Origin of the sequence: [Limnothrix rosea] IAM M-220 (genome assembly GCF_001904615.1) — a bacterium.
Taxonomy (GTDB): domain Bacteria; phylum Cyanobacteriota; class Cyanobacteriia; order Cyanobacteriales; family MRBY01; genus MRBY01.
The window spans coordinates 1-55,125 of the sequence record NZ_MRBY01000025.1; the positions used below are offsets into that span (position 1 = coordinate 1).

Here is a 55,125-nt window from a genome sequence, read left to right on the forward strand (position 1 = left end):
TTGGCTTAAGAATTAATCTCCTTGCGGGAATTATCAACTACGGACTTTCCTTGCTTTCTTGATTCATGCAAGAGGTCTAATCTGTGTTTTTCCATGCTTCTCAATTTGAAAAGATAGCGATTAGAGAGAGAGAAGCTCAGGCACAATGGGATAATAATTGCCGTGCGTTTCCGAGTGGCTAATGAAATCCCGTTCTTTTTTCGTTTATCTTGGCCTACTGGCCGTGTTGTTACTGTCCATTGGGACAGCTAGCTGGTATGACATTTTGTCCCAGAGTCCTTTGCCCTGGCTAAAAGGTGGTGTCGCGACGAATCCCGCTGCGGCTTTATTTGTGCCCCGCCAAGCGCCATTGATGTTGTCGATGGTGGTAAATCCTGAAAAATTAGCCGCCTTAGGTTTAGTGCAGACTCCCTACGGTAAACGTCGCGAAACATTGCAAGAACTTCAACAGGCAAAAACGAGCCTGATGAGTGCCACAGGACTGGACTACACAAAACAAATTGAGCCGTGGCTAGGTAATGAAATTAGTTTTGCAGTAACAACGCTCGATGTGGATCGCAACCTTGAAAATGGTGTGACACCGGGGTATCTGTTGGTGGTTGAAGCGCGGGACAAAGAACTGGCCAAAGAATTTCTCCAGCTTGCCTATACTGAACAGGCTTTAGCGCCGGACTCTGGCTTACGTTATGAAACTTACAAGGGTGTAAATCTTGTTATTCCGGATGCAAAGACAAAGCAATTTGCCAGCGCCATTGTTGGGAATTATGTCTTGTTTGCCAGTGAAGGAAAAGTACTCCGTAGTGCGATTAATACGGTGCAAGTGCCTGATCTAAATCTCAGTCATGATCCGCAATATCTTGCAGCCCTCGAAACTATCGACCGTGATCATATTGGTATTGCTGTGGCAAATTTACCAGCCCTCAGTGCTTGGATTGCCAATGATATTAACCCTGAGGAACCAACTTTAAAACAGCGCTTAGCGGTCACTCTAAGTTTGCAAAATCAGGGATTAATTGCGGAGACTGCTCTCATTGGTGACACTGAGCCGGCGCTAAATCGCCCTATCCTAACGGAACCTGTGGAGGCTTTAACTTATGTTCCACCCCAAGCGCTACTTGCCGTCGCCGGGCGTGATCTAAAGCAGTTGTGGACGGATGCAACGACGGGACTAAATCCCCGTAGTCCGCTCTCCCAAATTTTGCAGCAGTCTGTTGTGGCTATCCAAGAGCCTCTAGGGATTGATTTGCCGGCAGATATTTTTGATTGGATTTCTAGTGATTATGCGTTGGCGATCGTTCCCAACTTGGATCGGAAAAATAGTGTGGATTGGCTGTTTGTGGCGGAGCGGGAACCTGAGGTGAATATTGACCCGATTATTGAACATTTTGATGAGCTTGCCCAAGAGAAGGGTTTAAGTGTCGGTAGATTACCGTTAGGCGATCGCCAAGTAACGGCATGGACAGCCATTGATACATCGAACCAAGATGATGACCTAGTCCAGCTCAATGCCCAGGTGCAAGGGGCCCATCTCAGCGTTGAAAATTACGAACTGTTTGCGAGCTCCGTTAAAGCCCTAAGCCGCGCTGTTAATGCGAATAAAAAGCAATCTTTATTAGATAACAAAAACTTTAAAGTGAGTCTACAGCAGCTCCCCAGCGAAAATGGGGGTTATCTTTATGCTGACTGGCGACAGGGCGCTCAACTCTTTAAAACCCAAGTGCCTATCTTGCGCGTTGTTGATTATGTCGCGAAGCCTTTCTTTAACCATCTAAATTCTTTGAGTCTCACCAGCTCTGGCAATACGGAGGATATTCGTCGTTCAACTTTATTCTTTACTTTATCTTCAGATCGTTTAGAAAATTGAGACTGGGAGCAGCTTTTGGAAAAATCACCCTAAGATGAAAATACGGAATCAAATTTAGGTCTGATGAAGTCTACATTAGATAATCTATATTGTTCTGAAACCATCTCGTGCCATCAAAGATCTCCATGACGCTGCCCATTGGACAGACCCTAAACGGACGCTACCGTATTACCCAAGAACTCGCCCGAGGCGGTTTTGGGGCAACTTTCCTCGCGGAAGATTTGTATTTGCCTGAACATCCCCATTGTGTGGTGAAGCAGCTGAAGCCCCAAGTCGATGATCCACAGTCGTTGAAGACTGCGAGGCGCTTGTTTGAGACGGAAGCGCAAATTTTGCATGAGCTGGGAAAGCATGAGCAAATTCCCCAGTTGTTTGCTTATTTTGAGGAGTCGCAGGAGTTTTATCTTGTTCAGGATTATATTGAGGGTCAAAGTTTACGGGATGAAATCCGCCAGCAGGGAAAGCTTTCTCAGGGGCAGGTGATTGCGATTCTTCGGGAAATCCTAGAGCTTTTGGTTTTTGTCCATGGTAATCAGGTGATTCACCGTGATTTAAATCCGAGTAATCTGATTCGTCGCACTGGCGATCGCCGCCTATGTTTGATTGATTTCGGGGCGGTAAAGAGGGTCACAACGCAGTTTCAACAGGCCACGGGTCGCGCGACGGTGGCGATCGGTACACAGGGTTATATTCCCAGCGAACAAGCCCAAGGTCGGCCACAATTTGGTAGTGATATCTATGCGGCAGGCATGATTGCCATTGAAGCCCTCACGGGTCAATTTCCCCATACCCTTGGCACGGATCCCCGCACTGCGGAACTGATTTGGCGAGATTTAGTTGATATTGATAAGTCTTTTGCTGATGTGATCGACAAGATGGTACGCCACGATTTCCGGGAGCGTTATTTTTCGGCGGAAGCTGTCCTTGCTGCCCTTGATGGGATGACAGCGCCTCAAACGTCTAATACGGTTGTTCTTGGTAAAGCTGCACCGCTAACCGAAGAGGTTAGTACAGAAGCTATCGCGACTTCTTCGTTTTACACACAGGTTCCCCAATCTTCAGATCTAACCTTTGGCCTCAATCCGAAGGATCGTGGTGCCATAGCTGTGGTTATTGGTTTAGGTGTCGCTGCTGTTGTTGGTGTGGGGGTTAGTTTAAATCTCGGTTGGCAGTGGTGGTCTGGCCGTCAGGCAACCCTAGAGCAATTTGAACAGGGTCAACTGTACCAGGAGCTAGGGGAGCCGGAAAATGCCCTTACTAGCTATCAGGATGTACTGGATCAAAATGCCCAGCACCGGGGGGCACTCTTGGGTAAGGCTCAAATTTTGCAACAATTGCAGCGGTACGATGAAGCTCTTGCTACTTATGATCAGCTTCTACAGGTGGATCCGAATGCTTGGGAAGCTTGGTGGGGGCGGGGCAAAATCTTGAGCGATCGCCAACAATATGATCAAGCGATCGCCTCCCTCAACAAAGCAATTCAAATTAATAGTAATAGCCTCGAAATTTGGCAAGCTAAAGCTCAAATTCATCTGGCACAGGATGATCAAACTAATGCCCTTAGCAGCTTAGAAATTATCCTTAAACTCGATAGCCGCCAAGCTTGGGCTTGGTATGAAAAGGGCTGGATTCACCACAAGCGTGAGGAATATAACGAGGCGATCGCCGCCTATGATCGTGCCCTGCGGATCAATAATGCCGACCCAAATATTTGGTATCAGAAGGGTAATAGCTACTTCAAGCTCGCAAATTATCAAGAATCAAAAAATGCCTATGCCCGTGTCGTACGGCTCAAGCCAGACCATGCCCCCGCCTGGTATAGTCTCGGCATTTCCCACGAAAATCTCAAACAATATCGCGATGCCCAAGATGCCTTTGCGAAAGTTATTGAGCTAGAGCCGAGTAATGATCGAGCTTGGTATCACCTCGCTTGGAATGCCCAGAGAGCTGATGATAAATCCACGGCGATCGCCGCCTACCGTCGGACTGTCGAGCTCAAGGGTAACGACCACACAAGCTGGCTAAATCTGGCTAATTTACTCTACGAATCAAAAGATTATCCCCAAGCAATCTCAGCCTATGACCGCGCCCTTGGCCTCAAACCCCAAGATGGTGACAGTTGGGAGCTCAAGGGTAATGCCCATCTCACCCTCGATCAATATGCCGAGGCGATCGCCGCCTACGATCAAGCCCTCCAATACAAACCCGAAGACGAAAATATCCGAGCAAATCGCGAACAGGCTCAAAAAGAGCTAGATCGACGTAATATTCGAGAAAAGATTCAAGAAGAAGTTCAGGAAGGACTAGAAGAAACAGTAGAAGATATCGAAGCGGGATTGGGTCGTCTTTTTCCTTGGTTGTAGTCGTTGGGGTTGACTGGCGATCGCCGCTTTAGTGATCAAGTTCAGCCAGCTCTAACCAACGCTCCGTTTTCGTTTCAATTTCCTGATTGAGTTGGGTCAAAGCGTCAGAGAGACTTTGTAGTTTTTCATAGTCGCCATCTGCCTGCTGACAAAGTTGCGCTTCGAGGGCGGCTTTTTTCTTTTCTAGCTCAGGAATAACCCTCATTTCGAGGCGCTCTAATTCTTTGCGTTGGTAGTTAGACAAGCGATTTGGGACAGATTTGGGCTTTTGGTAGGTTTTTGCTTTGGTTTTCGTGGGCGCTTTAGTCGGTGTTGCCTTTACTTGGGCAGCTTCTTGCTCCGCTTTTTTTGCCTCTTCTATTTTTTTATAGTCAAGGTAAACCGAGTAGTTGCCGGGATACTGGCGTAATGTACCCTGCCCTTCCAACGAAAAAATTGTATGTACAGTGCGGTCAAGGAAATAACGGTCGTGGGCAACAATGACAACGCAACCATTAAAATCCTCTAGATAGTCTTCGAGAATGGATAGGGTCTGGACATCAAGATCATTGGTCGGCTCGTCAAGGATCAAGAGGTTTGGCGCGGCCATGAGGATTTTGAGTAAAAATAAGCGGCGTTTTTCACCACCAGAAAGTTTGTGGATCGGGGCATATTGTTGATCGGGGGGAAAGAGAAATCGCTCTAACATTTGTGATGCTGAAATTTGTGTGCCATCGGCTGTTTCAACGTAGGTCGCCACGTCTTTGATGTATTCGATGACCCGTTGTTGCTGCGTTTTTTCGTCGAGGTCATCGGAATGTTGGTCAAAATAGCCAATATGAATCGTGCTCCCAATATCGACTGTGCCGGAGTCGGGCTCGATGCGTTGGGTAATGAGATTTAGAAATGTAGATTTGCCTGCGCCATTGCCGCCAATGATACCGATACGATCGCCGGGATTAAACTCGTAGGTAAAGTTTTTAATAATTAGGCGATCGCCGTAGGATTTAGCAAGATTTTCCACTTCGATCACCTTTTTGCCGATGCGTCTGCCGGGTGTATCGATTTCAACCTTACCTTGCGCCTCTTTAAAAACCTTGTCTTTCATGTCATGGATGCGGTCAATGCGGGCTTTTTGTTTTGTGGCTCTCGCTTGGGGGCCCCGCTTTAACCATTCCAACTCCCGTCGCAATACCCCTTTATGTTTTTGTTGGCTACTGATGGCTGCTTCTTCGGCGAGGGCTTTTTTTTCTAAATAATAGGAATAGTTGCCGGAGTAGGCATAGAGGTCACCGCGGTCAATTTCGAGGATACGATTGGTGACTTGATCGAGAAAATAACGGTCGTGGGTAATCAGTAATATTGCCCCGGAATAGTTATTGAGATAGCTCTGCAACCATTCCACAGAGTCGGCATCAAGGTGGTTTGTCGGCTCATCCATCAGCAGCAAATCGGGTTCTGACAAAAGCGCTGCCGCTAGGGCAATGCGTTTACGATAGCCACCGGAAAGACTCCCGACCTTCACTTCCAAATCGGTAATGCCGAGTTTACTTAAAATAATTTTGGCATTGGTCTCCATTTCCCACGCATTGAGCGCGTCCATTTTGGCGGTAATTTCCGATAGCTTGCCCATCAGGCTATTTAGCTCATCCCCCTCGGCGATCGCCATCCGATGGGAGAGGTCTTCATAATCCCGTACCCATTTCATTTGCTCACTACAATCAGCAAAAACTTGGTCGAGTACCGTATTCTCTGGGTCAATCTCAGGTTGCTGAGGGAGATAAACGATCCTTGCACCAGACCGTACCAACCGTTTGCCACTATCAATCGGTTCGATGCCAGCGATCATTTTGAGTAATGTCGATTTGCCGCCACCATTCACGCCAATTAACCCGACCTTTTCAGTGTCATCAACACTAAAGTTCCCCTCTCGCAGGATCTCTTTAATCCCAAAATCTTTTGAGACGGATTGTAGGGTGATGATACTCATGGGTTTGCCGGAAAATTTGACTTCCAATACCTTAACCGAATTAGCTCCTGTGAGAATAAGGAGAGGCGATCGCCCCCGAACTCAGAGAAAATTAAAGACTAGACAAAGATCGCCTCAAATTGCTTTCATACAAGAATTTATGCGATATGATGCCGCTAGACTTAGTAATATATCTCACGCCTCTTGGTGACCTTCGAACAAATGACTCAGAAATACAGCATTATCGGTGCCGCTTGTACAACATTGTTGGTTACCGCAATGCCAGCCTTAGCCCAGACTTCTGATACACCGGAAGTTATGGAAGATACCATGATGATGGAAGACGCTGAGGCGATGGAAGATTTCGAACCCCTTGATAAAGATGTCTCCACTGAAGCTGCGGATCTCAAGATTCGACCTAGGTTTGCCGTTAAACGAACAACCGATGTTAATGGCGCTGAAGGCCTAAACTACGTCGGTGGTTTTCTACCTGTTTTTCAACAAGGCGGGTTTGATAATTTCAAAATATTTTTCTTCGACGGCGGTGTTTCTGTCGATGACGATGGTGAATTTGGCGGTAATCTCCTCTTTGGTTATCGCTCACTAAGCGAAGCAAATCGTATTTTCGGCAGTTATCTCGGTCTCGATGTCCGTGGCACAGAAGAAGAAAATAGCTTTAGTCAATTTACCTTTGGCGCAGAGTCCCTCGGCGAAACCTTTGATGCCCGCGCCAATGTCTTTCTATCCCTCAGCGATCGTGAAGCAATTACACCGGAGACTGCCAACAATTTCAGATTCACTGGCAATAGGCTGCTTTTCGACACGAGCCAAAGATTTCAAGCTGCGGCATCAGGTCTCGACTTTGAAGTTGGCTCCAAACTAACGGACTGGCGACGGGGTGACTTGAGAGCCTATGCAGGTCTTTACTATTACGACATCGATGGTGGCGAAGATTCCATTGGCTGGCGTACCCGTTTAGTGGCTCGTCCCATTCCCTCGGTTAATGTGGGTCTGACGCTACAGGACGATGATATTTTGGCACACAGCTAAGCTTCTCTGTTGGGGCATTATTCCCCAGATCAAGCTCTTCTAGCGCACTTGCTTCTTCAGCGTACGAAGAAGGTTACAACCCGATAATTGACCGCCTGTCGGGTAGATTCGTGAAAAATTCTACAGTCATCGTCGATAATTACACAGACCAAACTGGCGATGGAGTCATCGCAACGAACCCTGAAACTGGCAATGACTGGTTCTTTTCTTTTGCAGATCTGAGCGGGAACAGTAATGGTACTTTTGAATCGCCTTTCCCCACATTCCAGCAGGCACTTGATGAGGCTGGCAGCTTTCCGAATGATGGTATTGCCTATGTTCTAAACGGTGGTACTTTTGATGCCGCCGGTGGTTTGACGATTCCGGAGGGTGTGATTTTTATGTCCGACGGTGTGGCGCAAGTCTTACCAGTTGGCAATCTACCCGCAGCGAGTGGAACCAATGTCATTCTCCCGGACTCTGGCACAGGCAATCTACCAACTATCGAAAATTCTGAACTGATAGTCTTTAACCCTGATACGACAATTGATGGTTTTGACCTTAACGGTGGACTATTTATTGAGGATGTTGGTGGCAATATCACTATTGCAGACAATATTGTTGACGATACTGTTGTTATCAATCTCCATAACCTTGACGATGGAGAAACAATAACCATTATTGACAACACCATAGAGTCAGATGAAGACGGCATTTATATTCATGTCTATAATGCTTCTGTTGAAGAGGTCATCATTAGTGGCAATGAAATTGAGTCTGGAGATGACGGTATTGAAGTTGAGGTTAATGCTTTTTCCTCTACTGGTGACATCTTGATCAGCGGTAATACTATTGATGCAAATTATGATGGTATTAATCTAACTGTAGATTATGTGTCTAGTACTGGCGATATTACTATAAGCGACAATAGTATTACCTCTGATTATTTTGGCCTTAATGCAGCAGTTCTTCGCGGTAGTGCTAGTGGAGATATCAGCATCAGCGGTAATACTATTGATGCAAATTATGATGGTGTAAACCTGAGGATTGCTAGGGAATCTGACAGCGGCAATCTCACTATAAGCGACAATAGTATTACCTCTGATTATTCTGGCATTAACCTGAGGATTGCCAATGAATCTGACAGCGGTGATATTACTGTAATTAGTAATACTATCGACGCAGATGATTCTGGCATTAACCTGAGGATTGCTAATGAATCTGACAGCGAAAATCTCACTATAAGCGGTAATACTATTACTTCTGATTCCTCTGGCATTAATGCAGTAGTCTTCCGCGGTAGTGCTAGTGGAGATATCAGCATCAGCGGTAATACTATTGATGCAAATTACGATGGTGTAAACCTGAGGATTGCTAGGGAATCTGACAGCGGCAATCTCACTATAAGCGACAATAGTATTACCTCTGATTATTCTGGCATTAACCTGAGGATTGCCAATGAATCTGACAGCGGTGATATTACTGTAATTAGTAATACTATCGACGCAGATAATTCTGGCATTAACCTGAGGATTGCTAATGAATCTGACAGCGAAAATCTCACTATAAGCGGTAATACTATTACTTCTGATTCCTCTGGCATTAACCTGAGGATTGCTAATGAATCTGACAGCGAAAATCTCACCATAAGCGGTAATACTATTACTTCTGATTCCTCTGGCATTAATGCAGTAGTCTTCCGCGGTAGTGCTAGTGGAGATATCAGCATCAGCGGTAATACTATTGATGCAAATTACGATGGTGTAAACCTGAGGATTGCTAGTGAATCTGACAGCGGCAATCTCACTATAAGCGACAATAGTATTACCTCTGATCATTTTGGCATTAACCTGAGGATTGTTAATGAATCTGACAGCGAAAATCTCACCATAAGCGGTAATACTATTACTTCTGATTCCTCTGGCATTTATACGGCAGTTCGTGGCGGTAGTGCTAGTGGAGATATCAGCATCAGCGACAACACCGTCACTGATGCCGACGAAAAAGGTATCGATGTAAACATCTTTGTGGGTGGTGAAGCGACTGGGGTAGTGAGCATTATTGGCAATGAAGTCAATTCAGACGAAACTGGAATTGAACTCTATAACGATGGTGGATATGGGGTCTGTGCAGTTATTTCTGGTAACACGGTTACGGATCCAAGTGGAGGGGACTTCCAATATCTTTTGGATGGCAGCGATAACATCTATCTAGATGGTGCATTACCAACTGGGAATGTTTCAATTGGTGGCAATGTTACGGCGAATACGGCTTGTGCTCCGTCATAAAGTTTGAAATTATAGCGGCGAAAATACTCTCATAGAATATTAAAAAGATGGATGGTTAAACTCGTTTTCTCCATTCATTTTTTTATACTTAACTTAAATGAGTCGAACACTGCTCAAATAATATGAAAATTAAGAGTTCTGGTTCTTTTCTTGAAATTTTACAGAAAACCAATATGTCTTTGCTTGTGTCTACTTATCAGGCTGGGAAATTGATGTTTTTTCGCAACCAAGGAAATACGCTGAACAGTCACTTCCGAACATTTCGTAAAGCAATGGGGGTCGCTGCCAATAAAACCAGACTCGCGGTTGGCACGTTGAATCACATTAAAGAGTTTTATAATATGCCGGCGATCGCCCCGAAATTAGAGGGGGGCAAACATGATGCCTGTTATCTACTCCGAAATACCCACGTGACAGGAAATATTGATATCCATGAAATGGACTGGGCGGGCGATGAACTGTGGTTTGTGAATACTAAGTTTTCTTGTTTATGTACTTTAGATGATGAACATAGTTTTGTGCCCCGCTGGCGACCGCATTTTATTACGGGCTACGCACCAGAAGATCGTTGTCATTTAAATGGGTTGGCGATCGTGGATGATAAACCCAAATATGTCACTTCATTGGGCGTGGGTGATACTCTCCAAGCATGGCGGGAAAATAAACGCGATGGCGGTGTGATTATGGATGTGGAAAATAATGAATTTGTCATTCGAGGGTTAAGTATGCCCCATTCTCCCCGTTGGTATCGTGGGAAATTGTGGGTTTTAGAATCAGGCAGAGGGAGTCTTGCAACGGTGGATCTCGATACTGGCAAACTGGAAACCGTAGCTCAAGTGCCGGGCTTTACGAGGGGGATTGATTTCTATCGAAATTTAGCTTTTATTGGCCTTTCAAAACTGCGGTGTAAAAGTGAATCTGACCGTGCAATTTTTAGTGATATTCCCCTTACAGATGAATTTGACGAGCGGACTTGTGGTGTGTGGGTGGTTGATATTGAACGCGGTGAAACGGTCGCTAATGTAATCTTTGAAGATCTTATTGAAGAGATTTTTGCGGTTAAAGTTCTAGCGGGAGCAAAATATCCTGAAATTGTTGATATTATCGAACCACAACTATCATCCCACCTTGGCACATCGTTTGCTTTAGAGGACAATGCGCTTGCACAGGTGCCCACTACAATTAAACTTTAAAATTTATGGTCATCAAGAATTAATTAAAGCTGATTTATTTCAGGTGTGAATTTATGAAATTAAAGTCTGAGTTTTATAAGCTACCTCTACATTTTGATGTGGAAAAACTTCAAGCAGAAGTTGCTCAATTTACGGAAAATGATTGGCAGCCCCACCCACAAAATTTTGCCGGAAATTCAGCTTTACTTTTGGTGGCAGTCGATGGCGACCCCACGAATGATGCCCTCAAAGGGGTAATGGAACCAACACCCCATCTAAAAAAATGTCCCTATTTACAGCAGGTATTAGCGAGTTTTCAAACGGTGATTGGTCGTACTCGTTTAATGCGTTTGGATTCGTCAGCTCAGGTCTCTGCTCACACTGATGCTCACTATTATTGGCAACAAAGGGTTCGTGTTCATGTCCCTATTCAAACTTACCCTGAAGTTGAGTTTATTTGTGGCGATCGCCGGGTAAATATGGCAGCGGGAGAAACTTGGATTTTTGATACGTCGAAAATGCATAATGTTATTAATCCGACTCCAAATACCAGAATACATTTAGTTTCAGATACTGTCGGCACAGCAGACTTTTGGAATTTAGTTGAAAAGGCTAAAAATACCGAAGAATTAGAGGAGAATAAAGAAACTTTTCAAGGGGATTTTATTGGTTTTAATCCTGCTCAAAAATCTAATTTAATTACAGAAAATGTTAATGCACCGATTGTCATGTCTCCGTGGGAGCAGAAGCATCTTGTTAATTTATTTTGGGAAAGCTTTTGGGAAATGGATAATTCTGATTTGGCAGATGTAGATCATCTAGAAAAGACGATTAATAATTTCCAAAATGAATGGATGGGTCTATGGTCTCAATATGGTACGAGCAAGGTCGGTATTTCTGCTTATCAAGCAGCCTTAAATAAGCTCGAACATCAACTAAAACAATTTAAAGGCAGCAACCTAAAACTCCACAATGGTATTGGTATTCTTTCGACCCTAAAGCAGCTGTTAATATTGCCTGCGCTGAACTTTGATATTGCCACCCAGACTTTAGATGCTATCGAGCAAACGTCCCAAGCGAAAAGTGTATTTACCTTCGCACAATCCCTTGATGCACTCACTCAAGAAACCCAGTCTATTGCAGGGGGCGATCGCCATTTTGATCGACCAATTTTTATTATTGCAGCCCCTAGATCTGGTAGTACATTTCTCTTTGAAACCCTAAGGCGATCGCCTTCTTTACTGACTATTGGCGATGAAAGCCATGGTGTTTTTGAGTCGATTCCAGACCTAAAGCCCGCTAATCGTAACTATGCCTCCAATGAACTGACTGAAGCTGATGTCACGCCAGAAATTGCAGCACAAATTAAACAAAACTTTTTAGAGAAATTAGAAGATTTTCGTGGTGAAAAACTGAAGACACCACCAAGCCGCTTCCGATTCCTAGAAAAAACCCCAAAAAACGCGTTGCGAATTCCTTTTTTACAGGCAATTTTTCCTGATGCACGCTTTATTTATCTCTACCGCGAACCAAAAAATAATATCAGCAGCATCATTGAAGCTTGGAAGTCTGGACGCTTTGTAACCTATCGAGATTTGCCCGGTTGGACAGGAAAGCCTTGGTCTTTACTTCTCATTCCAAAATGGCAGCGGCTCAAGAAAAAATCTGTACCTAAAATCGCGACAACTCAGTGGGAAACAACCCACAATATTATTCTCAAAGACTTAAAAAATATTCCCAAGAATCGGCTATGTGGAGTCAATTATGATGACTTAGTTCAAAATCCTCAGCGAGAGATTCAACGGTTATGTGACTTTGCAGAAATTGACTGGGAAGTTGATCTTAATCAAGAACAATTGCCCCTTTCAAAATTTACAGTTACTCCCCCCGACCCAAATAAATGGAAAAAGAATGCTGCGGCTCTAAGGACTTTCTTGCCGAAAGTTCAACCGACTGCAAATAAAGTTTCCCAGTTTATTAAGTCCATTTCAGAGGTTAGTTCCAAAAGTACGGCGATCGCCTCCAACATTGCCACTCCAGCAGAGAAGATGACCTCTCCTAAAACAGAAAATTCGGCAGTACCGGAAGAGAAAACCCATGAACCGCCTGCCGTTGTTAGCTGTTCTGACTCGAGTATTTTTGCTGAGTTGTTACGTCAATTGAACTGTTCGGTGGTGATTACAGCCCCTTCAGATGATCAGATCATTAGCCTTTGTAGCGTCGATGGACATCTGCATAGTCATAGCCGAAATTTTGCGAAACCCGGAGCTTTTTGGGCTGATCGTGCCCGACTTGATTTGGTGACACAATATCAGCTGAGTCATTTTCGGAATATGGCAGCTGTGGCGAAAAAGCTGGAACCCCAAGGAACCTATGATGCTTGCTATCTACACCGTAAAGGTCATGTTATTGGAGAACTTTTTGTCGAGGATTTAGGCTACGCTCAGGGTCAAGTGTGGGGCGTGAGTAGTCGTTTTTCTTGTTTATTTACCATTGATGCGCCCTATAGTTTTGTACCGCGCTGGAAACCGGCTTTTCTTAAAACCTTAGCTCCCAATGATGCTTGTCATCTAAACGGTCTGGCGATCGCCGATGATGTGCCAAAATATGTAACGGCTTTAAGCGCAACTTCCACACCCCAAGGCTGGCGACAAACTGCCCTTGATCAAGGTGTATTAATCGATGTGGACAGTAACGAAATTATCGCTGGTAATTTGAAATCGCCCACTGCACCGCGCTGGTACCAAGACAAATTGTGGCTACTAGAATCCACAACCGGCCACTTTTCCGTCGTCGATCTAAACTCTGGGAACTTAGAACAAATTACGCAAATTCCCGGCTTTTCGAGAAGTCTGACATTTATGGGTGACTATGCTTTTATTGCAGTCGATAACTTACCGACAGAATTTGAAGGTCAAGCCGGTGTTTGGGTGGTTGATTTAAAGGCTGGCAGCATTGCAGCCCATTCTATATTTCAAGATATTGAGCGTTGCCATGGCATACAGGTTTTGCCAAAGACCATGCGCCCCGATATTACAAACTTTGAGGAGGTTTTGATTGGGTCTTCCTATGCCCTATCTCAAGCTGCGTTAAAGGAAGTTGCCATGGCTAAGTAACGTCAGTTATGAATAAGAATGTAGCCAAAATTCTCTAGAGAAAAGGAGACACGGAGAGGGAGAGACACGGAGAAGCAGCGAAAATTTGCATTTTTTGAAAGCTAGGATTGTTTGCATAGAAATATCTCCCGATCTCTCGCTCTCCCATTCACCGCGTCGTACTTTCGAGCATGATTAAGCAAAACTCACGTTAAATACTGTTTTTATAAATGCTGCACCATGTCTGGGAGCGGAGGATAAATGGGGCTTGTGTCGGTACATCTTCTACGAGATTACTGGGAATCTGGATGCTAAATTTTCCTCGAACTGTCTCAAATTTCATGGTCGTCTACTGCCACCGCGCTTTACAGTAGTTGGCAATTTCTGTCGGGTCGGTGAGTTTGCTGGTTTGGCGACCGCTACGAATAAAAAAGGTGTTGGTCTTCTGGTTTTTGGCTTGGTCTAGATAATTAAAGGTGACTTGATGAGATGAGGGTTTGACTTTAATGCAACAGATGGTTTTGCCTTGAATTGTGTGGAAGCTGAGGTCGATAAATGGGGAAATATCTTTACCGAGTTCGGAAAATATTAGGCTGTTTTCTAGGTACAAGCCGTAGGCATCCTGTTTGTTGTCTTTTTGTTTGATGCTTTTGTCTTGGTAGTCGTAGTCTTCTAAGCCCAAGATATTGCCGTCGTCTTCTACGCCGATGAGTAATGTGCCGCCGTCGTAGGAATTTAAGAATCCGGCTACTGCTTTGAGAATGTCGTGGCAGCGGAATTTTTTGCAGCTAAAGTCCTCGGTCTTCATGTCGTAGAAAGCGGTGGACTTAAATTCGAGGGTTTTGTTTTCGCCAGACATGATCAGGGCAACGATTTCGGGGTCATCGGCGAGATCTTGGAAGGCTTTGAGGGCGGCTTGTTTCGTTTCTTCGGCAACGATGGGAAAGGTGCTGAGGATATGGGTGAATTCTTTCTCGGTGAGGCCATAGAGGTGGGCAATGATGCCATCAAGTTCGGCGCGGAGTTTGCCTCGTTCTGCTTCGTCGGTTACGCCATAACGAGATGTGTTTAGATCCCCGACTTCTTCGAGAAGTCGGGGATCTGGGGTCAAACCAACTTCGGCGGCAAGGTCATCAAATTCTGGGGTCGTGCAAATTAGCTTGGCGGCTCTCTCTACTATCTCATCAAACCATTGATCCCCTTTTTGTAAGCGGGGAATAGTTAAACCATACATAAAATGCATATCACAATGGTTTGTCACCCTTTGCCGAATTTGATAATCAACAATCAAGGAATTTAAAAAGGAAGTTATACAAAGAGAGATGCGATAATCCATTCTCTTTTTCGCAGGTTGTGCTGTATCTCCACAAAAAGTTTTTTCAGGCAAAATACAAGCAATTAGAGTTCTTTCGTTTGTTCCAGAAGAAATTCTACGATGTACTAATCGATAATTTTGATAGTCTAAAGTTTGACCGCTATCAGTTCCTTTCTTTCCAATAATCGCTTGACGACCCTCTTTTTCATCTACCCAATAACGTGGCTCTGCAAATTGATGGGTAAATTGATGAATCATCTTGCCTTCATAGAGCGGTAAACATCCGGCGGCTGGCTCAGTTTTAAATAAATAGCTATGATTTGTCATGTCAAACTCACGGTTAAGCTTTAAATTCCATTTCCCTTCAATCTGTTCACCAAGCAACGGAAAATGCGTCATTTTCTCGGCAATGGAAATATCGATCGGTTGCTTAAACTCCATCACAGAAAGAGAATCCGGCGATAGCTTCCGCACTAAATCAGTAGAGATTTTCAAATGTAAATCATCATCCTTAAGAAAATGATTTAACTCCTCTTTTCTAACTGCTTCCCTTGGATTAATACGAAAAACAGCATTGAAGTCTTTTGTCTTCTTACCTTTTTCAAAACTTAGTAAAGCAAATTTGAAAGCATGGTGAACACCTTCAAAAATAAATTTTTCGTTGGAAAGTCCATAGAGGTTGTCAATGTCAGACTGAGAAAATAACATTTCTCTCAACTGTTTACTTCCTAAATCTGTATAAATCCCTGAAGGAATAATAATGCCGCAATAACCTTTGCCTTGTAGCAATTGAAAACATCTTTCTAAAAATAACTTGTATAGATTGATGTCAGTTCCTTGTTTGCGACCATTTACCCGTGAAATTTGATTTGGATAATCTTCAGAAGATCGATAATAATTACTGACATAAGGAAACTGACTCTGATATTCACACCATGCTTTAGCAATTTCAGGGTTTTCAAGAAGCTTTTTTTCTATCTTTTTAAACTCCTTAATACTCATTTTCTTTTTTCGCACTTCATCACTGTATTTAGCGAAAAATTCCTTGGCATTAGGCTTAAAAATCTCCCATGGCGGATTCGCAATAATCGCATCAAACCCACCCCGTTCAAACACTTTATCGAAGTGATACCCCCAATGGAACGGCTCCAGCGCCTCAATATCCCCGATATTTAAAAGCCGTTTTTTCGTCTTCTTTGTATTAAGCTGCGCCTCCTCAAACCTTATGCCGAGCTTCGTACTAAACTCATCGAGCAAAAGCTGATTTAACTTCCCTTGAGATTCAGCATTGAGCTTGTCGATATGATTTCGCAACGCCAACACACTCTGATCCTGCGATCGTTCATCCGCACTCCGTGAATCATCCGACAGAAAAGAGTGCTTTTTATAGAGGTCAATACTCTTATTTTTATCCTCTAGGATGCGCTGATATTCCGAAGCCGCCAGAGCATTTAAAAGATTCCCTTGGATAACCGTCTGCCCAATGAGATTAAGCTGAGTCGGATCAACCCCAGTGCCACCAGTTTGCGAACTACCAAGACTATCAAAAGCATTGCCATCCACTCGGATCAAACCGATGAGCGAATTACCCGCCATGATATTAAAATCCACATTCGGCAAAGGCTCCAGATCTTCCACCCTATCCACCGAAGACACCAGCGAGAGGAAGAGCCGCAATTTCGCAATTTCCGTCGCCTCCTCCATGATGTCCACTCCATAGAGATTGTCCGTAATGATGCGCTTTTTGATGTAATAATCCAGCGAACTGTGGGCTTGTTGCATCTCCTCAAACCAAGCCTTTAGCTCCCCATCATTAGAGAGCGTCACCTTCCCGATAATAGTCTGATAGATCGGGATTAAAGTTTTCATCGCCGCCACCAAAAATGCCCCCGACCCACAAGCCGGATCAAGCAGCGTCAATGTGGGCAAAATCTTTTTGAGCAGTAGATGACAAAGCTCATTATTCAGATTGCTTTTTAACGCCTCAATATCCTTGAAATCCTTACCTGTCGCTTTATTGACCTTATCGACAATCACCTTGTTGATGGTGCGATCGCACAAGTATTCCGTAATTTCAGGGCGGGTGTAATAAGCTCCAAATTCCTTTTGGTTAATGTACTTCTCGAAGATATAGCCCAACACATCGGGGTTGATTTCGTTGCTTTCTTTCTCTGCATCGGGGCGATCGTTCAAGTGCCAAGAATAGGACGAAAATAGTTTCAGGACATCCTCAAAAGCCTTATCGCTGATGGAAATTTGAGAATACTTTTGCTCGATGGAATGCTTGAGAAATAAACCCCCATTGAGATAACAGATTTTCCCTAATCGCTGTCTAATTTTTTCCGCCCGATCGCCCTCCGGTTTCGCAAACCCCTCGAAAAATAGATCTGTCAAAAAGCTATAGAACGGTTCTCCTTGTTTTTGACAATCCTTTAGGCGATCGTCCAGATAGTCTGGATTCTCATTGTCCAGAAAATACCGCTTCTGGAGGAAATAAACGAACATTAAACGGTTTAGCACCACCGACGCATACCAACGGCGATCATTCTCATTTTCAATCCCGACAATTTCCAGACAAAAATTCTGATGTAACCCCTCAAAATCTTGGAAAAACTGCTTCGTGACTTGCTCAATATTGAAGCCTTTGCCCACCTTCTCAACAGCTTTTACGAGAGTCGCCTCATCTTCCTCGTCAATACTAAAAAATAACGGCTCTAGTTTCTGAATAATCCCTTCCGTCGACTGCGTCCTTTTGTGACCATGAAAAATCGGTTTACGCTTTCTGCCCTCTTTTTTTACCCACATCCACACCTGTTCTGTTTGCGCCTGATCGCAAAAAATCAATAAGTGTGACTGGGAATACTCCCTGAGCTGTCGATCTAGACTGCGCTGTACTTTCTTCGTTGGGATTTTTTCGCACCAACATTGATAAATCGTAAAGCCGCGCTTGTGGGCGATCGCCTCCGCCTCAAACTCATCCTCATCCACCTCTAAAGGAACCGCCACCTCATCCACAAGATCCCAGCCCAACTCTTCGATAAACAGAGATTCAAAATCAAAGTCTCTGAGATATTTTTCAGTACGCTTGCGGTTCAGTTTCATAGAAAATCCCCCTAGGGTGCAATTAAATCAAGACTCGGAAAATAGGTTTAGTAACGCTTATTATCACGGCTCAACAAACGATAATCTGCGGTCAAGGCGTGCGCCCCAATATAAAAATCTGGCAGCGGCGATCGCCCTTTGCCCCCACTGCGGCGATATTTCAGAAAAGCTTTCCCTGCTAAAAATGCCGCCCCATAGGGCAAGGCTTCCCGCCGAAAAGACACGGGGGCGATCGCTTCTTCTAGCTCAGTGACTGTCTCAAAACCAACAGATATTTCTGCGTAAATAATTGGATTAATGACCAACTCCGATTCATCCGCACATCGAGCTAACTGCTCAGATGACCAAGACAACCATTGTGGATCACGCATAAACAGATCCAACAGCACATTACTATCCACCAAAACAGGCTTCATTCCTCTCCCCTTGTCAACGCCATAATTTCATCAGTAGTCATATCGCATTGCATCTGACCTCGTACTTGCTCGATATAAGCCATTCCTTCACTCGGTTTCTCTAGGGTTATTACGGGATAACGCTTCTGCAAAGTAACAATGAAACTTTTTAACTCCTCCAAAGCTGGTGTTAGTAAACCTTGGAGCATTTCGAAAATTTGCGTAGCAGTCGTCATGGTTTTAATCCTAGAACTTAGCTTTTTGCAAGACTGATTTGGTTGACTTTGCGTAGAATGTGTTTCATTCTTCACCTCTGGTCATCTGCATAATCTCATCTGTTGTTAAACCACTGGTTCCCTTCCCCACCATTGCCGCGACCATTGCCTCCCCTCTACTCAAAGCTTGAGGATTTCTAACAGATCGTTGATATCGCCAACTGACAAAATCGAGAAAAACTTTAACCTCATCTAAAGCCTCTTCCGGTAAACTCTCCAGCATCTCGATAATCTTCGTTTGGGTTGCGTTCATTGATCTATTCTCCATTAAGTCCCTGAAAGTGTATTTTGATCCTAACTCTGAAATAAGCCCAGCGAACAAATCACCCTCGCTCCCTCAAACGTCCCATCCGCAGTCACCACACAGAGCGCGTCATGCTCCATGAGGTAAGTCACTTTCTGCGCCAAATCCTCATTAGAAATCCCTGCCCTCATCTCTCGGTTCAACGCGGCGATCGCATTCTGTTTGAGAGGATAAGTATGAATAAGTTCCACTGTCTGCTCTAACTTTTCCCATTCCTCACCCTGAGTCAGTAGAGGAGTAGTTTCTTTAAGCTCTTGGCAATAGCCCATCAATCGTTCATAGACCCTTGCCCTTGCCCCCCGCTTGCTGCCTAAAGTGCCAGCCACTTTTTGCGTTTGCTCCGTGATTAATCGAGATGCCCTTTGGACTAAATCGTGGTGTTTGGGATGACGGTCTTGGGCGGGGGTATCAATACTGCATCGCGCTGTCCGTAAAATTCGCATCTGGGATTGGGTAACGCTGTTGCCATGCTTATCGATCCATGCCAGAGCATCAGTCCCTTCCGCAGTCCGCAAGTAAAGTAAGATTCCTTCTGGATCTAAAGCCGTTGGCTCATGGTGGCGGGTAGAAAAGACCACATCCGGTAACTCGGCGATCGCCCGTTTGAGTGTCGGGTTCGCGTCAATTGCCGTCTGCCAAATCTGTAGAGCTTCCGAGGTTAAATCCACTTCCCCTTCATCGTCATCATCATCGAGGACACCAGACTTTTCATGGTAGAGATTGAGCAGCATTGCCCGTTCTTCCTCATCCTCGAAAAATGCCTCATCAGTTCCTACTACTTCTTGGTTTTCTTTGAGGCGATCGCGTAACCGCCCCCGCAGATTAATGAGCTGTTCCACCCCTTCCGCTGGCAAAAACGAATAACAAAAAATCTCATCCGCCTCCTGCCCAATTCGATCTACCCGACCTGCCCGCTGGATTAACCGGATAATCGCCCAGGGTAGATCGTAGTTTAGGATAATCCGCGCATCCTGTAGGTTTTGACCCTCACTGAGAACATCTGTTGCAACCAGAATCCGTAGCTGTTCCTCGGTTGGAATAGTCTTACCATTACTCTTCGGACTAAACCGCCGCGCTAACTCCGTTGGGTCTTTCGTTCCCCCCGTTGCCAGACCGATCTGATCGATACCTTCGGTTTCCAATGCCTGAGCCAGATAACGGGCGGTATCCGCAAATTGGGTAAAGATGAGAACCTTCTCCTCTGGATGAGTTTCAGTCAGTAATTCAATCAGAGCAGTTAACTTACTATCCTGTGCCGCATCCCAGCCCCCAGCGATTTTGAGGATTTTGATCAGACATTGAGCATCCCGCTCTAAGTCTTCAGCCAGTTCCGGTTGGAATAAGTCAGGGCGAATCCACTTAAATCGACGAGGATATTTCTTCTGATATAGCTCATAGATTGCCGCTGCCCGTTGTTTAAACTCTTCACTGGGAGACAGTTGATCTTCATCTATGGCCTCATCGCTTTCCCAATCTTGAACTAATAGAGAGTCTTGATCTTCATCGGTCGTTCCATCCAGTAGAGCGGCATCCTGCGTTCCAATGGGAATGGGTAAATCATTGGCGATCGCCCACAAATAGACATAGTTCCGTAGGATGTGACGTTCAATAGATTGAATAAATGCTGCTCCACTACTTTCAAGGCGCTTAAACAAATTTGTTCGGCAAAATCCCATTAGCCGCTGCCCTGCATGGGAGAGATTCGCCAAAATTTTCTGTTCTGCTTCCGTCACATCCAAATGCTCAAACCCCGTCGCCAAAATCATCTGACCGGGGGCTTTAGTAGGGGATTTTTTCTTCCTGTTTGATGGCTGAATGACATAGTTCCCCAGACCATACCGAGGTAAACAAAGACCGTTGATCATATCCACCACGCGATCGCCATATAGCCGCGAATAGGGATCAACATCACCTGTCGTATTAAATTTCACTGTGCAGGGACGACGGGTGGGAAAGTAAAATTTGCTGCCATTAGGAAACTCCAGATAGGAACCCCGCTCATCCTGTTTCGCATAGGTATTTTTAACAAAGCCACGGGTACGCCGCACCATATAGCGACTCATTAACTGCTGCCAATCTTCCGGCTCATCACTATGTTCAAATGCCATGAGTGATCGTACTGGAGCTTGATGTCGCCGCCGAAACTTCATCTCCCCACCCAGTCCACGGATATAGGCTTCCGGTTTAATCCCTAGATCCGCATCTTCCCGCAGGAATAACCGTAACTGCGCTGATAAATCTAAATAGCCTTTATTGTAGGGCGTTGCCGTGAGCATGATGCACCTTGCCCCGCTCTGCTCCATATATTCCTTAATCGCCTGATAGCGTTTACCTGCACGGTTCCGGAGATTATGACTTTCATCGATGAGTACCAACCGAAATCGAGCAGGGACTTCCGGTAATACTTTTTCCACTTGACTAATCGGCACAACTTTTCCGCGCAATCCGTACCGCTCCACATAGCCCTGCCACATCGATTCCAAATTCTTCGGGCAAATAATCAGGGTACTTGTGCCATATTCCTCTTCACAAACATGGGCGATCGCCGTTCCTACCAGCGTTTTCCCTAAGCCCACCACATCACCAATAATCACCCCATTGCGCCTATCGATATGCTGCATCGCTACCCGTACAGCCTGCTCCTGAAACTCCAATAAGCCAAAATTTTTCGGGGCTTGATACCGACTTAACCCATCTCTTGCTTCCTGTGATAGGTGATAAGCCATTTTGAGATAAATATAAAACGGTTTGAGCTGACGACCCGCCCAACTTTCATCAATGACCTCAATTAAATCATTGGAAATATCAAGGGCAAACCTATCTTGCCAACGTTGCTCAAACCACTCCGATAGCTTGTGGGTGTCATCTTTATCCGTAACTTCGACATTAAGTTCTCCCTGACCACCCAAACCTGAAAACGTGAGATTACTACTACCGACATAACCCACCCGTGGTGTGGCGCGATCTTCTCGATAAATCAAATAAAGTTTGGCATGGAGTAGATGGCGACAGAACAATTTAACTTCTAGCTTGTTTTCCTTGAGCTGAGTTTGTAAGCGCTTCAGGGTTGCTTCATCCTTGGCGGTGGGCACTCCATAGGTTAGTTGCTCCCGAAACTCTTGAGCCATTAACTTTTGCAAGCGCTTCGATGCCCCTTGATCCATTCCTAGCTTTTTGTTGGCGATATTCCTGATGCGTTTTAATTCATCTTTAGGGGGTCTCTGCATGCCGATCAACAAACGACAATTTCTGTTTTTGCCTGATGCAAACTGCTCAATTTCATCTGCCAATGCAGACCAACCCCGTAAATTGAAATAGCCTACACAAAAGTCTGAACGGTAGCCTTCCCTCAGATAATGCTTAAGTTCTGGGAGTAGTGGAAAATCGCAGTTATCGTAAATCGCCGACATTACAGGTTTCGGGAAGTAGGTGTTTGTGAATTAGATGTTTTGGAGTAGGGGAGCTGCACCAAGCAGTTTTTGGGTGTAGGGATGTTGAGGATTTTTGAAAAGCTCTTCGGTATTGCCTAGCTCGACAATTTTTCCTTGGTTCATCACAGCAATGCGATCGCACAGAAATTTCGCCACCCACAGATCATGGGTAATAAACAAATAAGTCAAATTAAATTCGGCTTTTAGATCTTTCATCAGATCCAAAACTTGGGCTTGGATACTGGCATCGAGCATACTGACAGGCTCATCACAAATCACCAGACGCGGCTGGGTAATTAACGCCCTAGCAATGCCAACACGCTGCTGTTGTCCTCCAGAAAGTTGCCGAGGATAGCGGGAATAATATTCCTCTGTGGGAGTTAGACCGACCTTTTCAAGCATGGTATGGACTTGTTTTTCGATTTCTTCCCCTTGGGCTAAACCGTGAATATGCAAGGGGTCACCAATATTTTCGCCCACGGTCATGAGTGGATTGAGTGATGCATGGGGATCTTGAAAGATCATTTGGAGGTGGCGGCGTTGGGGACGCATGTCAGCGATAGATAGGCGATTTAGCTCTTTGCCTTCAAATATCACTTTGCCGCCTGTGGGGGGGACAAGTTGCAAAATTGTGCGGGAGAGGGTGCTTTTACCGCAACCGGATTCGCCTACTAGGCCGAGGATTTCTCCTTCGTAAATATCGAGGTTGATGCCGTCTACTGCTTTAATGACTTTGGTCTTTTCGCCGGTAATGATTTGCTGGAAAAAATTACTTTCTAGGATGTAGTGTTGTTCTAAATTTTTGAGGGAAAGTAATGGTTTATTGGCAATATCTGGATTAAATTCTTTATCGCTGTGGAGGTGTAAGGCGGCTTCTAGGAGGGAGCGAGTGTAAGGATGCTCTGGCGTTTTAAAAATTCTTTGGACATTACCCATTTCAACGATTTTGCCCTGGTGCATGACGGCGATTTCGGTGCAGTATTCGGCTACCATGGCGAGGTCGTGGGAGATTAGTAGTAAACCCATATTGCGCTCGGTGCAAAGGCGGGTCAGCTCTTGTAAGATTTCGTTGGCGACGGTGACATCAAGGCTGGTTGTGGGTTCATCGGCAATGATGAATGTCGGGTCGAGGAGTAGGGCTAGGGCGATCGCCACCCGTTGACGCATACCACCGCTAAATTCGTGGGGATATTGTTCCCAACGATCTGCGGGGATTCTGACGGCCTTTAAGGTTTCTAGGGCTTTTTGTTTTGCTTCTTGTTTATTTAGTTCGGGGCTATGACAGCGCAAGGTTTCGAGACAATGGTTGCCGATGGTCATGAGCGGATCGAGACGGGTCATGGGGTCTTGGAAAATCAAGCCCATCACTTCACCGCGATAGTGTCGCAGTGCTTCGCCAGTCAGATTTAAAATCGGTTTTTCTTGAAATGTGGATTCACCACGAACCTGTGATCCTCTTGGTAATAATTGCAATAAAGCTCGTCCGATGGTGGATTTACCGCAGCCGGATTCTCCTACCAAACCGAGGCGATCGCCCTGACCCACCGCAAAAGACACACCATCTACCGCCCACTGTAAAGTGCCTCCCCTTGGCGGGTAAGCAATACCAAGATTTTGAACTGTGAGAAGGGAGGTGTCGTTGGGATTCATTGGCAACTCGGCAGCACTGACTCCATGATTTTATCGCTCAGGGTATATTTCTCTGCCTAATTCACCACACAGACGTACAATTTGGATTCGATAAATGCTCTAAACGCCCTTTTTCCATGCGTCCTCTCTACTTTCTTGTACCCGGTGTTAGTAAAAAATTTAATAGTGGTGGTTTGTTTGCAGAGCTCAATACCTATGAGCTAGCGGCAAAACTCCAATCAGCCCAGCTCGTGACCTATCGCGAATCGTCTGAGGAGTTTCTGTTTTTACCGGATTTACTGGAAAAGGTGGAGCCAAATTCTGCCATTTTTGTGATCAGCTGGGGCTTCGATATTCCGAAGTTGATCAAAAAACTGCGATCGCACCACGTTATTTACCATGCCCATAGTACGGGTTATAACTTCAAATTACCCAGCGCCATTCCCATCTGGACTGTGAGCCGTCACTCCATGGGCTATTGGGGAGAACATGCGCCTAATAATCCTATTTTCTATTTGCCTAACCAAATTTCGCCCATTTTTGAAAATCGCCATTTAGAGCGGGATATTGATGTGCTGGTACAAAATCGTAAAACCTCCAGTTATGTTCTGGAGCAGCTGATTCCTGAACTTGAAAAGTCTTGCCATGTCAAAATCCTCGATCACTTTGTGCCCGACATTAGTGAATTATTTAACCGTACAAAAATCTATATTTACGACTCTGCTGAATATTGGAATAACAATGCGGTCAGCGAAGGTTTTGGTCTCCCGCCCCTAGAGGCGATCGCCTGCGGTTGCCAAGTCTTTTCCAGTGTGAATGGAGCCTTAGCTGATTACCTTGACCCCGGTTTTAACTGCCAGAAAATTAGTACCTATAACCTCAAATATGACGGCGATCGCATCCTCCATGCCGTACAAAATTTTGCAGTCAACGACGCAGAAGCCTTCGTCCAACAGTACCGAGAGCAAGCTATCCTACCGCGCCTCGAAAAAATCTTACCCGCCGTCAACCGCTTTTTTGATTACAAAGAAACCAACCCCCCCAATATCACTATCCAACGTAAAAACAAGCTCCTCATACAGCTCAAGCTCGAACTCCGCAAACTCCTCGCCTCCTACCGCCCCTAAACCCAATCCCCTCCCTTCTCCCCCTCTCCGCGCCTCCCCCATCTCTCTCTGCCAAAAGTAAGTTGTTTTACCTAGCAAGTTCTCAGAACTGACGAAGCCCGCTAGGATTATTGTCACCAAGAAACCAGAAGGCCTGTAATACCGTTACAGCCCTAAGCCTCAAACACTATGACGATCGCCAGAACTATTTGCCTAGGATTTTTAGGCGCGATTTTATTCGGAGCCTTTTTATTGATGCTGCCTTTCTCTGTGGCAACGGGAACATGGAATGATCCTTTAGTCGCCCTATTTACCTCTACTTCAGCTGTGTGTGTGACGGGGTTAATCGTGGTGGATACAGGCACAGCTTTTTCCAATTTTGGGCAATGTGTCATTTTGCTCCTGATTCAAATTGGGGGGTTGGGCTACATGACCTTATCTACTTTTTTGATGTTGTTAATTGGTCGCCGTTTTGATTTGGCGCAGAAATTTGCCATTAAAGAATCTTTTGATCAGCCCTACAACCAAGGAACACGCACATTAATTCGCTCGATTATTGCAACGACTCTCATTGGTGAACTCACGGGAATTTTTCTGCTGTATATCCGTTTTGGACAGGACTTTGGCGCAAAATCAGGACTTTGGCTTTCCATTTTTCACAGCATTAGTGCTTGGAATAATGCCGGATTTAGTCTTTTTTCCAATAGCTTAATGGGCTACCACAACTCATGGATTATTAATCTTGTGATTCCAGCCCTCGTGATCTTTGGGGGGATCGGCTATGAGGTGATCATTGAATTTTATTTGTGGTTACAACATCGCCGTAAACGTAAGGTACGGCAGTTTAGTTTTTCCCTTAACTTTACGGTAGTGACCCAAACAACTTTATGGCTATTGGGTTTGGGGGCGATCGCCTTTTTATTTGTGGAATGGGCAAATATCAGCACTTTAGCCCCAATGGATAATGTGACCGATAAAGTACTATCGGCTTGGTTCCAGTCGATGACGACCCGCACAGCCGGTTTTAATAGCATCGATATCGGCAAAATGACCACCGCAGGCCTCTTCGTCACCATGGGTCTCATGTTCATTGGCGCTAGTCCAAGTGGTACGGGCGGTGGCATTAAAACAACGACATTAAGTATCTTGGCACACTGCACCTTTTCTGTTTTGCGCGGCCGAAACTATGTCACGATCCGCCGTCGTGAAATTCCCAACGGTACTGTACTGAAGGCGATCGCCGTCGTGTTTGGTTCCGCAACAGTGATTACCATTGCCACAGCAGTGATTTCCATTGACAACCCCGATATCAACCTCATTGACGTTTTATTCGAAGTAATTTCAGCCTTCGCAACAGTGGGCCTCTCCACAGGCATTACCGCCAGCCTGTCCACAGGGGGCAAAATCGCTATTATTTGCACAATGTACTGCGGACGAGTCGGCATTTTACTGCTAATGTCAGCTTTACTGGGTGACGCGACACCCCAACGTCTAAATTATCCTGAAGAAAATTTGCTTGTGGGATAATAAACTTCATCAATGGCTGCCACCATCACAGCATGGCAACCCTACGTACAGACAAACTTTACAGTTGTGAGGCTAGATAAAACGTGAATCTGCGTAATTGGAACTTCCTTTTTCAAGGTTTCCGACGGAATGAAGAACATCGCCAATTTGCCGTTATTGGTTTGGGGCGCTTTGGTCGAGCCGTTTGCGGCAAGCTGCATGATATGGGCTACGAAGTCTTGGGTACTGATATTAGTGAAAAACTCGTCGCTAAGGTGATGTCAGAAAAAATCGTTTCCCAAGCAGTACAGCTGGATTCCACAGAGGTAATGGCGTTACGTCAGGCGGGCATCTTTGAATTTGACACGGTCATTGTGGCGATCGGTAATTATCTTCAAGAAAGTATCGTCACCACTCTCAACGCCAAAGAAGGCGGTGTCGAAAATGTCGTCGCTAAAGCCTCGTCAGAAGTTCACGGCAAATTATTAAAAAGAGTCGGCGCAGATCGCATTGTTTATCCGGAATATGAGGCTGGTTCGGCGCTAGCAATGACCCTAACGCGACCCTCTATTCTTGATCGTTTTAATATTGACAATAAACATTGCATTGTTGAAATTCGCATTCCCGAAATATTTCACGGTAAAACCCTTGCTGAGCTCTCTTTGCGGGCAAATTATGGCGTTAATGTTTTGGCGGTGGGCAATGATGATAATTTTGAGATTAACCCTTCTCCAGAACAACGCCTTGATAAAAATTTAATGATGATGGTGATTGGTACTAACGAAGATATTAACCGTCTACCGCTGTCTAATTAGTGCGATGAAACCCTATCAATCTATCCCCATTGTCGAATCGGAAGAACCTTTAGCGCCTATTCCTACAGATCTGTTTCAGTTAATGCAACCCCATCCTTATATGGTTTTGGGGGCTTGCTATGGTGAGCGATCGCCGTATTTTTTGCGGGAAATGGTCTTGCGGCGTTTAATTGCGGCACAGGTTTGTTTACAGGAAAAGAGCGCTGATCTTAGCCTGCAAATTTTTGATGCCTATCGCCCCATTGCGGTGCAGGAGTTTATGGTAAATCATACCTTTGCTGAACTAAAAGGCGATCGCCCCTTAGATGCGTTAGGGGAAAAAGCGGTATGGGAACAGGTCTATCAATTTTGGGCTTTGCCCAGTGAGAATCCTGCTACGCCTCCCCCCCACAGTACGGGTGCAGCCGTGGATCTGACCCTCGTAGCGACCGAATCTGGGACGGCCTTAGCCATGGGCGGTGAAATTGACGAAATCGGCGATCGCTCCTACCCCGACTTTTATGCCGATTCTCCCAACCCGATGGAACATCAATATCATCTCAATCGTTTATTGCTGCGCGAGGTGATGACAAAAGCAGGTTTCGTGCAACATCCTAACGAATGGTGGCACTTTTCCTACGGTGATCAGATGTGGGCTTGGCAAAAGCAAAAGGCGATCGCCCACTACGGTAAAATCTAGAACAATTTTTTTGATAGTGCCCATGTCTCTAAAAACGTGGTTAGAAGTTCCCCTTGCGATCCTGTCTTTTGGCTTTTATAAAGTCAGTAAATTTACCATCGGCAAGCTCTATACCCTTTACCTTAGTCGTAATACTGAACAAAGTAAAACTTGGCGAATTATTTCCGAAAACCTCCTTAAAAAGCCACTAAGTTTGTCCGTTTTAATGACAAAAGCTCCCCGCTGGAATACCCATGCCATGATCGGCACATTAGGACCCATTTCAGTAGAGTCAGAACTGATCATTAATTTAGACACAATTCGCAGCTCTACAGAATCTTGGGTGGGTTGTATCTATGATTTCCCCTCCTATAAAACTGTCACTAACTTTGAAAGTTTAACGGATGATCCGGGACAATCTACACTAAAAATAAAGTTGCCCAAAGGTAAATATACAGTAGGTTTACGCTACTATCATGCCAAAGAAAATATTATTTATCCAGTGGTCACTACCGATGCCGATATTCACGTGCCACCCCTTAAAATAGAGTCTGATAATAATGATTTCTACAAAACTTTAGCGAGTAAAAAGAACTGGTATTTTTCTTGGCTGCACTATTATGTATTTACAATTTTGCAGCTGCGCCATTTATTGCCTGAAAGTTTTGTGAAATACGAGTTTTTGCCTGTGGGTGCGACAGATACTCAGTTTTTCTTTGGGGCATTAAAACCAGATGAAAACCTACAGATTGATATTGCAGAATTTTGCCGGTCTAACTATCGTTATTATTTGACTTTTTATAACCGTGCAAGCTTCCCACTTTGTTCGCAAAAACTAGAAGGAAATACAGTGATTTCTGCTTTAGGTGAAGAGGTTTATTATCTAATTCGGATGCGCCCTAATTCCCTCGATGCAAAGGAGAAAATGCCGACCATTACTGGCCATGAAAAACAATTAGAGATGTGTGAAAAACAGCTTGTTATTAAGTCGTTTTAATAATAGTTTTAATGAGGTTAAATCTAGGTATTTTTTCTAACTCTGGGGCGGTTAAAGCATCGCGATGACCATTGGGGATGGACGAATATTCCTAGGCACTAAACCTCTGGCAAGTGACTATCCATCAAAATCATCCATGTGCGAGAAGTAACAAAGCAAAGTTATAACTCTTGGGCTTAACGAAAGCTCTTCATCTGGGATATTGAAGACGATGAAAACGATAGACTGATACTTGAATCTTTTTATTTTTGGCGATCGCCCCTATGAAGCTACTTGTGCAACCCCCCTCTATCCCTGATTGTGCATGGCAACGTCCCATTGGTTTGGGCTGGGAAAATCCTTATACGGTGCGTTATGCGAGCAATCTTGATGATGGGCCTTGGCATGGGATGCCCCTCGGTGGGTTTGGGGCGGGTTGTATCGGGCGATCGCCGCGCGGTGACTTTAATCTGTGGCATTTAGACGCGGGCGAACATACTTTTCGCAATGCAGGTGCTTGCCAATTTAGCGTTTATGAACAGACCGAAGAGGGTGATGTGCAAGCCTACGCGATGGCGACGGAAGCGCCAGACGACGGCACATTAGAGAGTTGGGAGTGGTATCCGACGGAAAAAGGAACCTACTCGGCGTTGTATCCCCGCAGTTGGTATGAGTACAAAGATGTTTTTAATGTGGAGCTGACCTGCGAACAGTTTACGCCCATCATCGCGGAGAGTTATCAGGAGACCAGTTATCCCACCGCCGTTTTTGAATGGTCTGCCCATAATCCCACCGATAAGCCGATCACCGTCAGCATTATGATGAGCTGGCAGAATATGGTGGGCTGGTTTACGAAGGCAACAAAAGTCCCCCAAGTGGAATTGCGCGACGACGGCTCGCCGGTTTATGAATATCAATCGCGGTGGGGCGATAGTACTGGCAACCTTAATCAATGGATTCAAGATCGGTATCGCGTCGGTTGCTTGTTAACCCGCGTGCGTCCCCATGATCAGATTAGTGAAGGGGAAGGGCAAATTTGTTTTGCGACGGTCACAAATCCCACCCTCGAAGTTTTTTATCACAACCGCTGGAACCCTTCTGGTGATGGTCGTGATGTTTGGGATTACTTTGCGGCGAATGGTTCGTTGCCCGATGTAGAAGATGAAACGCCTGCCTCCCCCGGTGAACAAATCGCTGGGGCGATCGCCGTGCGGTTTACGGTCAGACCCGGCAGAACGAAAAAGATTCCCTTTTTCCTTGCATGGGATTTTCCGGTCATGGAATTTGCGCCGGATATTACCTATTTTCGACGCTATACCGATTTCTTCGGGCGTAGTGGCCATAATGTTTGGTCGATTATTCGCACCGCCATGAAGCACAGTGACCTCTGGAAAGAGCGCATTGAAGAATGGCAAAAACCCTTTTTGAGCGACAAAAATCTGCCCGACTGGCTAAAAATGGCGCTATGCAATGAACTGTATTTGCTGACCCAAGGTGGCAGTTTATGGACAGCGGCAACGGAAGATGATCCGGTTGGGCAATTTGGTATTTTAGAATGTCTAGAATATCGCTGGTACGAAAGCCTCGATGTACGCATGTATGGCTCCTTTGCTTTGGCAATGTTGTGGCCGAAACTCGATAAATCTATCCTCGAAGCCTTTGCCCGTGCCATTCCCAGTAGCGATGATACCCAGCGGGCGATCGGCTACAACAAACTCATGGGCTACGAGAATTTTATGGCTCCCCGTAAGCGGGCTGGCGCAACCCCCCATGATCTTGGCGCACCGAATGAACATCCGTGGGAAGCGACAAATTATACCGCCTACCAAGATTGCAATCTTTGGAAAGATCTCGGTTCAGATTTTGTGTTGCAGGTTTATCGCGACTATGTAATGACTGGCTCGAAGGATACAGAATTTCTCTGGTCTTGTTGGGAAGGGGTGGTGCAAGCGCTGGATTATCTCAAAACCTTTGACCTCGACTGTGATGGCATTCCCGAAAATGGCGGTTCCCCCGACCAAACCTTTGATGACTGGAAACTTAAAGGCATCAGTGCCTATTGCGGCGGTTTATGGATTGCAGCGCTAGAGGCGGCGATCGCCATTGCAGAGGTACTAAAAAATAATCGCAGTATTTACGAAGCACACCAAAATCAAGTCACCCCTGAAGAATTCGACGCGGCGATCGCCAAATATCAAGACTGGCTCGCGAAATCCCGACCCTTATACCAAGACACCCTTTGGACAGGTAGCTATTACAAACTCGATAGCGGCACAGAGTCGAAAGTAGTGATGTCAGACCAACTTTGTGGCGAATTTTATACTCAGCTTTTAAAACTACCGAACGTCAATCCCGGCGATCGCACCGAAACCACAATCAATACAATTTACGATGCCTGCTATCTCAAATTTCACGACGGCAAATTCGGTGCAGCAAACGGTCTGAATCCCGACGGCACGCCCGAAAAAGCCGACGACACCCATCCCCTCGAAGTGTGGACTGGCATTAATTTTGGCATTGCTGCTTTTATGATTCAGCAAGGCATGAAAGACGAAGCCCTCAAAATGACCGAAGCCGTCGTCCATCAGGTTTACTCTAACGGTCTGCAATTCCGTACCCCTGAAGCCATTACCGCGAATAATACTTTCCGAGCCAGCCATTATTTACGTGCCATGGGTATTTGGGCTGTATATCATGCGCTCAAGTAATCACGTTTAAGTAATCATATGTGAGTTTTGCTTAAGCATGCTCGGAAGTACGACGCGGTGAATGAGAGAGCGAGAGATCGGGAGATGTTTCTATGCAAACAATCCTAGCTTTCAAAAAATGCAAATTTTCGTTGCTTCCCCGTGTCTTTCCCCCTCCGTGTCTCTTTTTCTCTAAAGAATTTTGGCTACATTCTTATCCATAACTGACGTTAATCATCTAAGACGCAACATGGTAGCGATCGCCGCCCTCTTCTACAGCCTTAGCTGCAGCAATCTCAACCGATCTAAGCCAAACAGAAAGGTCATCTTCTGCCGTGGGAATAAAACTCACAATGCCCATACTGACAGTGACGTAGGGCGCTATGGGAGAACCCTCATAGGGTATCGCTAATTTACGAACCTGTTCTTGAATAATTTTAGCTAAACCAATAGCTTTAGTTTCAGTAACGTTCGGCAACAAAATCCAAAATTCCTCGCTCCCCATGCGACACACACATTCCCCAGCCCGCTTCACATTGCGATCAATGACCTGGGCGATCCCATAAAGACATTCATCCCCCACAATCTGTCCATAGGCTTCGTTATATTGCTGGAAAAGGTCTAAATCACAGGCAATTAATGACATTGGTTGTTGATTCCGTTTACCCCGCTGAAACTCCTGCTCTACAAGGGGCATAAAATGTTGCCGCGACAAAACCTGCGTGAGTGGATCTTTCGTTCTCATTTGTTGGAGAAATTCGAGATCTTCCGCAACCTTAAGCTTTAACTCCGCATTTTCATTCTTGAGTTTACGCAGAACGATCAATAAACCAATGATGATTAAAGTCAAAAAAACAATCAAAATGACAGGCATATTACTTCTTAAAACAATAATTTAGATCGAGACGCTCTACCTCGATGGGAAGCCATCACTACTCAGAAAAAAACGCGCTTCTCTGGTTTTCTTGCGCCGCACAATGTCATGGAGCCACCATACTAGGACTCCTTGAGCATTTCCGGTAAAGGTGTGTATTCCCCAATGGGATAATCCTTGGCCGCAATCAGTTGCTCCAAAGCCGTAACCCGTTTGGCCGGGGCTGGATGGCTAGCGAGAAAATCCCAATTTGCACCAGCATTTTCTGAGAGACGCGCAAAAAAGTCCGTTGCTCCCGCGACTTGGTCATAGTTTTTATAGAGCAAATCTAAGCCGTATTGATCAGCTTCTTTTTCTTGGGCTTGGGAAAAACGAGTACTGCTAATAATCTGAGCGGCATCGGCAATAAAAGTCACATCACCGAAAATACTAGAAATCACGGTGCGAATCACCAAAGCTTTACCGATACTGCGGAGATGGTCGCGATTGGCGAAGTGACCAATTTCATGACCCAATACCATCATGAGTTCATTTTCCGATCCCATTTGGTCAAGTAAGCCTTGGTAAACCAGAATTGTATCTCCCGGAATTGCGCCAGCGTTCACCACTTCTGTGGGAATGTAAAGCACTTGGTAATCACGATAGGCTTTGGAGTCTGGGGAAATATGCGCTTCTAAATCGTTGACTAATTCGTTAAGTTTGTCTTGCTGGGGCGAGTCGAGGGATTGGGGTTCGTAGGCTTTGACGATCGCCTGACCGAGTTGCTGTTCCCAGCTCACGGGCATTTGGACAATTAGCCAGTTTACGGCAAAATTTAATAGCCAAATTAATAAAATAATCAGACAAAGAAACATCCCACCGAGAGTAATGAGTTCTTTGGTTTCCGGAGGCTTGTTGCGATCGCTCCATGGCTGATCAGAGAGGGGGTCTTGGGATTCGCTCATTATTACCACTTCCTATTCCACTAAACTTGTTCGTTGCCGAGGGCAGTCACCTGCGGCAGTATTTTCTCGAAGGCTTTGCCGCGGTGACTAATGCGATTTTTTAGCTCCCCAGACATCTCTGCGAAGGTCTGTTGATATTCTGGCACATAGAAAATTGGGTCGTAGCCAAAGCCGCCATCCCCTTGCATTTCCCGTAAAATTTCGCCGGGACATTCCCCTTCAGCTTTCGCGGCAATGGTGCCATCTGGTCGGGCGATCGCCACCGCACAGATAAATTTTGCCCGTCGGTTAGGATTTTCTCCTAAGTCCTTGAGCAATCGGTCAATGCGATCTTGATTAGTTTTGCCATACCGTGCCGAATACAAGCCCGGCGCACCACCTAGGGCATCTACCGCCAAACCCGAATCGTCGGCGATCGCCCACTGCCCCAGAGCCTTTGCCACCTGAGAAGCCTTTAGTTCCGCATTTTCGAGAAAGGTTGTCCCAGTTTCTTCAATCTCTAATTCCGGTGGCTTGAGCTGCAAATTCCAAGCTGTATCGTGGAGATACTCCTGCATCTCAGCGACTTTACCCGGATTGCCCGTCGCCACAACAAGCACTGCCATAAACCTTCCTCAAAAGAACCACGTCTAATTCTAAGAAAATTCCCCAAGAAAAAAGACGGTATGAAACCGCCTGTTACAAACTTATGCTGTTGAAGTGTCATTTGGACGAAAGCAAAACGCTCTCAAATTGTCTCTACTGGAAAATACCGATTACGCCATGGCCAGTGAAAACTTCGAGGAGCAACAAGGAAGCAAAGCCGATCATTGCAGCGCGACCGTTAAACTTTTCCGCGTATTCAGTGAAGCCAACACGGGTGTTTTCTTCCACAACAATGTTGGGCTCGATCGCAAAATTGTTCATTTTGCCTTGCTCGTCAACGATGCCGCCTTTCATTTTGGTAGCCATAGGTGATTAAGTTCCGTAGAGATAAATAATTTGCTTTTTTATGATGTCCCTATTCTAATGAAAATTGTAACGTTTTGCAACATATCAATCTCTCTACTTGACATTTTTACTTTTGCTTAATTTTTGTGCCGAGCTTGAGTTTAGACAAAATGACTGAAATTTCTGGTACAGGATGGGCAAAAGACCGTCGTAAATAGGGTAATAAAAAAGTTTTTGGCAAACAATAACGCCAAGGGTGGTGTGAAGGGATTTTTTTCCTTACACTAGTAATTTGAAAGACTTTTTGCGTGGCGATCGCCCTCTAGCTATGACACAAACCCTCCTCGACCGGATGCCCACCAATCCCATCTTTAATCCCGATGGCAATGACGACGTTAGTCACCGCTCTGTGTGGTTCGGCGAAACAACAAACCTAATGCAACTGAACGATGTGCGTTACTCGTGGGCGGTTGGTTTGTATCAACAGATGCGTGAAAATTTCTGGATCCCGCAGAAGCTGGATATTACCCAAGATGTTACGGATTATTGGAATTTAACGTCTGAGGAGCGGCGGGCTTTTGACGGAATTTTGAGCTATCTGACGTTTCTCGATTCGGTTCAGACCTGTAATCTGCCCCACATTAAAAGTTCGATTACCGCCCCAGAAATTAGCCTCTGTATGGCGGAGCAAATTTCCCAAGAGGGCATGCACAACCAGTCCTATCAATACATGATCGAGACGATTATTCCCAGTGAGCGCCGTAATCATGTGTATGAATTTTGGCGGACGGATAAAGTGTTGCGGGATCGCTGTGAATATATTGCGGGTTTCTATCAGCGCTATATCGATAGCCCCACACCCGAGAACTATTTCATGGCGCTTCTCGCCGACTACATGTTGGAAAGCATGTATTTCTACAACGGCTTTATCTTTTTCTATAACCTCGCATCTCGGATGTTGATGCCCGGCTCTGCGGACATTTTTAAAATGATTAACCGCGATGAACTGAGTCATGTGCGCCTTTTCCAGAAGCTCATTCCAGAGGCAATGCAGACCTTTACCTATTCAGAAGACATGATCTATGAAATGTTTGATCGTGCTGTGCAATATGAGTGCCAGTGGACAAATCATATTGTCGGTAATGATATTTTGGGGATCACTGAGCAAAGTACGGAAGTTTATACGAAGTATTTAGCAAATATGCGCCTCAAGGCCATCGGTCTTAAGCCTATCTACGAAGGTGATCTCTATAAGAAGAGTCCCTATCGCCATTTAGAGCGATTTTCTGATACGAAGAAGGCGGGCAATACGAAGGCCAACTTCTTTGAGGCTGGGGTGACTAGCTATGTCATGTCTTCTGGTGTGACGGGTTGGGACGAAATCTAGACGAAATTCTAGGGGGATTGGGCGATCCATAGGGGCGATCGCCCTACACTCGATCTGGGGGGGCTACTTCCCTTAAAGATGTGTTGGGAAAAGGTTACGTCAATGCTTATATAGTATAGAATTGGCGTTACGCTGAAGTTCCGAGAGAGGAGGAAAGAGCCATTCCTGAGCCACTAAATTTGACGGTAAGTTTGAGAGGCACTTACGAAGTCGTCGATAATCAATATCAAATTTTTCGCTTAACGGGCTTACTAGATGCCTTTTCCGAGCCTGTTTTTACGTCTGTGATCAAAGAGCGGATTGATGCGAAACCAAGCACAATTATTTTATCTCTAGCACAAATTGACTTTGTGGATAGCTCCGGCATTGGTGCCCTTGTTCAGCTGGTGAAATACACACAAAATGCTGGCGGCACTATGCAGGTGGTGACAAATCCTCGTGTTACCCAAACTGTAAAGTTAGTGCGTTTGGAGAAATTCCTCTCCCTCCGCAACTCTATTGATGAGGCGATCGCCAACCTCAATAAAAAGTGATTGTCATATTATTTGGACGCAACAAAGCCCCAATCAAGTTCTTTTTTGTTTACTCCATCAATCTCTGATGAGCATCTCAAGCAGTTATCTCCCACAGCATTAGCCTATGTGGGAGATGCTGTTTATGAACTATTTATCCGCTGCCATTACCTCACGCCACCGAATCGGATTCGCACCCACCATCAACGGGTGGTCGATGAAGTTAAAGCAGAAACCCAAGCGGCGTATCTCAATATTTGGGAGCCGACATTACAGGCTCTAGAGCTTGATATTGTCCGGCGCGGCAGGAATACAGCATCGGGCAAACCGAAGCGAGTTAGCATAGACATTTATAAGCGTGCCACTGGCTTTGAAGCTTTAGTCGGTTATTTGTATTTAACAAATCAAGAACGCCTCACAGAATTATTGGCACTTTTACCGCTAAAACAACTTTAGCCTGCTATAGTGAAAAGCCTTTGATTGTTATTTTCCTTTAGTTCGCCGTCATGCAGTGCGACAGTAAGCATTACGACGGATGTTTTAGAAGGTCTGTTACTCACGATCGCCGCAGATTTTTTTGATTGAGATTTTTTTTCACCTAGACAAATTCATGAATAAGCCCCATCGTTCGGAGTCCGGAAAAAAGTACGGCAAACCTTCCCCCCATAAAGGCAAGGGAGGCGGAGATCGAAAGCCGAGCAAACGATACGGAAAATCTGCCTATCGGGATGATCGAGGTGGTCGCCGGGATGAGCGTAGTGATCGTTTTAGCCGGGATGAGCGCTCTGAACGGAGTGGCGAAAGGCGGGATGGCGATCGCCGTTATGGAAGGGATGACCGTGGCAGAGGTCGGGACGATGAGCGGCGCGGTGGTGGCCGCTTTAATCGAGATAATCGTTCCTTTCGTGGTAATGACAACCGTTCCTTTGGCCCGAAAAAACGTCGCTTTGATGGCGATCGCCCCCGCTCAAACCACCGCGAGAAACCCGTTACAAAACATGGGGATGACAATAGAAAGCCCACCCCTGAAACATCCTCCTACGATGCCCCTCAAAATAACGATGTCACAGCAGAATCCGACACTGCAGACAATGATCTTGTTTATGGTCGCCATGCCGTTTTTTCCGTATTAGAAAATGGCCGCACCTTTAATAAGATTTGGGTTACCTCAAAGCTGCGCCACTCCTCTAAATTTCATACCCTGCTCCAACAGGCGAAAGCCCAAGGCTGTGTCATTGACGAAGTAAATATGACCCGCCTTGACTACCTAACAGAACGAGGCGTTCACCAAGGCATTGCAGCACAAGTGGCTCCCCACGAATATATGGAGTTGCCCGACCTGATCGAACAAGCCAAAGCCGCAACAACAGAGCCCGTCATTGTCATTGCCGATGGTATTACTGATCCCCATAATCTCGGTGCAATTATTCGTACCGCCGAGGCGATCGGTGCCCAAGGGATCGTGATCCCCCAACGTCGCGCAGTGGGGATCACTTCCACCGTCGTGAAAGTAGCCGCCGGGGCGATCGATCATTTTCCCGTTGCCCGCGTCATTAACCTCAGCCGCGCCCTCGAAGAATTGAAAGAAGCTGGCTTCTGGATTTATGGCACAGCAGCAGGGAGTAGTAAAACATTACACAATACAAAATTTGATGGCGCTGTAGGGTTAGTTATTGGCTCAGAAGGGCAAGGGTTGGGTCTCCTTACCCAAAAATGCTGCGATGAGCTGGTGTCTATACCAATGGTCGGCAAAACACCCAGTTTAAATGCCTCCGTTGCAGCGGCGATCGCCCTCTATGAGATCCATCGCCAAAAGCTGACAAAGCAGACCACCATTAATCTCGCTGATACACCCTAAGAAGGTTTTCAAAACGAGAAATAAGTTATATACAAAAAGGAGAATGATCCGTAATCCGGGATTTCTCCCTATTCCGTAAAATAACCACCAAAAGCATTTTTTCAGAGTAGATTACTCACCACTCAAGGGAAAATATGAAAGAACTTTTAACTACACTCTTAGATATCGTCGGCCTTGCTTACTGGCTAGAAATTACGACAGAACAACCAGAATGCACCTACTACTTTGGTCCCTTCGCTAGTCGAGAAGAGGCCGTTTCTGCCCAGTCAGGCTACCTAGAAGATTTAGCCAACGAAGGTGCAGAAAATATTCGAGTTAACCTCAAACGTTGCTCTACTCCCAAAGAATTGACTATTTTTGATGACGGCACAGTAAAAAAAAATCTAGTCCCGGCGTTTAGCTAAAATAGGCGTTCAAAACCAAGAATTCTTACTCAAATTTTGTGATGTCGGTTTCCTGAAACTCGTTTTTAGGAAACTTTTGTGTGTTGATCCATGGGAAATCTTATTGTTTAAACGGTTGAAATTATGTTTTGTATCAATGCCGGTTCGTCATCCCAAAGCAATATAGTTATTTGATAACGTTGGCAGGAGAATCATTGACCAGTAAGGCGTTGTGCTATCTTCTTATGGGACAATAACTAATTCGCAAAGAGCGTTTGAGGCAAAGAAGCGTGTCGTTAAATTTTCAATCTATCATCGCCACATTAAATCAGTTTTGGAGCGATCGCGGCTGTCTCATCGCCCAGCCCTACGACACAGAAAAAGGGGCAGGCACCATGAGTCACCATACATTTTTGCGGGCGATCGGACCGGAGCCTTGGTCTGTCGCCTATGTTGAGCCCTGTCGCCGCCCTACCGATGGACGCTACGGCGAAAATCCAAATCGCGTCCAGCATTATTATCAGTATCAAGTCATCATCAAACCATCACCGGATAATATTCAAGAGATTTATATTGAGTCCCTGAAGGCGCTGGGGATCCATCCTGAGGATCATGACATTCGCTTTGTCGAGGACAACTGGGAATCGCCAACTCTCGGCGCATGGGGTGTGGGCTGGGAAGTTTGGCTGGATGGTATGGAAATTACGCAATTCACCTATTTTCAGCAGTGTGGCGGTATTGACTGCCGTCCTGTTTGTATTGAGATTACCTATGGTTTAGAGCGTTTGGCGATGTATCTGCAAGAGGTGGATGCCATCACAAAAATTCGCTGGAATGACACCACAAATTACGGTGATATTTTCCTCCAAAGTGAGATTGAGCAATGTACTTACAATTTTGAAGCGTCTAATCCAGATTTACTGTTTAAGTTGTTTGCATTGTATGAGGAGGAAGCCCAGCAGTTGATTGAGAAAGAGCTGGTGATGCCTGCTTTGGATTATGTTTTGAAATGCTCTCATTCGTTTAATTTGCTGGATGCTCGTGGTGTGATTGCGGTGGCGGAGCGCACGCGTTATATCGGTCGTATTCGGAATATGGCGCGGCAGGTGGCTCATCTTTATCTTGCGCAGCGGGAAGAGTTGGGTTTTCCCCTCGCTCCGGAGGCGATCGCCAAATAGTTTAAGACAGTAAAAGCTTTTAAGCTGAAACTCTAAGAATTTCCGGACTGATAGGAGAATGACAATGAGTGGTTTCTGGCAAGATATTGCGAGCCATATTACAGCTGTGACGGGCCATAAATTTGAGCTGGAAACTCAAGGTTCTGTTGGTGGTGGCTGTATTAATGAGGGTTACAAAATTACGGGGCTTGGTCAACAATATTTTGTCAAACTCAATCGTCCGAATCAATCGGAAATGTTTGCAGCTGAAGCTCTCGGTTTACAGCAGATGAAGGCGACGGATAGTATTCTCGTGCCTCAACCGATTTGTTGGGGGGAAACCCAAAGTAATAGCTATATCGTTTTAGAGTGGTTAGAGCTGGGTTCTGGTGGGGCGAGTGCTTGGCAGGAGATGGGACGAAAACTGGCGGCCATGCACAGGGCTGGTGGCTCGGAGCAGTTTGGCTGGGATCGCAATAACACTATTGGCTCAACGCCGCAAATTAATACTTGGTGTGATGATTGGGCGGAGTTTTGGGCTGAAACTCGCATTGGCTATCAGCTGCGTTTGGCAAATCGTCGGGGGGGTGGCTTTCCGGATGCGAAACTGGTGATGGCTAGGATTCGGGATATTCTTCAGGATGTTATGCCTCAACCGGCTTTAGTGCATGGGGATTTGTGGTCTGGGAATGCGGCGATCGCCGCCGATGGTACACCAGTGATTTTTGATCCGGCAGCCTATTACGGAGATCGAGAAGTTGATATTGCGATGACCGAATTATTTGGGGGATTTCCGCCTAGTTTTTATCAGGGCTACAACGAAGTTTGGCCATTGGACGCTGGCTACGGCGATCGCAAAGATTTGTACAATCTTTACCACGTGCTGAATCACTTTAATTTGTTTGGTGGTGGCTATGGCTCCCAAGCAAAACGGATTATTCAGCGGTTGATGTAACCTTTGCAGCTTTCACTTTTTCCCAAATCGCTAAGTCTTCGGGATAGTCAATATCATTTAAAGGGCGCAAAATTTTAGTAGAAAGATTTAGTTTTGCTGTGCGCCGCAAAGTTTCCGTCAAAACAGTATCGATGCCCCATGCCATATCTTGAAATAATTCTGGGATCAGTTGTTGTAAACCAATGAGATAGTAGCCACCGTCAGTCGCTTCTCCCAACACGACATCATGTTGCTCTAATGCCACAAATGCTTCCTCTAAAATTTCGGCTGTAATTTCTGGGCAGTCGATGCCAATCACTACAGTGCGTTGATAATCATTTTTTTTGCTCTGTTGAATCGAGTGGATCAGGCGATCGCCTAAACCCTTTCCTCGTTGAAGTTTAAACCGCCAATGCTCCCCAAGCCAAGCTTGCATTTGCAGCAAACCTCCCCCCGAAAAATAAATCGTGACATCTGCGGTTAAGCCAGAAACTTGCTCTAAAGTGTGCTCCGTCAGCTGTTTTTGTAGCGCCGCTGCCCCTGCTGCTCCTAAGGCTGGAATTAGCCGCGTTTTCGTTGTGCCGGGAATCGGGTAACGCGTGAAAATAATCAGGTGATTAGGGTGGGTCATAATTGCTTGAAATAGATGCTAGAAAATGGTGAGTTTACATATTTATCGACTATATCGCCCTCCCATCATGATCGATGACAATAGACCCTCCACCTGTCGAGTAGATTGATTAACATCACCCAAAACTTAGTTGATTTTTAAGTTCTATTTTTTAGGTTGCATTTATTGATCTTAACGACGACCTCCTAGGGAAAGTTTAGAAAAACGACTAAAACATCAAAAAAGTAAACCTTCCTCTTCTATCGGTAATCCACAAAAGGTAATTTATTCAAATAAAAATCACTTTAACTCATTATCTTTTTTGTTTTTTGTCTGTCATAAAAGCTTACCAGTCAAAGCAGTTCTTAAAAGGTACTAGCACTAATAGAACAAAGTCGATAAAAAAATCTCAAAATTGTAAATGAGTAATGCACATTATTGATTTTTATTGCCAAAGAAACAGAATAAAAGATGCTTGATTATTGTGAAAGGAGACTTTTATAGGCATATCCAATATCAATGTTTTTTTCTCAAGTTCCCGTTGATACCTCCCAAATTTCGGGTATTGTCAGCACTTTACAAACACAGTTAACAGGGCTTGCTTTAAAGCTGGGTGGCGCAATCCTGCTTTGGCTCGTCGCAAGTTGGCTAATTCGCAAATCTACAGGTTTGCTATCTCGTCTCCTCCAACGCCAACAAATTGATGCAACCCTCATTCGCTATCTCGTCAACTTCATTGGGGTAATGCTCAATGTTGTTTTAGTTGTTGCGATTTTGGGATATTTTGGCATCGAAACGACATCTTTTGCGGCTTTATTAGCGGCAGCTGGTATTGCCATTGGTGCAGCATGGAGCGGTCTACTCGCGAACTTTGCGGCGGGTGTCTTCTTGATCCTGTTTCGTCCTTTTGCTGTGGGAGATTTTATCGAAGCTGGTGGGGTTATCGGTACGGTTAAGGAGATTGGTCTCTTCGTGACGGCGATCGATACGATGGATAATGTGCGCACCATTGTCGGCAACAATACTATTTTTGCTGGCAATATTCAAAACTTCTCGGCGAATCCCTATCGGCGTGTTGATCTTGTGGCACAACTGAATCATAGTGTTGCTCCTGATCAGGCGATCGCCCTCCTTCAGGAAAACCTCGCTAAGATTCCGAATATCATGCAAGATCCTGCCCCTGATGTAGAGATTTTAGAGTTTAACCTTGCGGGGCCAGTGTTAGCGGTGAGACCCTATTGCAATAATGATCATTACTGGCAAGTTTATTTTGATACCAACAAAGTGATTCGTGAATCCTTCGGAGAAGCTGGTTATCCGACACCAGAAAATCACTATGCTCTACGGCAGGTTTCTTAGTTTCTAAACTGACTTTGAATCGTTTTGCTAATAGTCTTCTCTTCAATTTTGAGGGGAAGATTTTTTATGGGTTAATACTTTGCTGGCATGCAAAATTAAAGTATGTTCAAAGCTATCAAAGTTAAGACGTTAGATAAACTTTAAAGCCTTATCCTATAGGGGTTTAACATGTTAAACCCCTACTAATTTTGCTGACCATGACTATATCAATATTTTTATGGCTACTCGTTATTAATATTGATCTAAATCATTTCATTCGATTCAGCGAGCTTTAGTTTTATGAACAGGATGCTGGCCATAGAAAGGGGTGACTTTTCCCCAGGGTGAATCTGGATTTTGTTGCCACTGGAGATACGCTAAATCTAAAACATCTACAACTGTTATTCCTAAATCATCGGGCGATCGCCCAACCATAGCCTTTTCTTCCAATGCCAATTTTTCAAACGTTTCTGGCAAAAATAATTGGTCTTCGACAACTGTTGTCACGCCTTCACTCGTGATTCGATAAATTGCCCCAAAAACTTCGCCACGACGGGCAGGTAAAGAAATTGCGACTTTTTGATTTGTTTCTGTTGAGCATAAATGCCAGGCGATCGCCGCCAACGTTGAAATACCGTAAAGGGGTAAATTAAGCTGTTGCGCCAAAGTTCTCGCAACGACAACACCGATTCTGGTGCTGGTAAAACCACCGGGGCCTTTCGCAACGGCAAGGAATTTGAGGCTCTCCCAAGAATGATCTGCCATAAAATTTTGCAGATAGCTATGGAGCTCTGATGACAGGGCACGTCCTAAATCCCACACCTGAGAATGGCGATCGCCCGTTTCAAGATTGAGACTCGCAAAACCCAATTGCGGTGTTGTCGTATGAAACGCTAAACCCAATTGACTAGAATTAGCAGTGACCATATGTGAGCAGCTTAAAAAAAATTGGTGTGGCAAAGCGACCTTTAGAATAATCTCAAATGAGTAATTTCGCCTCCTTGCCTTTGGCTTTTACTAGACTTCGCAGTTGTCTCACCCTAGGATAATCAATCACCATTGACCTTTCCCGCCTTGTACATCAACGAAATAAAGCTTGATTAGTGTAGAATTAAAAATGCTGTCTTTATATGAAAACTTTAAAATAATTTCATGGCAAAGAAATCAATGATTGAGCGCGATAAGAAGCGTGCTCGCACAGTCGCCAAATATGCGGCAAAGCGCACGGCTCTTAAAGAAGCTTTTAAAAATGCAGAAGATCCGATGCAGAAGCTCGAGATTCACCGCAAGATTCAAAATCTTCCCCGCGATAGTTCCCCGACCCGCATGCGTAACCGTTGTCAGGTTACTGGTCGCCCCAGAAGTTATTACCGTGACTTTGGCCTCTGCCGTAACGTTCTTCGTGATTGGGCACACCAAGGTCTACTTCCCGGCGTAGTCAAATCTAGCTGGTAGTCTTGCGCTAACTATAATTCTTATTTTTTATTTTTAACCGTATTGCGTCATCGGTGGGTGGAACTAGAGAGTTTCACCTTTTTTATTTTCTATCTATAGGAATTTTGCCTAGGACGGAAAATTTCGGGCATGATTTATCTAGGGGCGACAAAGTCATCGTTATCTTGCTTTGTTGCCAAACTTTGAGATGCCATTCCGTTACACTGTGAAAGATTGCAATTGCACATAAAAGATTAGGCGATCGCCATGACAGAGGATTCCAACAAGGAACAATTTATTTATCCGAAGGAAAGCTATCGCGGTGAGTTTAAGCTTGAGCATGTGGCTTTTAATGCCAATTTGCAAGAGTTTGCAAAGAAAGTAAATATTATTTGCAACCTTGAAACAAACGGTAAAATCACATCCAATGATGCTTACCAAAGGATTAAAGAACTCTGGCGACAGCTAAAAAGTAGTCGCAAAACTCTCAAGGTGCCAGACCAAGAAGATTTAGATTAGTACTTGTACAAATAGATTTTCTAGGGCTTCTTGATCCTGCGGCGATCGCCTGATGGGCGGGTAATTTTTTGGACTTTACTTTTCAATGAGCCACAACGGTAAACTTTGGCTGGGATTGACGGCGAGCCCTTGAATATCACTTTGGGCAAAAACATATTCTGTCCCCTGCCAAATGGGAATGTAGGGAACATCGGCCGCCATTAGATCCTGGATTTCCGCAAAGATGGCTAAACGTGCTGCGGGATCAGTTTCCGTGCGCTGGGCATCGATCAGCTCATTCATTTTTTCGCTCCAGTAAAAAGAGCCTTGGTTTTGGGCTCCGCCAGATTCACAGCCCGTCGCTTCGCTCCCTTCATCGCAATCCAACATCGGATGAATATAGTTGTCCGCATCAAGGAAGTCGGGATACCAATTTCCAAGGGCAGCGGGATAAACGCCCTGGGCAATGTTTTTAAAGAAGTTTGCCCCTTCGACGCTACTGGGTTCAAAAACAAGCATGCCTTCAAGCTCTCGATCAGCAAATTCCTTGAGAGTTGTGGCGATAATGCCTCGTGTCGTTGAGCCAGACGGATACCAGAGGGGCACAACGGCCGGAGCTTCAGCGCTAAAGCCAGCCTCGGTGAGTAGCGTTTTGGCAGCTTCAATTTCAGCGTTGCCATAAACCTCTTGGAATGTGGGTTCTGATGCAGGGAAAGATGTGGGAATCAAGCTATACAACGGATCTGCTTGTCCTTGTAATACTCGCTCATTAATTAAATCTCGATCAATGAGATGGGCGATCGCCTGTCGGACTTCTAGCTGGTCAAGGGGGGCAAGATTACGATTGAGCACCATAAAATTCACCGCAGTGCCATCGGCTTTGAGGGCTTGAACCGTACCCTGTTCCGCATCGGCGAGGAGATTGGTAATTTGCTCAGGCTCAAGGGATTGGTAGGCAATATCAACCGCACCAGTCCGCAAAGAATTGAATAGGTTTGCCGCGTTACTACCGAAAATTTGTAAATCAACGCCTGCATTTCTCGGCGCATCCCCCCAGTAGTCACCATTGCGGTCGAGCTTAATGGTGTCGCTATTAAACTCAGTCAAAACATAGGGGCCAGTGCCCACCAAGGTATTCGGCGCAAAATTTCCAGCACCAATTTCATAGGCAGCAGGAGAAACGGCACTAGCTCCAGCAAAAGCAAGTAACGCAGGAAAAGCGGCAAAGGGTCGTTGGAGCGTAATGGTTAATTCGTACTCACCTGTGGCTTCGACGCTTTCAATAATGTCGCCGAGGAGAAAGGATGGTTTGCCTTGGTTTTGGATGAAACGATCAAGGGAAAATTTCATTGCCGCAGCGTTGAAGACTTCGCCGTCATGGAAGTTCACGCCTTCGCGTAGAGGAATGGTGTAGGTTAAACCATCTTCGCTAATGGTGGGCAGTTCTGTGGCAAGAAGAGGGACTATTTCGGTTGTGCCCACATCATAGGTGTAGAGACTTTCGGTGACGTTATAGATAATGTTTAGTCCAGCGATTTCATAGCTATCGGCGGGGTCAATTGTCCGGGGTTGCGCTGTTGTGCCTACCAAAATCCGACTATCGGCACTCGTCGTTACTTCTTCTGTGCTCGTGCCTGTATTTGTATCGGTTTGGGGGGCGGGGTTACAACCGACCAAAGTCGCGCCAACAACTAGGGCGATCGCCGCCGAAGTGTAAACCGATTGGTGTAGCTGATGAAATTTTCTGGACAAACTGAACATGATTGATCGCAAACTCACACTAGGAAATTCGTCTGATCATATCGGTATTTGCTCCTTGTCGGTCATTTCTCCGGTGTCTAGGGCTAGGCCTCGATGTCTCAGTAATCCTACGGAGTCGCCTAAAAATCTTCATCACAACTTTAAACACTAAGAAAAGAAATATGTCATATTAATTTTTGATGATTATTAAAAATATCGGGGTTTGGGTATGACTTTCATGAATAAAGTTTGGTTGTCTATTGCTACACTAACATTGGCGATCGCCCCAGAAATTGTTCAGGCACAAAGCTTTGATTTAAATCAACTACCCACAAAAAATTATCAGTCTTACCCTAGAGAAATCCCTGAGAAAAAATGGACTTCTTTATTCTTCCAAGCATCGCGCTTGTATGAGCGGTCACAGGCCTTAAATTGGGAAGAACAGTATTTTAGTGAAGCCATTACGTTAAATAATGAAGGTTCGGTTTTAGGCTGGTATAGAAAAGATGGTGATGATGAAAATCAACATTTTTTAGTGAGAACAAATATTCAAAACTGCCTTAATAATCGCACTTCCCATTCTGTTTTATTTGTTGAAAGATGGGATGGTCGTAATCTAAATTATCGCCGCAATTCCTATAGTTATGAAAGGGTGGATTCTCTTGCGGTTAAAGAAATCTGTGACTCGGCGATCGCTGAACATAAAAAACGCATTTAAAGATTTTTTTCTAGTTTTTAGTGATCAAAAAAATACTTTTCTGGATTTTAGGCATGAAAAAACAAGTCAAGTATCCCAAGGCTGTATTTTTGGTGAAGGTTATCAAAAATTAGGACAATAAATCCGATATCCGCGAATCATAACGAAAACCCGTAAGGAATCGTTAGACAGAGGGTCGCCACCGAAAAGCACTGTTACCATTGCGAGTATAGAAAATTTCAACTCGTTGCTTGACTATATGTTTGATCGTCGCGCCAGTGGTGTTTTACTGCATCCAACTTCTCTGCCCGGACGTTTTGGTATTGGAGATTTAGGATCGCAAGCCTATCGTTTCATTGATTTTCTCGCCAAGAGTGGTCAACAGGTTTGGCAGGTATTGCCGTTGGGGCCGACGGGGTTTGGAAATTCTCCCTATCTTTGCTATTCAGCCTTTGCGGGCAATCCGATGCTTATTAATCTTGAGTGGTTAGCATCAGAAGGTTTGCTGGATCAAAGTGATCTTGATAGTGCGCCAGAATTTTCTAACGAGGCAGTGGACTACGACAAGGCGATCGCCTTTAAAATGCCCTTGCTCAAAAAAGCCAGTGAACGGTTTCGCACTTCCGCAACGGCAGAGCGTAAAGAGCAATTTATCGAGTTCTGCGAAGACCAAACCTACTGGCTAGAAGACTATGCGCTGTTTATGGCAATCAAGGCAGAAAATGACGGAAAATCATGGTTTCAGTGGGAGCCAAATTTAGCGTGGCGCGAAACGGAGGCGATCGCCCTCAAGCGCGAAGAACTCAAAGAAGCCGTCTTTTTCCATAAATATATCCAGTCAGAATTTTTCCGCCAGTGGTCAAGTCTTAAGGGATATGCCAACGACAAGGGCATTCGTATCTTTGGGGATTTGCCGATCTACGTTGCCCACGACAGTGCCGATGTTTGGGGACACCCGAAGATTTTCCGCCTCGATTACAAAACAGGAGCAGCGAAATGGATGGCAGGTGTACCACCCGACTACTTCAGCGAAACCGGACAGCTCTGGGGTAATCCCGTCTACAACTGGCGTAACCTCTCCCGCACTAATTACGCTTGGTGGATTGAGCGGGTTAAAACAATGTTGACCTTTGTCGATATTGTGCGTATTGATCACTTCCGGGGTTTTGAAGGATTTTGGGCGGTTCAACAGGGCGAAACAACGGCGATGAATGGTCGCTGGGTGAAAGCAAAGGGTGATGAATTTTTCCAAATTTTGAAAGATACCCTTGGTGATTTGCCGATTGTGGCAGAGGACTTGGGAGTCATTACGCCTGAGGTGGAAGCGCTGCGCGATAAATATAATTTGCCGGGCATGAAAATTCTTCATTTTGCCTTTGACAGCGATCGCGCCAATCCTTTTTTACCGTTTAATTACGTCAATCGAAATTGCATTGTTTACACCGGCACCCATGATAACGACACCACAGTCGGCTGGTTTGATAAGCGGGACGATGACGCAAAATCCCGCGTGACGGAATATCTCGGTTGCGTTGGCGAAGAAGGGATTCACTGGGCGTTAATTCGGTTGGCGATGGGTTCGGTTGCGAATCTGGCGGTATTCCCCCTACAGGATTTGTTAGGTCTTGGATCAGAAGCAAAAATGAATACTCCCGGCATTGCCGCAGGCAACTGGGAATGGCGTTATTCTGCTGAAATCTTGTCCGACGCACTAATTTGGAAATTCCGCTCGGTGACTTACATGTATGGGCGTGATTCTGGTTATGAAGAACCAAAAGAGGAATGGAGCGAATCTTAAAAAAAGGGACAGGTTGGCGGCTGGGCTGGAATCCGGACTCAATCTGTCCTTTTCAAGGCTTGGTCGGGGCGGATGATTGGGCTGTAGAGCTGACGGCAGCAGAGTTTTCTGATTTTTGTCGCCTCCTCACCCAACTTGCGGATACTGTCGCGGCGATCGCCCCTGAACTCATGGCAGAGGAAAAGATTTCTATCGAAGCAGAAAGTGATTTAATTTGGCTCGAAATCGAAGGTTATGCCCACAGCTACAGTCTGCGAATGCTTGTGCTGCAAAATCGTAATACAGAGGGAAACTGGTCGGCGATCGCCGTTCCTGAGCTGGTTAAACTTGCTCGTATTTTTAACGAAACGCAAGAGCTACCTATGTGACGATATGATGGCCGGGAAATTCCGTGGGGTGAGGTGGCAGAAAATAGGATTGGGGCGATCGCCGCGACGAATGATTTAATCGATGCTAATCGCGATTGGGATTATTTAGCTAAGGTTTTGCAAGATATTCTGGTCGGTGTGAAACGCTAAAAAAAAGCAGAAGCATGGGATTAACGAGCAACGCACATTATGAGTTTTACCAATCCTCCCGCAGAAATTCGACAACTTGTCACCACTGATCTTCATTTAATGCGTCAGTTACTTGATGTCTTCGGTGATGCCTTTCAGGACAAAAAATCCTACTGCAACCATCAACCGACGGATGAGTATCTACAAAATCTATTAAATTGTGATTACTTTATTACCCTTGTTGCATTGAAATCAGAACAAGTGGTGGGAGGATTAGTCGCCTATGAATTTCAGAAATTCGAGCAAGCCCGCAGCGAAGTTTATATTTATGACCTTGCCGTTTTAGAAGAATACCAAAGACAGGGGATTGCCACCGCTTGCATTGAGAAAGTTCGGGAGATTGCCGCAGTGCGAGGCGCTTATGTCGTTATCATTCATGCTGAGAAAGACAATGATCCAGCCATAAATCTCTATAGCAAACTCGGCATCCGGGAAGATGTTTTGCATTTTGATATCCCTATCCCAAAGCAAAGCCCAGACTGATCGAGGATCCCTCTGCCTCCGGCATCTCCCTTTGAAAGGGGAGACAAATTTCAGCAGAATCGAGACAAAAAGGAATAAGGCAAAATCTGTGACACTCATTATCTGTGACACTCATTGCCTCCCTTACGAAGGGAAGTGGCGAAGCCGGAGGGATCTTTCTTGAATTATCGTTACCTTTTCCCTAAGACCAATCCCACAACATCGGATTATCATCGAGCGGCTCGGTGACCGTACGACCAATCTTATTAATCTTTTCCAAATCACCCTCACTAAGCTCTACTTGTAAAGTGCCCGCATTGGCGATCGCCTGTTCAGCATTTCTAGCACCGACAATGGCCGAAGTTTGGGGTTGTTGGATGAGCCACGCGAGGGCGAGCTGTGCCAAAGTGCAAGGATTTGTAGCGGCGATGGGACGGAGATGATCTAGCGCCGTTTGTACCCGCTGATAATTGTCCTTATCTGCGTAGAGACGATTCCGAAAACGATGGTCTCCCTCCGCAAATTTATGATTGAGATCAAACTTGCCCGTTAGGAAACCCTGAGCTAGAGACGAATAGGAAATGATCGAAATATTATGTTCAACGCAGTAGGGTTGTAGTTCTTTTTCGATTGCCCGCCAAAACAACGAGTAGGGCGGCTGAACGCTATCGATTTTGCCGTACTCTGAGGCCTCCGCAATTTGTGCCGCAGAAAAATTGGACACTCCGATCGCCCGGATTTTACCATCGGCTTTTAGCTTAGTCAGGGCTGTCATCGTCTCTGCCATGGGCACTTCATCATACCCCCATGACCCCGACGGCCAGTGGATTTGGTAAAGATCGAGGTAATCGGTCTGGAGATTTTTGAGGGAGCGATCGCAGGCCTCAAGGACATCATCATATTTAAGATGATTTGCAAAAACTTTCGTGAGTAATTCCACCTGATCACGACGGTCGGCGATCGCCTCAGCCACCCGTTGCTCAGCATAGCCGTCACCATAAATCTCTGCCGTATCGATGGTCGAAATGCCATTATCAACTGCTGCTCGAATTGCTGCGACAATATCAGAATCTTTTATGTCCGCCCAATTTCTCTTTCCCGCTTGCCATGTGCCCATAATAATAGGGCTAATAAAAACATCGCTACTGCCTAGTTGTCGCTTTTCCATTACAGTTGAACCTTATTGCTTTTCCCAATCTTAGACAAAATCCCAGAATTCCCTAGTCACCATGGGTATTCTGTATCTATGCAATGACCATGGAATTGCGATCGCCCACCCTAACCCGTAGAATCTAAAAAATTTAGACTAGTAACCTTTCCATGAAACGACGCCACTTGCTTAAATACGGAACTTTTGCCGCCTGTGGTTATGGACTAGCTGCTTGTCAAAATCTCCCCGCCTTCAAAAATTCTGTCACCACCGAGCCGCCCCAGCCGCAACCGCTCATGACCGTGGCTAACCCGGCAAGATTGGGGAGACCCGAAAAAACAAAACTTGCCCTCGGCTACGCCCCAACGATATCTGTATTGCCTTGGCTGGTGGCTATTGAAGCAGGCTTTTTTGAGCAATTTGGCCTAGAGGTTTCCCTTTATAAACAGCCCAATATGGCCGAGGTAGAGCGGGGTTTACTAGAGAGTCGCTTTGATGCTGCCATTACGCCTTTTTCATTGCCCCTCATGAATCAGCTCAAAAATCCGCGCATTGATTTTGTGGCGTTAATGCAGTTGCACCGCCATGGTGGTGTGTTTACCCTGTCCCAAGATAGCTGGAACAACAAAGTACGCTCTAGTATCGACTACACAAATTTTGAAGAATTTAAGCGTGACTACCGCGACTATGTGAGGGCATTGCCCAACCGTTCGTTTGGTGTAGATAGTCTCTACAGTACGTCTGCCTATCTTTATCGCTATTGGTGGGCGGCCATGGGCTTCCACCCGGAACTAGATATAGAGTTAGAAGAGTTTGCGCCGTCAGAGCTTCCTCATAAACTACAGGCGAAGGCTGTGCATGGCTATTGCAGTCTGGAGCCTTGGGCACAGGAGGCTGTGAAGAAACGTCAGGGTTATATTGGTTATTTGTCTAGTGAGGTCTGGCGCGGTCATCCCGGCTCTGTGGTTACCACCGATGCTGGTTGGGTTAAGGAAAATCCGAATACTGCTAAGTTGCTTATTGCGGCGAGTTTGATGGGTTGTCAGTATTGCCAAGATTCAGCTAATGCTGAGGCGATCGCCGCCCTTGCTAGTGAACCCCTCGATACCCACCGCTCCAATATTCAAACTGTTTTAGATGGTCGCTATTTCTATGGTGGTGATGGCGATCGCCCCATTTCCCGTAAAGATAGCCCTATTTGGTTTGACCTAGGTAAGCGACTTAAAGCACCGGATCATGCTAACTATTGTTGGCATTCCCACGGCATTTGGCTGTTGACACAAATGGCTCGCTGGCAGCATTTTGGGTTAACGTCCTATCCCGATAATGCGGATACCTTGGTTGCTGCGGCCTACCCGAATGATCCCTATAAAGAGGTTGCCGAAGCCTTTGAGATCAAATTACCGCCGGATCCCCTGCAGCCGGAGCCACCCTTTGTTGATCAGCGTCGCTTTATGCCGGATCAGCCTGTGCGCTACCTCAACCAATTTAAGATTCGCACCTAAAGCTCATTAAAAATTCGGCGGGTACTATCCCAACGTTTTAGGGTGATTTGGTTATTTTGATCTCGAAAGACAAGGGCTGCTGTGCCACCATCCTGTAAATCGGCGATCGCCTTTAATGGGGTGATGTTTGGATCGTCTAGTTCGCTGTAGAGCAGGTCGCCTGTATCCGAGAAAATAAGATTGTAGGCCGTTAATCCTTCATTTGCCGCCATAACACTGGGTGTTGCTAATTTACCCTTTGCATCTAAATAAATCTGGATGCGAGCTTCAGCGTGGTTATTGCCCGTCAGCTCTACCGGAGAGACCTGCCAAGCACCGAGTTCGGCCTTGAGGGTGCTGAGGCTAGGCGGAGTATTTTCAGAACGCAAATTGCTCGCCCGGAGATGTCGCCACAAATTCATTAAAATTAGGTCTACCCAAGCTGGTTCAATGGCGGCAAGATCGCGCAGGCTAAGGGTATTGGGGGTGAGCCAACGTAGGGTCGTTTGACTAAAGGCAAAGTTTGAACCAGTCCTATTCTTTTGCATCCCTTCGACAAGGAGTTGTAGTTTGCCATTGCGGAATTTGGCTGCACGGACTTGCCCAAAGGGTTGACTGGTGGGTTGGTGCATATCGGCGCTACCGACATTAATGGTGGCGTTTTGATCCAGTCCCAGAGTTTGCCATAGGGATTGACCGGGAACGAAATTTGAGACATCAATGGTGAAGGGGGCTTGCTGCCACTGCTGCCCGTCAAAAAAGCGACTCACGTCTAAAATATGCCAGTCACGGTTTTGGTCGAGGGCGATCGCCTCACTTTCTGGCTGGAGCCACTGGCTCGGCTGAATACGACGGGCGGGACGCACCTGACCCATTAATTTACTATCGGCGCTGAGGGCGCGGGTTTGCTGACTGAGGGCTGTTTCGACGTTTTTGAGGGTTGTTTCGATTTTGCCCTGGAGCTTATCGTCAATTTTTTGATTGGTCTTAATGGCGGCGATCGCCGCCTGGGAACCATCTTGGGCAGTTAGGGATAAAAATTGCCAAATGGTGACCGCTTCGCGAAAGGGATCAAGACTACGGAGAGCCTCTAGGCGGCCTTGTAAATCGTTGCCGCTCGCTTCTAGGAAGGCCACTACCGTGCTCACGACTAAGGGATCATCAAAGTTATTTTGCAACAAACGTAAGGCTTCGTTAACGTCCCCGGCGCGCAAACAGTGATTAATAGTTTGACCAACATTAAGGGTGGTTGATTCGCATTTTTCGGTGGCGCGTTTACTGTGGTAGGCAATGAGCTGAAATTGATTTTCGGCGGCTTCTGTCCATTGAGAGGGCTTGAGGGTTTGTTTGATTTCGACGAGCTGCCGCTGGGCGATCGCCCATAATTTCAACTCAGCTAATTTGATCGCTTCTTGGTAAACCGGTAAATCCAAGGCTGCTTTTTCAAGGTTAACGGGCAATAAAATTGGCGCACTATGACTTTGCTCGACGCGGAAAATTTCAAATTCTGGCTCCAGATTACGGCTCTGATCCACCACAAACTCTAGCTCACGGGAGGCGATCGCCTGTTCCCAGCGGGGACTATTACCCGCCGCACTTTGCCAAGTGAGAAGATTTACCAATTGTTTTTCGTAGGGATCGTAATGTAACAGCACACCATAGCGATCGCCCGTTGTTAAATCTGAAGTGACATTAGTGCCTTCTAGGGATAGCCAATAATTATTATCCCCTTCCCGGGGCAACAGCTTAAATTCCGAAAAATTATTCAGAGCCGCAGTACCAAGGCGCACTTCACTGAGCAGGCTATAGCGCTTTTCCCCAGTGACATCACCCTCAGTAAAATACACCCGTAACGCCGTAATTGCCTCACATTGAGTCGTTGTACAATCCTGAACCCTTTGCCAAACGGGCACAATCATTTCATCGCCTAGGTAGAGGGGCGCACCAAGGCTAAGCTGCTTTTCTTGGAGTTCTGCCTCAATTTCAGCGAGATTTTGGAGGGGATTGCTCAGGGCAATGGGTACATGGCTCCAGGCGGGCAAAAAACGGTTGAGCCACAAAATGGAGTTGGGATCGAGCAACAATAATAAGCCCAGCCACAATCCTACAAAAATGCTACTGCCAGCGGTCATCAGTACGGCGATCGCCCCAAACTTTGGCCAACCGGTGGGACGAGTGGGAAGCTGTAGTTCCGGCAGTTTGTCGTTGGATTTTGCAGAAATCATAAAAAATGCCTGGTCAGAGTCAAAGTGTCAGCAAACGCCATGTTTTAACCAATGTAGCTGTAATTTTCACGAACTGAATCGATATTTAACTTTCTTTGTTGTCCCAGTCAACATTACCCAACGTGAGTTTTGCTTAAGCATCTCGGAAGTACGACGCGGTGAATGGGAGAGCGAGAGATCGGGAGATGTTTCTAT

43 protein-coding genes and 1 pseudogene are annotated in these 55,125 nt (G+C 45.6%); 27 read left to right on the forward strand and 17 right to left on the reverse strand.

The annotated features are described in order from the left end of the window. Nucleotides 1-181 precede the first annotated feature (181 nt). A complete protein-coding gene (locus tag NIES208_RS10945) occupies nt 182-1,864 on the forward strand; it encodes a DUF3352 domain-containing protein (protein ID WP_075892658.1) in 1,683 nt (560 codons plus the stop codon). Between the two features lie 125 nt (nt 1,865-1,989). Next, entirely contained in the window at nt 1,990-4,227 is a 2,238-nt protein-coding gene (locus tag NIES208_RS10950) for a serine/threonine-protein kinase (RefSeq protein WP_075892660.1), read from the forward strand. A gap of 28 nt (nt 4,228-4,255) precedes the next feature. Here NIES208_RS10950 and NIES208_RS10955 read toward each other — a convergent pair whose 3' ends face one another. Further along, a complete protein-coding gene (locus NIES208_RS10955; RefSeq protein WP_075892662.1) occupies nt 4,256-6,196 on the reverse strand; it encodes an ABC-F family ATP-binding cassette domain-containing protein in 1,941 nt (646 codons plus the stop codon). 186 nt (nt 6,197-6,382) lie between these two features. On the opposite strand from NIES208_RS10955, the gene NIES208_RS10960 reads away from it, so the two are divergent. From NIES208_RS10960 to NIES208_RS18385, 4 genes are all read left to right on the forward strand, one after another. Beyond that, nucleotides 6,383-7,225, forward strand: coding sequence for an inverse autotransporter beta domain-containing protein (locus NIES208_RS10960; RefSeq protein WP_216349398.1), 843 nt, complete (start codon nt 6,383-6,385; stop codon nt 7,223-7,225). A gap of 110 nt (nt 7,226-7,335) precedes the next feature. After that, a complete protein-coding gene (locus NIES208_RS10965) occupies nt 7,336-9,492 on the forward strand; it encodes a beta strand repeat-containing protein (protein ID WP_075892666.1) in 2,157 nt (718 codons plus the stop codon). Nucleotides 9,493-9,614: 122 nt separating this feature from the next. Further along, nucleotides 9,615-10,685 carry a TIGR03032 family protein gene (locus tag NIES208_RS10970; protein ID WP_075892668.1) on the forward strand — a complete coding sequence of 357 codons (1,071 nt, stop codon included), beginning with the start codon at nt 9,615-9,617 and terminating at the stop codon, nt 10,683-10,685. Between the two features lie 53 nt (nt 10,686-10,738). Continuing rightward, nucleotides 10,739-13,780, forward strand: a complete 3,042-nt coding sequence (locus NIES208_RS18385; RefSeq protein ID WP_084176605.1) for a TIGR03032 family protein — start codon at nt 10,739-10,741, stop codon at nt 13,778-13,780. A gap of 190 nt (nt 13,781-13,970) precedes the next feature. Here NIES208_RS18385 and NIES208_RS19670 read toward each other — a convergent pair whose 3' ends face one another. The 7 genes from NIES208_RS19670 to NIES208_RS11015 all read right to left on the reverse strand — a co-directional run bounded on the left by NIES208_RS19670 (nt 13,971) and on the right by NIES208_RS11015 (nt 24,231). Then, entirely contained in the window at nt 13,971-14,102 is a 132-nt protein-coding gene (locus NIES208_RS19670; RefSeq protein WP_282956442.1) for a hypothetical protein, read from the reverse strand. A gap of 6 nt (nt 14,103-14,108) precedes the next feature. Next, on the reverse strand, nt 14,109-18,176 hold the full coding sequence (locus NIES208_RS10990; protein WP_075892670.1) for an Eco57I restriction-modification methylase domain-containing protein: 4,068 nt from the start codon (nt 18,174-18,176) through the stop codon (nt 14,109-14,111). 47 nt (nt 18,177-18,223) lie between these two features. Further along, the gene (locus NIES208_RS10995; protein WP_075892672.1) at nt 18,224-18,592 is read right to left on the reverse strand and encodes a type II toxin-antitoxin system VapC family toxin; all 369 of its coding nucleotides are present in this window, start codon (nt 18,590-18,592) and stop codon (nt 18,224-18,226) included. Further along, nucleotides 18,589-18,807 (reverse strand): hypothetical protein, encoded by a 219-nt coding sequence (locus NIES208_RS11000; protein WP_075892674.1) that lies wholly within the window; start codon nt 18,805-18,807, stop codon nt 18,589-18,591. Before NIES208_RS11000 ends, NIES208_RS10995 begins: the two co-directional genes overlap by 4 nt. Nucleotides 18,808-18,871: 64 nt before the next feature. Beyond that, complete coding sequence (locus tag NIES208_RS11005; RefSeq protein ID WP_075892676.1) at nt 18,872-19,099, reverse strand: transcriptional regulator; 228 nt, start codon at nt 19,097-19,099, stop codon at nt 18,872-18,874. Between the two features lie 41 nt (nt 19,100-19,140). Next, nucleotides 19,141-22,560: a helicase-related protein gene (locus NIES208_RS11010; RefSeq protein WP_075892678.1), complete on the reverse strand. Its 3,420-nt coding sequence runs from the start codon at nt 22,558-22,560 to the stop codon at nt 19,141-19,143. 30 nt (nt 22,561-22,590) lie between these two features. Then, on the reverse strand, nt 22,591-24,231 hold the full coding sequence (locus NIES208_RS11015; protein WP_075892680.1) for a dipeptide ABC transporter ATP-binding protein: 1,641 nt from the start codon (nt 24,229-24,231) through the stop codon (nt 22,591-22,593). Between the two features lie 116 nt (nt 24,232-24,347). Here NIES208_RS11015 and NIES208_RS11020 point away from each other — a divergent pair, with 116 nt between their 5' ends. From NIES208_RS11020 to NIES208_RS11045, 6 genes are all read left to right on the forward strand, one after another. After that, entirely contained in the window at nt 24,348-25,337 is a 990-nt protein-coding gene (locus NIES208_RS11020; RefSeq protein ID WP_075892682.1) for a glycosyltransferase, read from the forward strand. 168 nt (nt 25,338-25,505) lie between these two features. Next, on the forward strand, nt 25,506-26,843 hold the full coding sequence (locus tag NIES208_RS11025) for a TrkH family potassium uptake protein (protein ID WP_075892684.1): 1,338 nt from the start codon (nt 25,506-25,508) through the stop codon (nt 26,841-26,843). A gap of 89 nt (nt 26,844-26,932) precedes the next feature. After that, nucleotides 26,933-27,637 (forward strand): potassium channel family protein, encoded by a 705-nt coding sequence (locus tag NIES208_RS11030; RefSeq protein WP_075892736.1) that lies wholly within the window; start codon nt 26,933-26,935, stop codon nt 27,635-27,637. Nucleotides 27,638-27,641: 4 nt separating this feature from the next. Beyond that, on the forward strand, nt 27,642-28,316 hold the full coding sequence (locus NIES208_RS11035) for a M15 family metallopeptidase (RefSeq protein ID WP_075892686.1): 675 nt from the start codon (nt 27,642-27,644) through the stop codon (nt 28,314-28,316). Between the two features lie 22 nt (nt 28,317-28,338). Beyond that, the gene (locus NIES208_RS11040; protein WP_075892688.1) at nt 28,339-29,292 is read left to right on the forward strand and encodes a DUF6208 family protein; all 954 of its coding nucleotides are present in this window, start codon (nt 28,339-28,341) and stop codon (nt 29,290-29,292) included. 263 nt (nt 29,293-29,555) lie between these two features. Continuing rightward, entirely contained in the window at nt 29,556-31,979 is a 2,424-nt protein-coding gene (locus NIES208_RS11045) for a GH116 family glycosyl hydrolase (RefSeq protein WP_075892690.1), read from the forward strand. Between the two features lie 217 nt (nt 31,980-32,196). Here the strand turns inward: NIES208_RS11045 and NIES208_RS11050 are convergent, their stop codons facing one another. From NIES208_RS11050 to NIES208_RS11065, 4 genes are all read right to left on the reverse strand, one after another. Beyond that, entirely contained in the window at nt 32,197-32,832 is a 636-nt protein-coding gene (locus tag NIES208_RS11050; protein ID WP_075892692.1) for a diguanylate cyclase, read from the reverse strand. Between the two features lie 122 nt (nt 32,833-32,954). Continuing rightward, a complete protein-coding gene (locus NIES208_RS11055; protein ID WP_075892694.1) occupies nt 32,955-33,776 on the reverse strand; it encodes a M48 family metallopeptidase in 822 nt (273 codons plus the stop codon). A 20-nt stretch (nt 33,777-33,796) separates the two neighbouring features. After that, nucleotides 33,797-34,381: an RdgB/HAM1 family non-canonical purine NTP pyrophosphatase gene (rdgB, locus tag NIES208_RS11060; RefSeq protein ID WP_075892696.1), complete on the reverse strand. Its 585-nt coding sequence runs from the start codon at nt 34,379-34,381 to the stop codon at nt 33,797-33,799. A 133-nt stretch (nt 34,382-34,514) separates the two neighbouring features. Beyond that, the gene (locus tag NIES208_RS11065) at nt 34,515-34,727 is read right to left on the reverse strand and encodes a high light inducible protein (RefSeq protein WP_084176606.1); all 213 of its coding nucleotides are present in this window, start codon (nt 34,725-34,727) and stop codon (nt 34,515-34,517) included. Nucleotides 34,728-35,058: 331 nt separating this feature from the next. Between NIES208_RS11065 and NIES208_RS11070 the strand changes: the two genes are divergently transcribed. The 7 genes and pseudogenes from NIES208_RS11070 to NIES208_RS11100 all read left to right on the forward strand — a co-directional run bounded on the left by NIES208_RS11070 (nt 35,059) and on the right by NIES208_RS11100 (nt 40,958). Next, the gene (locus NIES208_RS11070) at nt 35,059-36,093 is read left to right on the forward strand and encodes a ribonucleotide-diphosphate reductase subunit beta (protein WP_075892740.1); all 1,035 of its coding nucleotides are present in this window, start codon (nt 35,059-35,061) and stop codon (nt 36,091-36,093) included. 179 nt (nt 36,094-36,272) lie between these two features. Then, nucleotides 36,273-36,626, forward strand: coding sequence for an STAS domain-containing protein (locus NIES208_RS11075; RefSeq protein WP_235641377.1), 354 nt, complete (start codon nt 36,273-36,275; stop codon nt 36,624-36,626). A 45-nt stretch (nt 36,627-36,671) separates the two neighbouring features. Continuing rightward, nucleotides 36,672-37,061 (forward strand): Mini-ribonuclease 3, encoded by a 390-nt coding sequence (locus NIES208_RS11080; RefSeq protein WP_075892742.1) that lies wholly within the window; start codon nt 36,672-36,674, stop codon nt 37,059-37,061. 550 nt (nt 37,062-37,611) lie between these two features. After that, nucleotides 37,612-38,463: pseudogene (gene rlmB / locus NIES208_RS19795) on the forward strand (23S rRNA (guanosine(2251)-2'-O)-methyltransferase RlmB); the annotation flags it as partial. A 134-nt stretch (nt 38,464-38,597) separates the two neighbouring features. After that, nucleotides 38,598-38,867, forward strand: a complete 270-nt coding sequence (locus tag NIES208_RS11090) for a DUF1816 domain-containing protein (protein ID WP_075892702.1) — start codon at nt 38,598-38,600, stop codon at nt 38,865-38,867. A 269-nt stretch (nt 38,868-39,136) separates the two neighbouring features. Continuing rightward, complete coding sequence (glyQ, locus tag NIES208_RS11095) at nt 39,137-40,024, forward strand: glycine--tRNA ligase subunit alpha (RefSeq protein WP_075892704.1); 888 nt, start codon at nt 39,137-39,139, stop codon at nt 40,022-40,024. A 64-nt stretch (nt 40,025-40,088) separates the two neighbouring features. After that, nucleotides 40,089-40,958: a fructosamine kinase family protein gene (locus tag NIES208_RS11100; protein ID WP_075892706.1), complete on the forward strand. Its 870-nt coding sequence runs from the start codon at nt 40,089-40,091 to the stop codon at nt 40,956-40,958. Here the strand turns inward: NIES208_RS11100 and NIES208_RS11105 are convergent. Further along, nucleotides 40,939-41,568 carry a TIGR04282 family arsenosugar biosynthesis glycosyltransferase gene (locus NIES208_RS11105; RefSeq protein WP_075892708.1) on the reverse strand — a complete coding sequence of 210 codons (630 nt, stop codon included), beginning with the start codon at nt 41,566-41,568 and terminating at the stop codon, nt 40,939-40,941. The two genes, NIES208_RS11100 and NIES208_RS11105, sit on opposite strands and share 20 nt — an antisense overlap. A gap of 498 nt (nt 41,569-42,066) precedes the next feature. On the opposite strand from NIES208_RS11105, the gene NIES208_RS11110 reads away from it, so the two are divergent. After that, complete coding sequence (locus tag NIES208_RS11110) at nt 42,067-42,906, forward strand: mechanosensitive ion channel family protein (RefSeq protein ID WP_075892710.1); 840 nt, start codon at nt 42,067-42,069, stop codon at nt 42,904-42,906. 261 nt (nt 42,907-43,167) lie between these two features. Here the strand turns inward: NIES208_RS11110 and tsaB are convergent, their stop codons facing one another. Then, entirely contained in the window at nt 43,168-43,812 is a 645-nt protein-coding gene (tsaB, locus tag NIES208_RS11115) for a tRNA (adenosine(37)-N6)-threonylcarbamoyltransferase complex dimerization subunit type 1 TsaB (RefSeq protein WP_075892712.1), read from the reverse strand. Between the two features lie 225 nt (nt 43,813-44,037). Between tsaB and rpsN the strand changes: the two genes are divergently transcribed. Next, entirely contained in the window at nt 44,038-44,340 is a 303-nt protein-coding gene (gene rpsN, locus NIES208_RS11120; RefSeq protein WP_075892714.1) for a 30S ribosomal protein S14, read from the forward strand. A 246-nt stretch (nt 44,341-44,586) separates the two neighbouring features. Further along, nucleotides 44,587-44,838: a DUF7219 family protein gene (locus NIES208_RS11125; RefSeq protein WP_075892716.1), complete on the forward strand. Its 252-nt coding sequence runs from the start codon at nt 44,587-44,589 to the stop codon at nt 44,836-44,838. A 75-nt stretch (nt 44,839-44,913) separates the two neighbouring features. Here NIES208_RS11125 and NIES208_RS11130 read toward each other — a convergent pair whose 3' ends face one another. Then, the gene (locus tag NIES208_RS11130) at nt 44,914-46,578 is read right to left on the reverse strand and encodes an ABC transporter substrate-binding protein (protein WP_075892718.1); all 1,665 of its coding nucleotides are present in this window, start codon (nt 46,576-46,578) and stop codon (nt 44,914-44,916) included. Between the two features lie 217 nt (nt 46,579-46,795). Between NIES208_RS11130 and NIES208_RS11135 the strand changes: the two genes are divergently transcribed. The 4 genes from NIES208_RS11135 (at nt 46,796) to NIES208_RS11150 (ending at nt 50,092) form a co-directional block, all read left to right on the forward strand. Beyond that, nucleotides 46,796-47,275 (forward strand): hypothetical protein, encoded by a 480-nt coding sequence (locus tag NIES208_RS11135; RefSeq protein WP_075892720.1) that lies wholly within the window; start codon nt 46,796-46,798, stop codon nt 47,273-47,275. Between the two features lie 238 nt (nt 47,276-47,513). Continuing rightward, nucleotides 47,514-49,052, forward strand: coding sequence for a 4-alpha-glucanotransferase (malQ, locus tag NIES208_RS11140; protein ID WP_075892722.1), 1,539 nt, complete (start codon nt 47,514-47,516; stop codon nt 49,050-49,052). Then, nucleotides 49,037-49,420: a DUF1818 family protein gene (locus tag NIES208_RS11145; protein ID WP_075892724.1), complete on the forward strand. Its 384-nt coding sequence runs from the start codon at nt 49,037-49,039 to the stop codon at nt 49,418-49,420. Before malQ ends, NIES208_RS11145 begins: the two co-directional genes overlap by 16 nt. 189 nt (nt 49,421-49,609) lie before the next feature. Further along, nucleotides 49,610-50,092, forward strand: coding sequence for an AAC(3)-I family aminoglycoside N-acetyltransferase (locus NIES208_RS11150; protein WP_075892726.1), 483 nt, complete (start codon nt 49,610-49,612; stop codon nt 50,090-50,092). A 181-nt stretch (nt 50,093-50,273) separates the two neighbouring features. Here NIES208_RS11150 and NIES208_RS11155 read toward each other — a convergent pair whose 3' ends face one another. Continuing rightward, the gene (locus NIES208_RS11155) at nt 50,274-51,239 is read right to left on the reverse strand and encodes an aldo/keto reductase (protein WP_075892728.1); all 966 of its coding nucleotides are present in this window, start codon (nt 51,237-51,239) and stop codon (nt 50,274-50,276) included. Between the two features lie 152 nt (nt 51,240-51,391). On the opposite strand from NIES208_RS11155, the gene NIES208_RS11160 reads away from it, so the two are divergent. Further along, nucleotides 51,392-52,726, forward strand: coding sequence for a CmpA/NrtA family ABC transporter substrate-binding protein (locus NIES208_RS11160; RefSeq protein WP_075892730.1), 1,335 nt, complete (start codon nt 51,392-51,394; stop codon nt 52,724-52,726). On the opposite strand, the gene NIES208_RS11165 is transcribed toward NIES208_RS11160, so the two are convergent. Beyond that, complete coding sequence (locus tag NIES208_RS11165) at nt 52,723-54,930, reverse strand: hypothetical protein (protein ID WP_075892732.1); 2,208 nt, start codon at nt 54,928-54,930, stop codon at nt 52,723-52,725. The two genes, NIES208_RS11160 and NIES208_RS11165, sit on opposite strands and share 4 nt — an antisense overlap. Between the last annotated feature and the right edge of the window lie 195 nt (nt 54,931-55,125).

Excerpts from the sequence above, each read along its gene's own strand:
- NIES208_RS11010 (WP_075892678.1), bottom strand. The coding sequence starts at position 22,560 with ATGTCGGCGATTTACGATAACTGCGATTTTCCACTACTCCCAGAACTT.
- NIES208_RS11070 (WP_075892740.1), top strand. The coding sequence starts at position 35,059 with ATGCCCACCAATCCCATCTTTAATCCCGATGGCAATGACGACGTTAGT.
- NIES208_RS11125 (WP_075892716.1), top strand. The coding sequence starts at position 44,587 with ATGACAGAGGATTCCAACAAGGAACAATTTATTTATCCGAAGGAAAGC.
- NIES208_RS11145 (WP_075892724.1), top strand. The coding sequence starts at position 49,037 with ATGGAGCGAATCTTAAAAAAAGGGACAGGTTGGCGGCTGGGCTGGAAT.
- NIES208_RS11015 (WP_075892680.1), bottom strand. The coding sequence starts at position 24,231 with ATGAATCCCAACGACACCTCCCTTCTCACAGTTCAAAATCTTGGTATT.
- NIES208_RS18385 (WP_084176605.1), top strand. The coding sequence starts at position 10,739 with ATGAAATTAAAGTCTGAGTTTTATAAGCTACCTCTACATTTTGATGTG.
- NIES208_RS11135 (WP_075892720.1), top strand. The coding sequence starts at position 46,796 with ATGAATAAAGTTTGGTTGTCTATTGCTACACTAACATTGGCGATCGCC.
- NIES208_RS11040 (WP_075892688.1), top strand. The coding sequence starts at position 28,339 with ATGTCTCTAAAAACGTGGTTAGAAGTTCCCCTTGCGATCCTGTCTTTT.
- rpsN (WP_075892714.1), top strand. The coding sequence starts at position 44,038 with ATGGCAAAGAAATCAATGATTGAGCGCGATAAGAAGCGTGCTCGCACA.
- tsaB (WP_075892712.1), bottom strand. The coding sequence starts at position 43,812 with ATGGTCACTGCTAATTCTAGTCAATTGGGTTTAGCGTTTCATACGACA.
- NIES208_RS11005 (WP_075892676.1), bottom strand. The coding sequence starts at position 19,099 with ATGAACGCAACCCAAACGAAGATTATCGAGATGCTGGAGAGTTTACCG.
- malQ (WP_075892722.1), top strand. The coding sequence starts at position 47,514 with ATGTTTGATCGTCGCGCCAGTGGTGTTTTACTGCATCCAACTTCTCTG.
- NIES208_RS11065 (WP_084176606.1), bottom strand. The coding sequence starts at position 34,727 with ATGGCTACCAAAATGAAAGGCGGCATCGTTGACGAGCAAGGCAAAATG.
- NIES208_RS11100 (WP_075892706.1), top strand. The coding sequence starts at position 40,089 with ATGAGTGGTTTCTGGCAAGATATTGCGAGCCATATTACAGCTGTGACG.
- NIES208_RS11020 (WP_075892682.1), top strand. The coding sequence starts at position 24,348 with ATGCGTCCTCTCTACTTTCTTGTACCCGGTGTTAGTAAAAAATTTAAT.
- NIES208_RS11035 (WP_075892686.1), top strand. The coding sequence starts at position 27,642 with ATGAAACCCTATCAATCTATCCCCATTGTCGAATCGGAAGAACCTTTA.
- NIES208_RS11025 (WP_075892684.1), top strand. The coding sequence starts at position 25,506 with ATGACGATCGCCAGAACTATTTGCCTAGGATTTTTAGGCGCGATTTTA.
- NIES208_RS11045 (WP_075892690.1), top strand. The coding sequence starts at position 29,556 with ATGAAGCTACTTGTGCAACCCCCCTCTATCCCTGATTGTGCATGGCAA.
- NIES208_RS10950 (WP_075892660.1), top strand. The coding sequence starts at position 1,990 with ATGACGCTGCCCATTGGACAGACCCTAAACGGACGCTACCGTATTACC.
- NIES208_RS10995 (WP_075892672.1), bottom strand. The coding sequence starts at position 18,592 with ATGAAGCCTGTTTTGGTGGATAGTAATGTGCTGTTGGATCTGTTTATG.
- NIES208_RS10955 (WP_075892662.1), bottom strand. The coding sequence starts at position 6,196 with ATGAGTATCATCACCCTACAATCCGTCTCAAAAGATTTTGGGATTAAA.
- NIES208_RS10970 (WP_075892668.1), top strand. The coding sequence starts at position 9,615 with ATGAAAATTAAGAGTTCTGGTTCTTTTCTTGAAATTTTACAGAAAACC.
- NIES208_RS11110 (WP_075892710.1), top strand. The coding sequence starts at position 42,067 with ATGTTTTTTTCTCAAGTTCCCGTTGATACCTCCCAAATTTCGGGTATT.
- rdgB (WP_075892696.1), bottom strand. The coding sequence starts at position 34,381 with ATGGCAGTGCTTGTTGTGGCGACGGGCAATCCGGGTAAAGTCGCTGAG.
- NIES208_RS11050 (WP_075892692.1), bottom strand. The coding sequence starts at position 32,832 with ATGCCTGTCATTTTGATTGTTTTTTTGACTTTAATCATCATTGGTTTA.
- NIES208_RS11130 (WP_075892718.1), bottom strand. The coding sequence starts at position 46,578 with ATGTTCAGTTTGTCCAGAAAATTTCATCAGCTACACCAATCGGTTTAC.
- NIES208_RS11055 (WP_075892694.1), bottom strand. The coding sequence starts at position 33,776 with ATGAGCGAATCCCAAGACCCCCTCTCTGATCAGCCATGGAGCGATCGC.
- NIES208_RS11090 (WP_075892702.1), top strand. The coding sequence starts at position 38,598 with ATGAAAGAACTTTTAACTACACTCTTAGATATCGTCGGCCTTGCTTAC.
- NIES208_RS19670 (WP_282956442.1), bottom strand. The coding sequence starts at position 14,102 with ATGAAATTTGAGACAGTTCGAGGAAAATTTAGCATCCAGATTCCCAGT.
- NIES208_RS11160 (WP_075892730.1), top strand. The coding sequence starts at position 51,392 with ATGAAACGACGCCACTTGCTTAAATACGGAACTTTTGCCGCCTGTGGT.
- NIES208_RS11150 (WP_075892726.1), top strand. The coding sequence starts at position 49,610 with ATGAGTTTTACCAATCCTCCCGCAGAAATTCGACAACTTGTCACCACT.
- NIES208_RS11105 (WP_075892708.1), bottom strand. The coding sequence starts at position 41,568 with ATGACCCACCCTAATCACCTGATTATTTTCACGCGTTACCCGATTCCC.
- NIES208_RS10945 (WP_075892658.1), top strand. The coding sequence starts at position 182 with ATGAAATCCCGTTCTTTTTTCGTTTATCTTGGCCTACTGGCCGTGTTG.
- NIES208_RS10990 (WP_075892670.1), bottom strand. The coding sequence starts at position 18,176 with ATGAAACTGAACCGCAAGCGTACTGAAAAATATCTCAGAGACTTTGAT.
- NIES208_RS11155 (WP_075892728.1), bottom strand. The coding sequence starts at position 51,239 with ATGGAAAAGCGACAACTAGGCAGTAGCGATGTTTTTATTAGCCCTATT.
- NIES208_RS11000 (WP_075892674.1), bottom strand. The coding sequence starts at position 18,807 with ATGACGACTGCTACGCAAATTTTCGAAATGCTCCAAGGTTTACTAACA.
- NIES208_RS11165 (WP_075892732.1), bottom strand. The coding sequence starts at position 54,930 with ATGATTTCTGCAAAATCCAACGACAAACTGCCGGAACTACAGCTTCCC.